38 protein-coding genes (2 of these 38 only partly in view) are annotated in these 57,671 nt (G+C 41.0%); 22 read left to right on the forward strand and 16 right to left on the reverse strand.

The window, feature by feature from the left end; translation table 11 throughout:
- The 3 genes from AC04Q1_RS07390 to AC04Q1_RS07400 form a co-directional block, all read right to left on the reverse strand.
- Positions 1–832, reverse strand: partial view of a SusC/RagA family TonB-linked outer membrane protein gene (locus AC04Q1_RS07390; protein WP_478363269.1) — the 5' end (the start) only. It extends 2,576 nt beyond the left edge of the window; only the first 832 of its 3,408 coding nucleotides appear in the window; the start codon lies at positions 830–832; its stop codon lies off the left edge, out of view.
- A 292-nt stretch (positions 833–1,124) separates the two neighbouring features.
- Positions 1,125–2,264, reverse strand: coding sequence for a FecR family protein (locus AC04Q1_RS07395; RefSeq protein WP_478363270.1), 1,140 nt, complete (start codon positions 2,262–2,264; stop codon positions 1,125–1,127).
- Between the two features lie 361 nt (positions 2,265–2,625).
- On the reverse strand, positions 2,626–3,201 hold the full coding sequence (locus AC04Q1_RS07400; RefSeq protein ID WP_478363272.1) for an RNA polymerase sigma factor: 576 nt from the start codon (positions 3,199–3,201) through the stop codon (positions 2,626–2,628).
- Positions 3,202–3,697: 496 nt separating this feature from the next.
- Here AC04Q1_RS07400 and AC04Q1_RS07405 point away from each other — a divergent pair, with 496 nt between their 5' ends.
- The 5 genes from AC04Q1_RS07405 to AC04Q1_RS07425 all read left to right on the forward strand — a co-directional run bounded on the left by AC04Q1_RS07405 (position 3,698) and on the right by AC04Q1_RS07425 (position 12,956).
- A complete protein-coding gene (locus tag AC04Q1_RS07405) occupies positions 3,698–4,273 on the forward strand; it encodes an RNA polymerase sigma factor (protein ID WP_478363274.1) in 576 nt (191 codons plus the stop codon).
- Positions 4,274–4,354: 81 nt separating this feature from the next.
- Positions 4,355–5,500, forward strand: coding sequence for a FecR family protein (locus AC04Q1_RS07410; RefSeq protein WP_478363276.1), 1,146 nt, complete (start codon positions 4,355–4,357; stop codon positions 5,498–5,500).
- Positions 5,501–5,623: 123 nt separating this feature from the next.
- Positions 5,624–8,959 carry a TonB-dependent receptor gene (locus AC04Q1_RS07415; RefSeq protein ID WP_478363278.1) on the forward strand — a complete coding sequence of 1,112 codons (3,336 nt, stop codon included), beginning with the start codon at positions 5,624–5,626 and terminating at the stop codon, positions 8,957–8,959.
- 11 nt (positions 8,960–8,970) lie between these two features.
- Positions 8,971–10,416 (forward strand): RagB/SusD family nutrient uptake outer membrane protein, encoded by a 1,446-nt coding sequence (locus tag AC04Q1_RS07420; protein WP_478363279.1) that lies wholly within the window; start codon positions 8,971–8,973, stop codon positions 10,414–10,416.
- 467 nt (positions 10,417–10,883) lie between these two features.
- On the forward strand, positions 10,884–12,956 hold the full coding sequence (locus tag AC04Q1_RS07425) for a tetratricopeptide repeat-containing sensor histidine kinase (protein ID WP_478363280.1): 2,073 nt from the start codon (positions 10,884–10,886) through the stop codon (positions 12,954–12,956).
- Between the two features lie 62 nt (positions 12,957–13,018).
- On the opposite strand, the gene AC04Q1_RS07430 is transcribed toward AC04Q1_RS07425, so the two are convergent.
- Both AC04Q1_RS07430 and AC04Q1_RS07435 read right to left on the reverse strand, forming a co-directional pair.
- A complete protein-coding gene (locus tag AC04Q1_RS07430) occupies positions 13,019–16,087 on the reverse strand; it encodes a ligand-binding sensor domain-containing protein (protein WP_478363282.1) in 3,069 nt (1,022 codons plus the stop codon).
- A gap of 10 nt (positions 16,088–16,097) precedes the next feature.
- Positions 16,098–18,317, reverse strand: coding sequence for a tetratricopeptide repeat-containing sensor histidine kinase (locus tag AC04Q1_RS07435; protein ID WP_478363283.1), 2,220 nt, complete (start codon positions 18,315–18,317; stop codon positions 16,098–16,100).
- Between the two features lie 325 nt (positions 18,318–18,642).
- On the opposite strand from AC04Q1_RS07435, the gene AC04Q1_RS07440 reads away from it, so the two are divergent.
- The 9 genes from AC04Q1_RS07440 to AC04Q1_RS07480 all read left to right on the forward strand — a co-directional run bounded on the left by AC04Q1_RS07440 (position 18,643) and on the right by AC04Q1_RS07480 (position 25,526).
- On the forward strand, positions 18,643–19,392 hold the full coding sequence (locus tag AC04Q1_RS07440) for a hypothetical protein (RefSeq protein WP_478363285.1): 750 nt from the start codon (positions 18,643–18,645) through the stop codon (positions 19,390–19,392).
- Positions 19,393–19,444: 52 nt separating this feature from the next.
- Complete coding sequence (locus tag AC04Q1_RS07445) at positions 19,445–20,119, forward strand: hypothetical protein (protein ID WP_478363287.1); 675 nt, start codon at positions 19,445–19,447, stop codon at positions 20,117–20,119.
- Positions 20,120–20,167: 48 nt separating this feature from the next.
- A complete protein-coding gene (locus AC04Q1_RS07450) occupies positions 20,168–20,914 on the forward strand; it encodes a hypothetical protein (RefSeq protein ID WP_478363289.1) in 747 nt (248 codons plus the stop codon).
- 27 nt (positions 20,915–20,941) lie between these two features.
- Positions 20,942–21,415, forward strand: coding sequence for a hypothetical protein (locus AC04Q1_RS07455; protein WP_478363291.1), 474 nt, complete (start codon positions 20,942–20,944; stop codon positions 21,413–21,415).
- An 11-nt stretch (positions 21,416–21,426) separates the two neighbouring features.
- Complete coding sequence (locus AC04Q1_RS07460) at positions 21,427–22,365, forward strand: NHL repeat-containing protein (protein ID WP_478363293.1); 939 nt, start codon at positions 21,427–21,429, stop codon at positions 22,363–22,365.
- Positions 22,366–22,377: 12 nt separating this feature from the next.
- Positions 22,378–22,959 (forward strand): hypothetical protein, encoded by a 582-nt coding sequence (locus AC04Q1_RS07465; RefSeq protein ID WP_478363295.1) that lies wholly within the window; start codon positions 22,378–22,380, stop codon positions 22,957–22,959.
- 10 nt (positions 22,960–22,969) lie between these two features.
- Positions 22,970–23,461, forward strand: coding sequence for a hypothetical protein (locus AC04Q1_RS07470; protein WP_478363297.1), 492 nt, complete (start codon positions 22,970–22,972; stop codon positions 23,459–23,461).
- A 104-nt stretch (positions 23,462–23,565) separates the two neighbouring features.
- Entirely contained in the window at positions 23,566–24,285 is a 720-nt protein-coding gene (locus tag AC04Q1_RS07475; RefSeq protein WP_478363299.1) for a LytR/AlgR family response regulator transcription factor, read from the forward strand.
- A gap of 101 nt (positions 24,286–24,386) precedes the next feature.
- Positions 24,387–25,526 carry a hypothetical protein gene (locus AC04Q1_RS07480; protein WP_478363301.1) on the forward strand — a complete coding sequence of 380 codons (1,140 nt, stop codon included), beginning with the start codon at positions 24,387–24,389 and terminating at the stop codon, positions 25,524–25,526.
- Positions 25,527–25,532: 6 nt separating this feature from the next.
- Here AC04Q1_RS07480 and AC04Q1_RS07485 read toward each other — a convergent pair whose 3' ends face one another.
- From AC04Q1_RS07485 to AC04Q1_RS07520, 8 genes are all read right to left on the reverse strand, one after another.
- On the reverse strand, positions 25,533–29,639 hold the full coding sequence (locus tag AC04Q1_RS07485) for a hybrid sensor histidine kinase/response regulator transcription factor (RefSeq protein WP_478363303.1): 4,107 nt from the start codon (positions 29,637–29,639) through the stop codon (positions 25,533–25,535).
- A 188-nt stretch (positions 29,640–29,827) separates the two neighbouring features.
- Positions 29,828–32,506, reverse strand: a complete 2,679-nt coding sequence (locus AC04Q1_RS07490) for a DUF4962 domain-containing protein (RefSeq protein WP_478363305.1) — start codon at positions 32,504–32,506, stop codon at positions 29,828–29,830.
- A gap of 839 nt (positions 32,507–33,345) precedes the next feature.
- A complete protein-coding gene (locus AC04Q1_RS07495) occupies positions 33,346–34,719 on the reverse strand; it encodes a sulfatase family protein (protein ID WP_478363306.1) in 1,374 nt (457 codons plus the stop codon).
- A gap of 21 nt (positions 34,720–34,740) precedes the next feature.
- Positions 34,741–36,627 carry a RagB/SusD family nutrient uptake outer membrane protein gene (locus AC04Q1_RS07500; RefSeq protein ID WP_478363308.1) on the reverse strand — a complete coding sequence of 629 codons (1,887 nt, stop codon included), beginning with the start codon at positions 36,625–36,627 and terminating at the stop codon, positions 34,741–34,743.
- 14 nt (positions 36,628–36,641) lie between these two features.
- Entirely contained in the window at positions 36,642–39,788 is a 3,147-nt protein-coding gene (locus AC04Q1_RS07505) for a SusC/RagA family TonB-linked outer membrane protein (protein ID WP_478363310.1), read from the reverse strand.
- Between the two features lie 30 nt (positions 39,789–39,818).
- A complete protein-coding gene (locus AC04Q1_RS07510) occupies positions 39,819–40,739 on the reverse strand; it encodes a ferritin-like domain-containing protein (RefSeq protein WP_478363312.1) in 921 nt (306 codons plus the stop codon).
- 11 nt (positions 40,740–40,750) lie between these two features.
- Entirely contained in the window at positions 40,751–41,473 is a 723-nt protein-coding gene (locus tag AC04Q1_RS07515; RefSeq protein WP_478363314.1) for a ferritin-like domain-containing protein, read from the reverse strand.
- A gap of 379 nt (positions 41,474–41,852) precedes the next feature.
- Entirely contained in the window at positions 41,853–42,794 is a 942-nt protein-coding gene (locus tag AC04Q1_RS07520) for an ROK family protein (protein ID WP_478363315.1), read from the reverse strand.
- 209 nt (positions 42,795–43,003) lie between these two features.
- Between AC04Q1_RS07520 and AC04Q1_RS07525 the strand changes: the two genes are divergently transcribed.
- From AC04Q1_RS07525 to AC04Q1_RS07540, 4 genes are all read left to right on the forward strand, one after another.
- A complete protein-coding gene (locus AC04Q1_RS07525; protein WP_478363317.1) occupies positions 43,004–43,462 on the forward strand; it encodes a hypothetical protein in 459 nt (152 codons plus the stop codon).
- The gene (locus AC04Q1_RS07530) at positions 43,422–44,543 is read left to right on the forward strand and encodes a glycoside hydrolase family 88 protein (RefSeq protein WP_478363319.1); all 1,122 of its coding nucleotides are present in this window, start codon (positions 43,422–43,424) and stop codon (positions 44,541–44,543) included. The genes AC04Q1_RS07525 and AC04Q1_RS07530 overlap by 41 nt, the downstream gene beginning before the upstream one ends.
- A 42-nt stretch (positions 44,544–44,585) precedes the next feature.
- A complete protein-coding gene (hepC, locus tag AC04Q1_RS07535; RefSeq protein WP_478363320.1) occupies positions 44,586–46,601 on the forward strand; it encodes a heparin-sulfate lyase HepC in 2,016 nt (671 codons plus the stop codon).
- 306 nt (positions 46,602–46,907) lie between these two features.
- Complete coding sequence (locus tag AC04Q1_RS07540) at positions 46,908–48,470, forward strand: heparin lyase I family protein (protein ID WP_478363322.1); 1,563 nt, start codon at positions 46,908–46,910, stop codon at positions 48,468–48,470.
- Between the two features lie 105 nt (positions 48,471–48,575).
- Here AC04Q1_RS07540 and AC04Q1_RS07545 read toward each other — a convergent pair whose 3' ends face one another.
- Positions 48,576–49,475: an alkaline phosphatase family protein gene (locus AC04Q1_RS07545; RefSeq protein ID WP_478363324.1), complete on the reverse strand. Its 900-nt coding sequence runs from the start codon at positions 49,473–49,475 to the stop codon at positions 48,576–48,578.
- Positions 49,476–50,018: 543 nt separating this feature from the next.
- Here AC04Q1_RS07545 and AC04Q1_RS07550 point away from each other — a divergent pair.
- Positions 50,019–52,205, forward strand: coding sequence for an alpha-galactosidase (locus AC04Q1_RS07550; RefSeq protein WP_478363326.1), 2,187 nt, complete (start codon positions 50,019–50,021; stop codon positions 52,203–52,205).
- Between the two features lie 72 nt (positions 52,206–52,277).
- The gene (locus tag AC04Q1_RS07555; protein ID WP_478363328.1) at positions 52,278–53,900 is read left to right on the forward strand and encodes a sulfatase family protein; all 1,623 of its coding nucleotides are present in this window, start codon (positions 52,278–52,280) and stop codon (positions 53,898–53,900) included.
- Here AC04Q1_RS07555 and AC04Q1_RS07560 read toward each other — a convergent pair whose 3' ends face one another.
- Positions 53,901–55,211 carry a hypothetical protein gene (locus tag AC04Q1_RS07560; protein WP_478363329.1) on the reverse strand — a complete coding sequence of 437 codons (1,311 nt, stop codon included), beginning with the start codon at positions 55,209–55,211 and terminating at the stop codon, positions 53,901–53,903.
- Between the two features lie 274 nt (positions 55,212–55,485).
- Here AC04Q1_RS07560 and AC04Q1_RS07565 point away from each other — a divergent pair, with 274 nt between their 5' ends.
- Positions 55,486–55,881 (forward strand): GNAT family N-acetyltransferase, encoded by a 396-nt coding sequence (locus AC04Q1_RS07565; protein ID WP_478363331.1) that lies wholly within the window; start codon positions 55,486–55,488, stop codon positions 55,879–55,881.
- A gap of 10 nt (positions 55,882–55,891) precedes the next feature.
- Positions 55,892–56,440 (forward strand): dihydrofolate reductase family protein, encoded by a 549-nt coding sequence (locus tag AC04Q1_RS07570; protein WP_478363332.1) that lies wholly within the window; start codon positions 55,892–55,894, stop codon positions 56,438–56,440.
- 85 nt (positions 56,441–56,525) lie between these two features.
- Here AC04Q1_RS07570 and AC04Q1_RS07575 read toward each other — a convergent pair whose 3' ends face one another.
- Positions 56,526–57,671: the 3' portion of an acyltransferase family protein gene (locus AC04Q1_RS07575; RefSeq protein WP_478363333.1), read on the reverse strand. The gene runs 27 nt beyond the window's last position; 1,146 of the gene's 1,173 nt are visible here — the last part of the coding sequence; its start codon lies beyond the right edge, outside the window; it ends in the stop codon at positions 56,526–56,528.

Below are 57,671 nucleotides of genomic sequence, written 5' to 3' on the forward strand. Positions count from 1 at the left end.
TAATTACACCATCAATTACGATGAGTGGTCCGTAATTGGTATTAGAGGCATCGTTAAAACTGCTTTGTCCGCGCAAAACCACCTGACCGCGATTGGCTACGCTACCACCTTGTTCTACAATGTACAAACCTGCGGCTACGCCTTTCAACATAGCCAACCCATTTACGGTAGATACCCCGTTGCGCAGTGTTTCTCCGCTGATGCTTTGTACACTTCCGGTAAGTTCTGATGCTTTCTTTTGTGTGTATCCGGTTACCACTACCTGCTCAAGATTAGAAACATCTGGCTGCATCGTAACAGCCATATTATTTCGGGCAGGTAATTCCCGGGTTACATAACCTACATAAGAAAAAATGAGTATGGCATCGGCATTTTCCACGTTAATGGCAAAAGCGCCTTCACTATCCGTATAAACAGCACGGCCACCGTTTTTAGGCTTAATGCTTACGTTACTCATCGGCGAGTCCTTTTCGTCAACCACTTTCCCCCTGATTTCAACAGCACTGATCTGGTTGATCAGCCGGTCTAAAAAACCGGGGTCTTTCTTTTTAATTACAATGGTTTTATCGCTAATGGAATATGTAAGGGCTTGCCCTTTAAAAATCTCTTCCAGTGCCACATCCAAAGTAACATTTGATAATTTTAGGCTAACATTTTTGGCTTTTGGCAATATATCATCACCATAAAGTACATCGTAACCAGAGAGTTGTTTTATTTTGTTAAGCGTTTCAATTAAGGAAACGTTTTTTTGAGAGAGAGTTATATTTTGGCCAAATGTGCTAGCACTTACCTGCATACAGATGGCTAAAACCAGAAAAGCAGTTATTTTCATAGCCATTAAAATTTTAGGGCGTAGCCAATTAAACGGCACACCTAGGTTAAAAGTAGATTTATTCATACTTTTGTAGGGTTTGGGTTTAGGTTCAAGATTGATATTCAGTCGGTCTTTTCGGGGGTTTTCCCCGTTCAGAATGGTACCCAGACATTTGCGTAGGGGTGCTAGAACACCTCTACGCTTTTATGGTACCTCCTTACATGCTGCCTCAGCGTCTTTGTCGTAGATTTTTCTTCATTCGTTTGGTTTAGTTTAGTTATTTATGGTTCTATTAATTGATCATTATAGGTTAGGCTTTTGATACGGTAATATTTTTACCACTTATCGTAAATTTCAACAGTCCGGTTTTTTCCAGTTTATCAAGCAACATGGTGATATCTGCAAAGCGCGAAACCGAGCCGCTAACTTTTACATGTTTTACATTATCCTGGTAAATTACATTTACGTTATACCATCTCGATACCTCACGCATAACCGTTTCTATATCTTCGCTATCAAAGCTGAATTTATTGTCTTTCCAGTAAATCGCTTCTTGCGGATTTACAGTTTTCACCGTAATGATGCTTTTGCTTAAAACAGCCTGTTCACCCGGAACAAGTATCTTGTTTGCATCAGCAGCAGAATGTTCGAGCAAAGACACTTTTACACGGCCTTCGAGCAGGGTTGTTTTTGTATTGGGTTCGTCGCTGTAACTGTTGATGTTGAAATGCGTACCCAGTACTTCCACCTTTTGATTAACCGTAAGTACTTCAAAAGGATGTTTCTTGTTTTTTGCCACTTCAAAATAAGCCTCGCCTTCCAGTTTAATTTTCCTCCTGGCAGTGTGGTTCAAGCCTGTTGAATAAGTAATGGACGAACTTGCATTCAAATGGACCAATGATCCATCGGGCAGTACTACACCAAATTGCTGGCCCCTGGCGGTAGTTAAGGTATTGTAAACGCCTGTATCGGCAGCATTTTCTACAATATTATAAATCAATTTCCCATCAGTAGTTTTGGTGATATTTACCCCGTGTTCGGTTATAGCGCCATTGTTTAAGCTATTGGACAAGGTAATTTTCTTACCATTAGCCAAAGTTAATGTTGCCATTTTTTCGCCTGGTTTTATGGTATGATTGCTTAAAGAAGCAATCCTGGATTGCTGGAAGTGCACCCTGTAAAATAACAGCCCCCCAAGTACCAATACGAATACCGCTGCCGCAGCCCAATACTTCAAACTCCGAGGGGATAATTTAACTTCCCTTATAACCTGTGTCTGGTCTGCGATCACATTCCACATCTCTGTTTTTGCCTGTTCGAGCTCCTCCTCTCTTAACTTTACATCTTCATCGCCGTTTAACTGATGAAACCAGTTTTCTAATATCAATATCTCTTCGCCTGAGCATTGCCCGGCTTTATATTTCGCTAATAGTTTTTCGGCATTATTCATAGGTAGTATTTAGGCGCTAATTATAACCAAGACAGTTAACTGCGGCCATACAGTGACAAGGATTTTAAATTTATTTAAGAATAAAACAAAAAAATACAAATAACTGAAAATAAAAAAACAGTCACCCTGTTTGATTCGGCATAAAAGTAAAAAATTAAGGGTTTAGACGGAGTTGGTTCGGACATCAGACGGAGCGGTGACACACAGGTTAATGATTTAATTTTGAATTGACTATACACACAAATTTGGTATTTCTGATTTGGTTGTCTTATCCTGCTATAGCTATTCACTACATCCCAATTGTGATCACAATAAGACGTTCATCATGATGGCCATATTTAAACAAAAAAGTAAGATGAGATTAATAAAAGAAGCCAACTAAAATAAAAAGCGGCCCTAATTTATCTCTCATGATTTTTAGTGCCCGTTTCATCTGGGTATTCACCGTATCCTCAGAGATATTCATCGCGGATGCGATTTCTTTATAGGTTTTATGTTCTTTACGACTTAACAGAAACACCTGCCGCATTTTAGGTGGAAGTGCGTTGATCTCTTTTTCAATCAATGCTGCAATTTCTTTCTCCCGAATGAGATAATCTGTACCAGCGTTTTGAGTGCCTAAGAAATCGTTTAAAGAATCAATATATTTTTGTTCGATCTGCTGGTGCGCAAATATATTCAAGGCCCTGTTGCGAACAGATTGATAAAGGTATCCGGCTAAAGAAGTATCTACCGATAGTTGCTCATGGCGGTTCCATAGTTGTATAAAAACTTCTTGAACCACATCTTTCGCTTCTTCCTTATTTCGAAGCTTTTTAAATGCATATATATACAACAAGCTATTATAACGTGTATAAATTTCGATATAGGCCTGGCGATCTCCTTCTTTTAGAAGCGAACAAAGCGCCTGATCACTATAATCGCTATATACATCCATATTTCTCTTTCAAATTTATGTCTTAGAAACCACGAATACAATAAAAAATAGGAAAACCTTAAAAAAACAGGGCACAAATTACAAAATGGAAATTTTACGGATGCTGAGATATCCCAGTTGCAAAGGAATAACGGTTAGCAAGAGATATTTCTTCAATTATTCAGTTGATTAGTGTGAATCAAAATAATAATATACATAGACATAATTTATTCATTTAACCATTCGGTGCATTTAAACCATAATAAATTTTGATTTCAACAATTATATTTTAAGCTTTACATATTGATTCAATCGTTCAAACGATTACCATGTTTCATTAATCTATTATGGTGTGCCTGTTTAAGAAATAGTATTCCCTAAAATCTATTTCCATTTAATAGAAAACACAAGTATAAATCATCCCATTTTTTTGCGATCAGGTAAAATTCGCCGGTTTAATACCGCTGCAAATATTCCTGATATATCTTTTTTGTATGAAAAATTAGGGAGTAAAAATATGAATAAAGATCATCAGCTTTTAGATTCAGAGTTGGTTATGCGTTTGAAAAAGGGAAGTCATGATGCTTTTAATCAACTTTACAAAAGGTTTTTTAAATCGCTCTATGTCCATGCTTTTAAAAGACTTGGGAATGGTGAAGATGCTATTGATATCGTTCAGGACTTATTTGAATTTCTTTGGTCGAATAGATACGAGCTCGAAATCGCAAATCTTTCCGCTTACCTATACGCTGCCGTTCGCAATCGGATATTCACTTTTCAGCTGCGTTCAGACCGTAAAAATAATTACCTCAATTCTTTAAAAGCGTTTATCGATAAAGGTGAATTTGTGACTGATGCCCATGTTCGTGAGCGGGAATTAACATGCTTGATTGAAAGAGAAATTTCTGCACTTCCGCCCCAAATGAAAAAGGTTTTTACGATGAGCCGGACAGAAGGCCTAAGTCATAAAGATATCGCCGAAAGCCTGGGTACATCCGAACACACCGTACGTACCCATATCAAAAGAACCTTGAAAATTCTACGTGCCCGCATCGGGATCATGGCATATCTGATTTTGATCATGCGTTACTAAAACAAATTATTTTTTACCTGTAGTACCCTATCGAATGGATTGGATAGTCTTATCTGATATAGGGGCCAATGATTTTTATTTATGGAAAAGCCGGAAACTGAAAAATTAATTAAAAAATACCTGGATGGGCATGCCAGCCAGGAAGAATGTGCAATGGTGGAGAGCTGGTATTTAAATACCACCGGGGAAGGACAAGGGCCTGACACGTCGATGGTGCTTGCCGCCGAAAATAAAGTACGGAAACGGCTTTCCTTTAATCAGAAATACAGAAGGACCAGAAGGCTTTTGCTGACTAATGTCGCGGCAATATTGCTGATTATGCTATTTGGCATTTACGACTATCCCAATGATCCGAAAGAAAAAGAGACTCCTGCACCTAAAAAAACGGCGATTCTATCTCGCCAGATAAAACCAGGCACCAATAAAGCGACACTCATTCTCTCCGATGGGAAAAGCATAGTTTTAACCGATGCGATTAAGGGTAAAATCGCGAGCCAAACAGGAGTAAGCATCTCTAAAAGCGTCACTGGTCAATTGATTTATGACGTTATTCCTTCATCGGAACACCGTAAAGCAGAAAAAGCTACTGAACTAAAGTATAATACCATCCTAACCCCTCCTGGCGGGCAATATCAGGTGAATTTATCTGACGGAACCAGGGTTTGGCTTAATGCTTCCTCATCCTTAAAATTTCCGGTTCAGTTTACCAGTGAAGAACGTTGCGTCGAATTAACCGGTGAAGCTTATTTTGAGGTAACAAAAGATCAGTCTAAACCTTTTAAAGTAATTACAGCCGCACAGGACATCACGGTTTTTGGGACTCATTTTAATGTAAACGCTTATGTTGAAGAGGACAAAACGAAGACAACCCTGTTGTCAGGAAGTGTAAAAGTTACGGCTAAAAATAAGAGCGTTTTGTTTCTGAAACCAGGCGAACAATCCATTCTTGCAGGAAATAATTTAAAAGCCAAACCAGTAGACGTTTCAACGGCGATTGGCTGGAAAAATGGGCTTTTCGTTTTCGATAATGAAAAAATCGCCCCCATCATGCGAAGGATCAGTCGCTGGTATAACGTAGACATTGTGTATCAGGGAAAGATCTCTGATGAAAAGTTCATGGGAAGCATTTCCAGGTATCAGGATATACATGATGTTTTAGAAATGCTGGAATTAACTGATCTGGTACATTTCAAAATTGAAGAAAGGAGGATTATCGTTATGCCTTAAATCTACACGTCTGATCAAATCAATACCAATCGGGAATGTTGATGTCGCACCCGATCGGTATCGAGGTTGATCATTGGATTAATTAAAATAAACAACCCATTACAAAAACCAAAACAACCAAATATGAAATTCAATAGGACTTTTTGGAGACCTGGTGTCTCCAGAAATAGAATAATGCTGGTGATGAAACTTACCCTTATTTTTCTAATTACAGCATTTCTACAGGTTAAAGCGGCAGTAAATGCCCAAATGTTAACCATACAGGAAAATAATATCTCTTTGGGCAGGATATTTACAGAAATACATAAACAAACAGGTTATACCTTCCTGTATACTGAAGAGATGTTAGCCGAATCAAAAAACATCAACGTTAAATTTAAAAATACGCCGTTAAAAAAAGTATTGGAATTCGTGTTTTCCGATCAGCCTTTAACCTATATTATAAAAGATGAAGTCATCATTATCAAAAGGAAAAGCGAGCCAATAAAAACGATTTTATCTATTCCCCCTGCCGACGTAAAGGGCAAAATCCTCGATGAAATGGGAATGGGCATGCTGGGTGTAACCATAAAAATCAAGAATACCAATGTTGTAGCCACTTCAGGAAACAATGGAGAATTTACCCTTAAAGATGTACCTGAAAACGCTGTTTTAATTGTTTCTTATGTAGGTTATGCTACCCAGGAAATCAAAGCTGACACACAAGCAGAGATGACGATTAAACTCAGCTTAAAACTGGATGAATTGAGTGAGGTCCTCGTTGTAGGTTATGGCACCACCAGACGCGAGGATTTAACAGGTTCGGTGGCCACCATTGGAAAAAAAGAATTAAAAAACGTACCCATTACACGTGTAGATCAGATGTTGCAGGGCAAGGCAGCAGGTGTTCAGGTAACTTCTATAAGCGGAGCTCCGGGTGCTGGTTCTTCTATCAGAATCAGAGGGGGCAACTCCATCACGGCAGGCAACGAGCCTTTATATGTAATTGATGGGCTGATTGGCGGAGGCGATATCAATCTGATCAATCCTGAAGACATCGAATCGATGGTGGTACTAAAAGATGCTTCGTCAACAGCCATATATGGTGCCAGAGGGGCCAATGGTGTAATTTTGATTACCACTAAAAAGGGTACTGTAGGCCAGGACAATATCAATTTCGATGCCTACACGGGTTGGCAAAAAATACCTAAACTGATCCCAATGCTTAATGCCAGCCAATTTGCGCAAATGGCCAATGAAAGTGCAATTGATGAAGGGCAGCCAGCTCCCTATGCAGATCCGCAATCGCTCGGCGAGGGTACCAACTGGCAAAAAGAAATCAGCCGGGTAGCACCGATGCAAAATATAACGCTAAGTGCGTCGGGAGGTAAAAATGATTACAACTATTTTTTATCAGGGAATTATAACAAACAGGATGGAGTAATTATCAATTCGGGTTTTAAACGCTATCAGTTCAGGTCTAACCTGAATAAAACCATCAAAGAAAATATAAAGATCGGTGCCATTTTGAATGTAGGAAGGGCAGAAACCAATAACAATACCGTGTCTTTAGGGGGATTGGATTATTACCAATCGGCTTTGGCCTATGTACCTACCGCCACGGTTTATAACGCTGATGGTTCCTTTAACAGTAAAAGGCCATTTGACCCACAGGTTTACGATAACCCTGTGGCACAGGGCACTTTGCCAACCAATAAAACCATTAGCACCAATATGATCGGCAATTTATTTGCAGAGTGGGAAATTATTAAAGGTCTGAAATTCAAATCAACCTTTGGCTCTGAATTCAACTTTAACAAAAGAAATATTTATAATCCGGGCGCATTACCTTCCAGAATGAACGCGAAGAGCGGTGGTGCCGCAGATGTAGCTACCGAAAATTCAGTGATGTGGCTGAGCGAAAATACCTTAAGTTATAATAAGGATATTACCAACGATCACCATATAGATGCTGTTATCGGGACTTCCTATCAAACCGGAAATACAGAAAGACTACGTGCCAGTGCAGACCTATATGCTACTGATGCTTTTTTATACAACAACTTGGGTGCAACAGACCAAAAGAAATTTAACATCACATCTGGATACGATAAGTATACCATTATTTCTTATCTAGCCCGTTTAAACTACAGCTATAAAAGCAAATATTTATTAACCTTAACCGGAAGATTAGATGGTTCTTCCCGATTCGCCGAAAACCATAAAAATGCCTTCTTCCCTGCGGTGGCGGTGGCCTGGAAGGCTTCTGACGAAGAGTTTGTGAAAAATATGAATGTATTTGACAACCTGAAATTCAGGGCAAGTTTTGGCTATAATGGCAATCAGGCCATCGGGATTTATTCATCGCTTCCCTCATTAAGAACTCAGTCGGGCTTTTTAATCGGTGAGGCTAAAATTTTGGGTTACACCTCCGACAATTTACCTAACCCTGATCTAAAATGGGAAACTACACGCCAGTTTGATTTAGGTATGGAATTTGGAATCTTGAAAAACAGGATTAACGTAGAAGTGGATTATTATTCCAAAAGAACCAAAGACCTGTTGTTGAGCGAACAATTGCCTACTCAAACAGGCTTTTCTTCAAAAATCAGTAACATTGGCTCGGTTTCAAATAAAGGCTTAGAAGTGCTGATTAATACCCGGAATATCATCACCAAAGATTTTACCTGGGAAACCACCCTTAATATATCAGGCAACAGAAACAAAGTTATTGATTTAGGAGGTGTAACTGGTTTTGATCTTGCTGCTACTGGTTTTGGAGGCTACTCTACCATTAGCAGGCTTGTTGTAGGTCAACCTGTTGGTACTTTCTGGGGCGCAACTTACACCGGAACCCAAAAAACAACAACGATACCCGCAGGCTCGGTAAACCCACGGGCAACACCCCGTTTGGGTGATCCCTTATACAAGGACTTTGACGGCGATAATAAATTTACTCCAGCGGATTTTGGAATAATCGGCGATGCGAACCCTAAATTTTATGGCGGCCTGGGTAATACTTTTACCTATAAAAAACTCTCTTTGAATGTGTTTTTACAGGGTTCTTTTGGTAATGATGTGATGAATATATCAGACGCTTTTTACAATACGGGATCACCATTAACCAATCAATTTGCTTCTATTGCCGACAGATGGACACCTGGCAATCCTAATTCTGATATTCCACGGGTAAACTCCAGGGATTATATAACCTCTACCCGATGGGTATATGATGGTTCATTTTTGCGGTTAAAAACATTATCCTTAAGTTATGCGCTCAGTGGAAAAGATATGGGTATTAGCTGGATAAAAAGACTGAATGTTTTCGCTACAGGAACCAACCTGTTTCTGATTACAAAATATCCCTATTACGAACCGGAGACCAATGCATACGGAAGCGACTCTGTTTTAAGGGGTTTCGACTCTACCAATTATCCACAGAACAGAACACTCGCGTTAGGTTTCAATTTAACCCTTTAACTGTAATTACGATGAAAAAGCATTTATATATAATTGTATTACTTGGCACAATGATTTTACTTGGCGCATGCCAAAAAGCATTGATAGAAGAGCCCAAAAGTTTTTTAAGTCCCGAACAGTTTTTTAAAAGCGATGAGGATGCCAAACAGGCCGTAAACGGGGCTTATTTTTGGCTGGTGGGTTCTCACCCCCAAAGGTTATTTCAGCAGGAACTTTGGTCGTACCTGGATGAAGAGTGTGACAATATTCTCGGCAAAACGGTTAGGGGCGCACTAAATATCAGCCCGATAAATCCTGGCGACTATACCCAAACCATGTGGAACGGCTGTTACAGAGGCGTTTATACGACTTCGCAAGTGATTGATAGGGTTACCAAATCTGGCAGTAGCACTATTAAAGACAGATCGGTTGCGGAAGCCCGGTTTTTAAGGGCCTTATATTATTATTATTTAACCGGTATTTTTAGGGATGTACCCTTGATCACCGAAAAGAATTATTTGGCTATTGAAGAAAACAGAAAGTTGCCGAGAACACCCGCCGCTGATGTACGCAAACTGATGATTGAAGATTTAAATGCCGCTATTGCTGTATTGCCTTTGAAATATTCAGATGCAGGGGATAAAGGCAGAGCCACAAAAGGCGCAGCACAAGCATTGCTTACCAAGGTATATTTATGGAACAAAGACTGGAAAAACGCGGTAGCCACAGCTAAGGCCGTACAAGGTTACCGTTTGCTTGATAATTATGCAGATGTATTTAAAAGCGATAACGAATTCAATGATGAATCTATTTTTGAAATAGATTTTAAAACAGATTTATTGAATAGCTATCAGCATGCATTCTACTCGCCCAATAGCACTGTAAATGTTGAGCCTTTTAAATCTAAACCATGGTATGGCGGTTATGTTCCTTTTAAAGCCTATGCCAATAGCTTTGAAGCTAACGATGCCAGAAAAGAATCTATTATAGCCACGGGTTATAATGGCCAGGCTTTTGCGCCCGAAACCATTTATAATACCGACGTTTGGTTTGGCCCAAAATGGTGGCGGCTGGATGCAGGAGAACGCAATAGTGGTTTAGACATTTATGTTTTCAGATATGCTGATGTTTTATTAATGCTTGCAGAAGCGGCGAATGAAGACAATGATATCACCACAGCCCTTAACGCCATCAATCAGGTAAGGGTGCGTGCAAAACTTGCACCTCTGGCTGGACTTACTCAGGATGCATTGAGAACGGCCATACGTAAAGAGCGTTCCATCGAACTGGTTGGAGAAGGACACCGCAAATTTGATTTGGTGAGATGGGGCATTTGGTTTGAAACCGCCAAAGCAGCAATGGCTACAGAAGCACCCCTAAGGGCAAATTCATTGCAAAAAAAATATGAATATGCACCAATCCCTGCAGCAGAGGTTCAAAAGGACCCTGCCCTTAGCCCTCAAAATGAAGGCTACTAATTATTTTAAGGTATCTTGTTTTTACAGGATACCTTAAATCATTTTTATTAAAAATTGCCTCTCATAGTTGTTATTAAAAACCAATCTACAGGTTATCTGATATGCAAAACTTAAATGATTAGGGATGTTATTGCTGTGTCCTATTTCGAAAGGATATGATGGCTGGCAGCACCAATTGAATAGCAAATAAATATGATAAAACATTATTGGGCTATATCGATAGATTGTGGCAAGCATTTTGCTATTCAACAAACAGGGTTACAATAAGATAAGAGATTTGCTCATCTGATTCACCCCTTAAATACCAAACAAAATTAACAAAACAGGTGGAAAAACTAAGGTTTATTGGCTATTACAAAATGCAGCAGGTTTTATAAAAACTACTGCCATATGCGCTTAAATAACATCAGGTTATTTTTTCTCGACCAAAATGATATAATAATGTACCTAACCAATTTCTAGGAAAGATGCTCACTAGCTGTTCTCTATATAGCATATATATTTGGATAAGAAAATATCCTGTTTGGCTATTTGTGCTGCTATTGGTAATATCCTGTAGTAATCCGCCACCTAAAAAAGTTGACCCGGGGCTTTCCGCGGAAGTAAAACAGATTTTAAAAAAAGCAGATACATTGGCTTACTATGGCCGGGGAAAAGAATCTATGGCTTATCTTGATTCTACATACCGCAACTTGAAAAACCCTAGTGTAAAGGAGCTTTACGAAAAATATAATAACTACACCACTTTTTATCTTTTAGCGGATAAAGATGTAATTAAAACAAATCTGTTTGCCGATAGTATGCTGATCGTACTAAAAGGCTGGGAAAAACAATACGGATTGGAATATGCAAATGCGCTCTTCGCCAAAGGAGATGCCATATTATTTGGAAATGGGTACAATAAAGCTTTCAAATATTATTATGACGCAGAGCATTTTGCCTTTGAAAATTTACCAAAATGCGAATCTTATGGTTTTACCTATAGGCTCGGACTGGTCAGATATAAACAGGAACGGTATCAGGAAGCGATCTCTTATATCAAAAAGGCATATGCTGAAGGAAATAACTGCGATGACGAGAAAACTTTAGACGACATGTACCGTTCACGGCGCGACTTCCTCAATACCTTGGGGATCTGTTTTGAACGCCTGGGCAAACTCGACAGTGCACTATATTATTACGATAAGGAACTCAGATTTATGGACCGGTACCACCCAACCAGTCATACCAGAAAAGACTTTATAGAAGCAGCAGGTGGAGTAGTATACGGCAATATGGGCGGGGTATATATGAAGTTAGGGCAATACGGCAAGGCGGAAGCGTACCTAAAAAAAAGTATCGCGATAAACGATCGCCCTCATTTTGCCCGGGAAGACGCACAGACCGCAAAGCTAAAACTGGCCGATCTTTATTTTCAGACAGCGAGATTTGAGGAAGTTGGTAAACTATTAGAAGAACTACAACTGGTACTTGATAAGAGAAAAAAAAGCAAAGAAATGTTGCCCGAAACAGAGCTAAAGTTATACAAACTGCAATTGAAATATTTTGAGCACATGGGTAACGATGCAGAGGCTTATCACCATATACAGCTTTATTATAATTTGCGTGATTCATTGCATAAAGTGACCCACAACCTAAAGATCGCAGATATTGATCTGGTTTTTAAAACCAATGAACAGCAATTCAGACTTGATCTGCTGCGCAAAGAAAATGAAGTAAAAAAAATCTATCTGATTGCCTTCATTATTTTCTCATTAATGACAACCGTTACGCTTTTCGTACTCTGGCAGAGCAGAAAGAAATTAAAGGCACTAAATGCAAAAATCATAGGTCAGAATGCTGATATGCAGCGGGTATTGACCGCACTCGAGCAAAGTCAGGATGAAAATACCCGCATGATGAAAATTGTAGCCCATGATCTTCGGAGTCCGATAGCGGCAGGCATCAGTATTGCAAGGGTGCTAAAAACTACCGATCTGCCAACTGAAGACCGCGAGATGCTCGATCTTTTGGAAACATCAAGCCTTCATTCACTGGAAATGATAAAAGACCTGCTGAATGTGAATATAAGTTCGGAAGGGTTGAACAAAGAACCTATCGAACTGCATACCCTTGTACGCTATTGTGTTAACCTGTTGAACTTTAAAGCAAATGAGAAGTTGCAGCAACTGAAATTTTCCCCCCTCCAAGCGATCGTTCAGGCAAACAGGGAAAAAATCTGGCGTGTAGTGAGTAACCTTATTGTGAATGCAATCAAATTCAGCCCCAAAGGTGCCGTGATCAAAATTTCGATGTTTAAAGCCGATGGAGATATCGTGATTAAGATACAGGATCAGGGTATCGGAATCCCGGTAGACCTTCAGGAAAAGATATTCAATATTTTCACCGATGCCAAACGGAAAGGAACCTCAGGCGAACATTCTTATGGTTTGGGCCTGGCGATATCCAAACAAATTATAGAAGCACATGGTGGAAAGATATGGCTTGAAAGTACAGTTGACCAGGGAAGTATTTTCTTTGTCTCATTGCCTTTAAGCTAAGATTTTACGGATATAAAACAGCCATGTTATGCCTGAATTCAGAAACAACCAGTCATAATTTTTTATTCGGTCTTAATAATCGGCAAACAGACGGTGGTTATTGTACCCCGATCATTTTTACCCAAACGGATATCGAAACTGGCCTTAAAACCATCGTTTTGCCTGTTGATCATGTCTACCCTTTCCAATATAGATTTAAGCCCCATTGATTTCTCCTTTATACCTTTTGGCAGCTGCGGTTTGGTATTTTTCCGATAGCCCACTCCATTATCGGTAACCGTGATATACATATGGTCTGATTTAAGATTTAGGGCCACATCCAAATGGGCATCGCTTTGTGGCGACTCGATCAATCCATGTAATATGGCATTTTCGATTAATGGCTGTATCAGCATTGGTGGCAGTAATAATTCTTTAAGGTCCAGGTTTCCATCAACTTTAAAAGTATAGCTGAAAGCATGGTCGTAACGCATGGCCTCTAACTCGGTATAAAGTTTAATGGCTTTCCATTCCCGATCAGCGGTAACCAGGCTTTTAGTCGAATTCTCCAGGATCAAGCGGCTTAAGGCCGCAAATTTCTGGATCAACCGGGAGGCCACCTTTTTATCATTATCCATGATATACGATTCGATAGAATTTAATACATTAAAGATAAAATGTGGATTCATTTGAGAGCGTATGGCTTTCAGCTCACTTTCAGAAAGCCTTTGCTTAAACAGAAACTGCCCACGTATAAAAGCGATCCTTCTCCTCCAAATGAAAAAAACCAACAATCCTATCAACAAGATACAAACAGCCACAAAGTAATGGGTTTCGTACCAATACGGCAAAACGGTAATGAGCAAACGTTCTTCCGGGCTAAACACTTCATCGTTGTTGCTGCCTTTAATATAAAGTTCGTATCGGCCGTTGCGCGGGCTGCCCAGCGCGATATCGCCGTTTTTAACTTCCTGCCAGTGGGCCTTTTTGCCTACTTTATAAAAATACCTGTTTTCTTGTGGCGCCGTGTAATTGGTAAGTGCAAAATGGATATTTATAATTTTTGTTCCTGCTTTAAGCACAATGCCTTGCCTTTCGGGAATGATCGCAGTACCGTCGGCACTTACATCCATAAAAATTACCTTTGGTACCGAGAGATTTGTTTTGATGTGATAGGGATTAAATCTGGTAACATAGCCACTGTAACTGAGCAGAAAATTATTGGATCGATCGATCTCAAAAAAACCATGTCCCTCATACTGAAAGGGAAGACCGTTATTAATATTAAAAAAAGTAAATCTCTTTTTTCTGTCGTACCTGATAATTCCCTGCTGGGAGGGAATCCATAAATTCCCAAGGGTATCTATCAATATTCTTTTCAGGTAGTTTTCTGGTAATCCAGATTTATGGTCTATTAATAACCCCGTTCCCTTGGTCTTATCTATTTTAACCAGCCCCACGTCAGAAGCAGCCCATATGGTTTGTTCCCTATCTTCTGTGAGATCGGTTACCCAACTGATATTACATACTTTTCCATCAATCCCCTTCACTACAATTTTGCGAAAAGCATCTTTTGAAGGGATATAACGGCTAATGCCCCTGGTGGCCCCAATCCAGAAATCACCTTCTTTATCCATCAAGCCCGAATAAACCACACCATCTATATTTTTATCGTCTGGCTTATATTGTTTAACGAACATTCCTTTAACCGGGTTAAAGAGATAAAGTCCATTTTGCCTGGCCCGGATCCAAAACAGGCCATCTTTTCTTTTGTACACTTTTGATACGGCCAGGTTCTCTTTGATGCTCAAATCTACTGGTGGAAAATAAAGCTTGTAACGGTTCCCTGCCTGCTTTACCAAACCCGAATCCGTACTGAACCAAAGATTGTTTTGTTCGTCTTTATAAATACTGTTAATGGATTTGCTAAGCTTGCTCTGTGAAATTGCCGGCATTTGTAAAATATGCGACTGGAACTGCCAGTTTTTATCAAATACATACACCCCTTTGGCATAATAGCCGGTTACATAAAATTTATCGCTGGTTTCGAGCATATTATTGGGTAAACCGAAAAGCTTGGGATTATTGAGCTTCAGTTGCTGGTACAGGGGAATATTTTCAAAATTCTGCAGGTTTGGATCCAGTATACTGATACCGTTGTCTGTTGATAGCCAAAGGCGGTTCTGCCGGTCTTTGTTGATGTGATAAATGTTAAATGCGTTTAAAGAAGAAGGATTTAGAACATCCGAAACATATTCCTTAATGCGATTGCTTTTGCTGTCTTTGAGCACCAGACCTCCCTCAGCGGCCATGCAAAGCCAATTGCGTTGTTCATTGTCTGTCCATTCGATAATATCGTAAATATTTACATCTACAAGTTTCGAAAAATCAGTTTGTATAGGCTGGTAATCCCTACGTTGCAGATCAAAGCTTTTTATTCCGTTTTTGATCTGGCCAATGTAAACCTTGCCGTTGCGAGCCTGAAAAAAACAGAGGTTATCATTACCTTTTTGCGTACCGCTAGGTACTAATTTTTGCTGTTTTTCGTCTATCAGGTACAATCCGGTACTGCCAACTGCCCAAAGCCGGTGCAGGTTGTCTTCACGAATTTGCCTGAACGAATTTTGTATCCCTTCAACCTTTTGCAACGAGTAAGTGGTGAATTTATTTTTCTGATAATTGAACAATTGTATAGCACCTTCCATAGCCAGCCACAACCTGCCCCTGCTATCAACAAAAGGCATACAGTTCCAGTTGCTGGCCAAACTATTTCTATTTTTCGCATTGTGAAAAAAATTCACTGCTTTTCCGGTGCCTGGATTAAACCTCGACAGGCCATTTAATGTACCCAGCCATAGCTGCTGCTCATGGTCGGCCACAATAGACACCACAACATCACTGCTAATGGAAGTGCTATCGGTATCGCTGTGCTTAAATTCTCTAATGCCGGTGCCATCATAACGGTTCAGCCCTTTGCTGGTGGCAATCCAGATAATCCCGTTCTGGTCTTCGTAGGTACACTTTACCGCATTGGTACTTAGGCCGTCTTTCACGGTAAGCTGATTGAACCTGAGGTTGGGAAACGATTGCGCGATGGCCGAAAAACGACAAAAGATAAAACACAGCAGACATAAGCTAATTCGCGATTTCATTATACATTTTTTAGGGCACCTTAAAGTGTTTGGGTAGGCACAGCATCGCAATGGTTCCTTTTCCACCCCACCCCATGTTAATGTCGAAGCGGGCCTTCCCATCTTCATACTGCAAGTTAATCATTTCTATCCTTTCCCGGATAGACTGGATACCAATGGATTTCTCTTTAACGCCTATTTTAGGCTGTGTTTTGTTTTGTGGATGGTAGCCCTTGCCATTGTCACTTACCGTTATACATAGGCCAGTTTTGTTTTGTACCATGGTCACCGCTAAATGTGCATCGGGTTGAGGATCGATAATGAGCCCATGTAAAATTGCATTTTCGATGAGCGGTTGGATGAGCATTGGGGGCAATAGCAATTCTTCGAGCCTGATGTGTTCATCAACCACAAAATTATAGCTAAAAGAATGGCTGTAACGCATGGCTTCCAATTCGGTATACAGTTTAAGGGCCTTCCACTCACGATCAGCAGTTACCAAACTTTTCGTAGAATTTTCCAGGATGAGCCTGCTTAATGTGGCAAATTTCTGGATCAGCCGCGAAGCCATTTTCTTATCGTTATCCATAATATACGATTCGATGGAGTTGAGCACATTGAAGATAAAATGGGGGTTCATTTGCGAACGGATGGCTTTGAGTTCGCTTTCAGAAAGCTGACTCCGGTAGCTCAGCTCTTTGTTACGCTGTTCGGCCTGTTGTTGTTGCAAGGTATTTTTGAACCTCAGTTGACGTATACGGTATTTATTGTACAAAAATAATAAAACGGAACTCAAGCCTAACACAATCAATACTGCATAAAGCCACAGTTGTTTTAACTCTAGCTTATCGAGTTTTTGTTCCTGAGAGAGCTGTTTTACCTTAACCGATTGTAATTTTCCGTTGTTGATAGAAATCAGCAATAGTTTTTCCTTTTCTTCCTTTTGCAGTTTTTCGTTTTGCAGCTGCACTTGCTGCAGGCTCCTTAAACGCAAACTTGCATTAAGTTGCTCTGCATTTAGGGCCAGCTGTAACCGCTGCTGTTTCATCTGCTCATCGGCCAATTCCTGCTGCTGCTGGTAAGTGGCCTCTTTTTTATCAAACTCATATTGTATTCCAAGCCTTGCGATCTCGTCTCGTTTTTTACTGTTATCGATGCTATCTTTAAAAATTGCGTATTTTTTGAAATAAAAAAGCGCGCTATCGGTCAACATCAGTTTCTCGTACAATTGACTCAATCCTTCACTTGCATTTCTTTGTATTTCGGGAATTTTTAAATCCTGTCCTATCTTCAACGAGCCCAATCCGTAAAATTTCGCATGCTCCAGGTCGCCTTTTTTGGCGTAGGCTTCGGCCACATTCTGCATATTAAAACCGATACTTTTGGTATTGCCCAATACCTTATTTAAGGCAATCGCTTTGAGGCCGTAGTTTAGGGCCAGGTCATACTGCCCCATCTGGCTGTAATAAGAGGCCATATTACCTGTTTCACGGGCGTAACTGACTTTATCACCCAACGAATCGGCTAATTTTGCAGATTTTGAAGCATAAAAAATGGCCTTCTGAAAGTTTTTCTGCCGGCTATATACATTTCCGATATTGCCCAGCGAGGGTACAGTTGCGATTTTATTTTTCAATTTCTCCTGTAAGGAAATCGCTTTCTCAAAATGCTCAATAGCCTTCGCATAATCTGCAGTTTCAATATAAACCAATCCGATATTGCTGTATATAGCCGCCTCGTCACGTTTTCTATTCTGATAACTCTGTGGGTCGCTTTCAGGAATCCCCTCCAGGATTTTAGTAGCCTGCTGATAATAGTTCAATGCTTGCGGAAAATTGGATTGATAAATGTAAATGGTAGCTATATTGGAAAGATCACCAGCTATTCCATAAGCATTTCCCGTTGCCCTGTCATTGATCAAAGCTGTATTTAAAGCACTTATCGCCTCAGGAAAACGCGCAAGGATATTCAAAATAGCGCCTTTTACCCTGTAGCAACTTGCTACAATACCTTTGTCTTTAATGTTATTCTCAAAGGAAAGCACCTGATCAATATAAACTAAGCTCTTGCTGGGATTTGAGTTGATAAAATTAGCGGCAAGAAAAAATAGGTCGCGGGCCTTCCTATCGTCGCTTACCAAATTACCAGCTACCGCCCTTTCCAAAGAGTCTATTTTAGCCGGTTGCGCCGCCACCTTTTCCTGCAATAACAAGAGTAATAGGATAAAAACAAAGCAGATGGGATTTTTCATTTTGTATTTGTTGCACTAGCTTTTCAAAAATAAAATATAGGCAGGCTGCTATTTCTATCCTTCGCTAATTCAAACTGGTATTTCGCTCATTGAAACCGGGTGTTATTGTCCAACCCGCTAAAAACCTCGCTTATTACGGGGTTTTCAAGGCATACAAAACATGCATATTCCCTTAAATGAAGGTTCTGCGGCTTCACTCATTGTAAAAACAGGTTCACTCATTGAGGCATGGCTTTCAATCATTGTCAAAAAATCTTGTTCTGGTGGCAACTAAACTTGTATCAGCAAAAGGAAATAAACATTGTATCAACCTAAAAATATAACCATGAAAAATTTAACCATCGCGATAGCTTGTTGCATTATACTCGCCATCGCCTGCAAAAAAAATAATGATGAAGCTCAGGAAGTAATCAAAGGCGACCTGAAAGAAAGCATTGAAACCGTAAACGGCATTACCTATAAAATTTTCACGGGCAATGATGCTACAACCTTTAAGGGCATTTTGGTAATGGGTAGTGGCAACGATGAAAACAATCCAACTGAAGGTAGCTTAGATGGAGCGGCAGAAACGGCCATCTGCGAAAAAGCAGCTGCTAACGGTTACGTCGCAGCCATCGTGAAATACCGCAAAACGCCCGGCAATGCCAATTCTGATACCTGGAATACCAGCGCAAAAATGATTGGCGAAGATTACGACAAATGTATTGTGGCCATATCCGGCAAATACAATATCAGCAAAACAAAGGCTGTGGTTGGTGGCTATTCCTTCGCCTCTTATATGCTCTTCAGCGATATTTCAGCAAATAGTACACTCAGTTATTGTAAAGGCGTATTGGCCGCGTGTGGTGGAAGTGGTGCATGGAATGCACAGAATTTTAAGATCCCGGTTTTCGCCATCAATTGCAGCGGCAATAATGAAGGAGAATATTACGGAAAAAGCCTTTACGATCAGATACCGGCAAACTCGCCAATCAAAGCCAAAAGCGAAGGCATCACGGATAATGGCTGCAGCACGCATTGTGGTGGCGACTGGACGGATAAAATGTACACCAAGATGGTTGCCTGGCTCAATTAAAATATAACTGCATCCGAATCAATATCAAGTAATCCATCTTCAATCTGATCTTATGAAAAACTTAAGTTATCTCATCGCCGCAGTGCTTATGCTCACCTTTAGTGCTTGCAAAAAGGAAAAAACCCAAAAGGAGGAAACCCAAACAGCTATAGATATTAAACAGTATTTTATTTCGGGCACCTACCTCAGAACTATAGGAAACAAAAGCTTCGAACATCCTTATGTGGTTACTTTCGAGGAAAACGGTCAGGCCATAATTTACGATTGGGGTGCCGTGAACTACATCACCGTGGGGTATACTTTCGAAAATAACAAAATCACTGTTAATTATGGGGGTGCCAGCAATTGGGTTTTTACCATTGCGGACGAAAATATTAGCAAAGCTGAAGGCCTGCAAAGTTATTATCTGAGCAGCAACCTCTATAAAATACCTGGCAGCAATCAGTTTACCGGCAATTGGTACAGCGGCATGATGCTGAGCCGGGAAAACAGTTCGTCGATGTTTTTTGCCTATAAGTTTACCGATACGCAATATCAGGAAACGGTACACCTTACTCCAGCTACATATACCTACACCACTATTAAAAATGTAATGGCCATTGCGAAAGAAAATGGTATCGCCAGGTACTTTTTAGCCCTCAACGGCAAACTGATGGTAAGCAGGTACAATTTCGGTGTAGACCCGCCCGCAAACTTTTTCTTTGCGGCATTGACTAAAGATCAATAGTTAAACCGCTCACAATAAACACGATTTAATCAAATTAATTTAAAAACCATGAAAACATTAAAACTTATGCTAAGCGTCTTAATGCTGATGGCCACATTAGCCGCATGCAAAAAAGACAGCAATGATCCTAACGATCCAGACAACCCTGAAAACGTGCAAAAGATAAGCAAAGCAGATTTACTGCCCTATTACATTGTTGCAGAACGTAAAACGGGAGACCAAAAACTCGCTATTATGACTTTTACCCAAGATGGCGATGGACTGAAAGTAAACCTGCATCGCCAGGGTTATCTCAGAACGCTAACCGCGGATGTGACCGACAATGCCCTCACTTTCGATTTAGATGGAACTGGCACCTATACTTACCGTTTTGTTTTGGAAAAAAGTACATCCGGACAGCTTACGGTAAAATCTTACCAGTATTCCGATAAAACGAATGCGGCTCAGGGGTTTGAATTCGCGGTATTAGCCAATACCACTACTGCTCAAAATTTTGAAAATGCTGATTTCAAAACGGGAAATCTTCTTTTCAGATTTACAGGAGCTAAAAACATCGATTGGGACATCAAGGAAAGACAGATCGGTACAAAATATTATCCACCTCCAATTAACCAAACCTTACCGATCATGGCAGTTGCTCCGGAGGTTTCTGTTCCCTATTACGCTTTGGCCACTGGCAGTTTTAAAGCCAATAGCGATTTCATCGGTGCCATGGTGCCCAGCTGGAAAAATGTAAATACACCCATTCTGGTTGTAGAGCGTAATAACGTTACCTACCAAGCCAATAAACAATAATTCATCCACCTTAAAAACTAAAGAAAAATGAAAAACTTAAAAAAAATTGTGAAAATGCTTATCGTATTGAGTGTTTTCTTCAGCCTTTCATCATGCAAAAAAGACAAAGATGATGACGGAGGATCAGGAGCCGTAGCTGGTAAATTCGATTACCAAAACAGTAGCAACAACATCAACTCCGGCGATTATAGAGGCGGAAACGGCGATGGCGCATGGCTTTATTTCCTTACCCCTGAATTTAACTCGGTACAGATCCGTTTCAAAAACCTGGGAAATTATGTCATTCCGATCGGCTCATTCACCTATAAAAACGGGGCGCCTTACAATACGGCAACCAATTTTGCCGGAGGTGCGGTAACCATAAATAATGTAACCGATGAGATTAATGGTGGCACGGTTGCCATTGCCAAGGATGGAGACAGCTATTCCATCACAATCAATGCGACAACAGCAAAAGGCCCCTTAAAAGGTAATTATACAGGTGTTTTGAAAAAAATCTAATCAAATCGATCATGAAAAACCCAAAAGCGTTCGCTCTCTTTTTGTTCCTGTTGTTAGCAACAGGAGCAATTATCTCTTGCAAAAAGAAGGATAAAAACGAACCCACCGATAGCTGTGGCATACCCGAACTAAAATTGATCTCTTCTGTGGATGTGGCCAATCCATGTGGCCTGGCGGTATCCTCCAGTGGAAAAGTAGCCACTACAGAATATAAACAACCCTATGGTTCTACCGGAATCACAAAAATCTGGAATAGTTATAGTGATCTGCTGACCAAAAAAGCACCTGCCCAGACTTTTCAAAGTGTAGGTGCCGAAGTCATCGCTTTCGACAATAATGAAAACCTCTACATCACCGAAACCGAACAAAATGCAAGGATTGTCATTTATAAAAAGAATACGGTTAACGGCGTAAGTACCTATCAGTATTTACGGGCCATCCAGGAGGGGTTTATCAATCCTCGGGGCATTGCTTTCGATAGCAAAAACCGCTTATATCTCGCCGATGATGGCAAAGATAGGTTACTCCGTTTTAATGATCCTTTAAACAGCAGTACATTCAGTGTTGTAGCAGCTGTATTCGGAAATCCAAAGGGATTGGCCATTGCCAACGACACCCTGTATCTTACAGGTTACAGTACCGACCGCCTTTATAAATGTGGATTAACGGCAGCAGGTGGCCTGGGTAAAACTGTGATTGTAAGTTTACCAAAACTGGTTGATGTGGCGGCTTACGGAAATATTGTCGCAGCGGCTTCACCAGGCAATAAACAGATCACCTTATTAAACAGCAACCAGATTCAGGCCTCTGAAGTCAATTATACCGGCTGTACCAAAACACTCACAGGCACGGGTGATATCTATGGCCTGGCCTTTGTAAAAACGGATACGGGTTACGGTCTCTTAGCCGCACATTATAACCAGAACAAAATATTTTTCTATCAACCCTAACCCTACATAACCATGAAAAAGATCTTCACCATTATTTTATGTGCTGTTGCCCTAAATATCAGCGCACAGACCAAAAAAACACCGGCAAAAAAACCAGCCACAAAAACGGTTACCAAAACAACCGTAAAACCCACGCCGGTAACCAAGGCCGGCACCAAAGCTGCTGGTTCTAACTCCTCCGAAAACTACAGCACCGCTATTGGGGTAAAATTCCTATATGGCATATCGCTTACCGCAAAACATTTCTTAAAGGAAAAACATGCACTAGAAGGCATATTTACCTACAGGGGTTTTAATGGTTTGGGTACCCAGATTGGTGTGAGCGTGGCCTACGAATACCATTTACCCATTAATGGGGTTCAAAACCTTAAATGGTATGTTGGCGGCGGCGGACATTTCGAATATTTTTCTTTCGATGACGATCTGGTTGATCCTACCACTACGGTTGGCGCCTTAGGTGTTTTAGGACTCGAATATAAATTTAAAGGCATTCCCATCGCCATTAGTGCCGATTGGCAACCGGTGTTCACTTTTAACAGTGGTGGAGGCTTCAGTGCCGAAAATGGTGGAATTGGTGTAAAATATACATTCTAAAATACAGGTTATGAAAAAGATGTTCATCATTGCTTTTTTAAGCTTGGCATACCTCGGTAGCAAGGCACAGATCCGCTCGCAGGTACCTTTAAAAATACAGATCGCGACCAGTGAGAGCGATACAGAAAAAATTAAGATCTCCTTTCCCCAGCCACCTACCCTACACGATGACGGTGGTTGGGAAAAAGGACCCAGTAACTGGCTGGCTGCTACAAAACATCCGGTTACTTATCGGAGCGGGTTATTATTCTTAGACCGTAAAACGAATGGCCTCATCAAATATTTTATGGTTGAGCTTCGGTTTGCAAAAGCGGGAACAATAGATTTAACCGCAAATAGTATGGCTACAAGTCGTCCGGGAAAAAACATCTGGAAAACCATATTTGGTAAAGAAAATGAAGTCATAAAGCAAACCATCATGTGTACCGAAAGCGATTTTGGTAACGAAATGTATCTTTTCCTGAAAAATTTCAGGCCCTACAAGCGAAGTCAGGTAAACTGAGCGATGGATAACGCCATCTCCTCCGTTCAGTTTAACGAAAATCTCCATATAAGTTTTGGCTAAGCGGATTTAAAACCCGATTTTTATCATTAACACATTCCCCTATGTTAAAGGCAGTTATTTTAGACGATGAAACCCGAGGAAGTAAATTACTTTCGCAAAAACTTCTTTCTTTCGAAGACGAACTTCAGGTGGTGGGCATTTTTAATGAGCCTGCCAAGGCTCTAAGTGCCATTATCGCACTCGATCCCGATGTGCTGTTTCTCGACGTAGAAATGCCGGGCATAAACGGCTTCCAGTTTCTGGAGCGTTTGGGAAGTTTTAGCTTCGAAGTAATCTTTACCACCGCCTACGACAGTTATACACTGGAAGCCTTGCGTTTAAGCGCCGTAGATTACCTGATGAAACCGGTGGATGAAGACGATCTGAAAACCGCAATCACCCGCTTACGTAAACGGGTAGCCGGGAAAGTAAAGCAACGGAGCCAGAAATCAGAGGTCTTAAATGCGCGCCTCGCACTTCCTACCGCCGAAGGTGTTTACATTATCGATAAAACAACTATTATCAGGGTAGAAGCCATGAGTAATTATAGCGTTTTCTTGCTTACGGATAATAAAAAAATCATCGTTTCCAAAACCCTAAAAGAATATGAAGCGCAATTGAACGATGATTTTTTTATGCGCATTAACCGTTCGGTAATTGTAAACCTGAGTTATGTGGTAAAATACCGCAAGGGTGATGGCGGCACTTTAGAGCTTAGTGATGGAGCCGAAGTGGAGGTTTCGCCGCAGCGTAAGGAAACATTAATGCAGAAGTTGTTCTAGAATCTGACCAAAACAATCACACTTAACATAAATTTAATGTCCTTTATTATCCAGGTCAGTAAACCGCGACTTAAATTTGAAAGCTGATACCAAGCCGCCAGATGAAAAAAATAATTTTATCCCTCCTCATCCTAACTGCATTCATCCAGAGATCAAAATCTCAAAACATTAGCTTACCCGATTCGGTATATTCAGGGAAACAAGGTGGCTTGCATGTGCAGGGCGTGGTGGTGGATCATGCAAAAGGCTATGTATATTTTTCTTTTACCGATAGGCTGATCAAAACCGATCTTTCCGGCAAACTGATCGGTAGTGTAACCGGTTTTGTCGGACATCTGGGTGATCTCGATTTTGCCGATGACGGAAAAATATACGGTTCGTTAGAATATAAAAATGACGCGATTGGCAAGGGTATACAAAAAGAGTTAGGAACCCAAACCGTTAATGAGGATGGATTTTATGTTGCCATATTCGATGCGTTGCGTGTAGTACGACCAAATATGGATGCAGAAAAAGAAAATCTGCTACACACTGTGTATATCAAAGAAGCTGTGAATGATTATACGGCAAAAGTCAAAACAGTCGATAAAGAAACACCACATCGATTTGCCTGCTCGGGTATTGACGGCCTTGCTTTTGCACCTGCGATAGGAAGCACAGACACAGCTAAAAAATTCCTGTATGTAGCCTATGGCATTTATGGCGATACGGCAAGAACCGATAACGACCATCAGGTAATTTTGCAGTATGATGTAACCGATTGGGGGAAATATGCACAACCGCTCTCACAGGAAAACCTGCATCACTCCGGCCCTGAAAAACCACTCGCAAAATATTTTGTAAAAACAGGCAATACCCGTTATGGCATCCAAAATCTGGCTTATGATTCCTATACGGGGAATTTGTTCGCAGCGGTATACCGCGGAACCAAAACGCAGTTCCCGAATTACGATTTATTTGTGATTGATGGCAAAAAGAATCCTGTGGAAGACCACATATCGTCGGATGGGAAGAAGATAAAGGTTAAAACACTTTCTTTATTGGAAGCAGGGCTTAAAGATACCAGATCGGGCATTAACGGATGGTTTTTCCAATGGGGCGCCACTGGCCTTTGCCCTTTGGGTGATGGATTGTTTTATATCTCGCACCAGGAAAAAGCAAAGGATGGGCAGCAAGAAAGTACTATATATAAATATAAATGGACAGGAGACAATCGAAATCCGTTTGAGCTTGTGAAATAGAACAATCTACTTTTTCATCTCATCTTCCCTGTTCAGGTATTCACTCGGCATACAGCCATAATACTGTTTAAATGCGGTAGAAAAATAAGATGGCGAATTAAACCCACACATGTAGGTAATCTGTGCGATGGTATAGCGTTTACTCTGCATCAGTTCCACTGCTTTACTAAACCGGATTCTCTTGATAAAATCGGTGGCCGATTCGCCGGTTATGGCCTTAAATTTTAGATAAAGGTTCGATCGGCTCATCCCTATCTCCCTGCTAAATTTGTCTATAGAGAATTCGGAATCTGCCAGATGTTCCTCAACAATAGCGATCGCCTGTTTTAAAAATTCTTCGTCGAGTGTATTAAAAGCAATATTTTCCGGTACCATTTCTTTTCTGGTTGAATAATATTCTTTTAAACGTTTGCGCGAGCGCAGCAAGTTGGCTACTTTAGCCGCCAGTAAACTGGTAGAAAATGGTTTGGTTACATAATCGTCGGCACCCATTTCCAGTCCTCTTATCTGCTGGCTGGTTTCGTTCCGGGCGGTTAACAAGAGTACAGGAATATGTGAGGTATTGATATTCTGCTTCACGCGTTTGCAAAAATGAAGCCCATCAAGTTCGGGCATCATCACATCACTGATAATGATGTCGTATTGTTGCACTTCGAGCATATCTAAAGCCATTTGCCCGTTCATCGCTACCGCTACCTGATATAATTTACCAAAATATTCTTGCAGATAGGATAAAATTTCTTCATTATCATCTACAATCAAAAGTTTGGTAGCCAGCATATTTCCTTCCAAATCATCTGTTAGAGGTACCTCATCCTGCCAGGTAGAAACCTCTTCTACAGTTGCGGCATGATCCGGTACAATAGACAACTCATACATCTTATTTTCAATACCGAAATCGTTGCGGTAAACCTCGTCCGAAACAGGTATGGTAACCGTAAACACACTACCCTGCCCTTTTGCACTTTGTGCGGTAATATGACCATGATGTAGTTCTACCAATCTTTTAGTAAAGGCTAAACCAACACCAGAACCCAGGTTCATTTCGCGGTTATTTACCTGATAAAACCGATCGAATACCTTAGATAAATCCTGTTCTCCTATACCTACGCCCGTATCGCCTACCTTGATCAGGATGTTATCATTTTCCTTAATCAGTTCGATACTTATTTTGTGGGTCGATTCGGTATACTTAAACGCATTAGACAGTAAGTTGAACAAAATCTTCTCCATTGCATCTTTATCAAAATAAAAAGAGAGTTTTGCTTCTGTTGAATGGAAGGTATAACTTATGTTATTCTTCTCGGAAAGTGGCCTGAACGACTCGTAAACCTCGTGTACAAAACTTACGATATCGCTTTTATCTACCTTAAGCTGTCGGGTTCCCATTTCGGTTTTCCTGAACTCAAAAAGCTGATCTACCAGATTGTACAGTCTTTTGGCATTGATCAGCATCAGCTCGTATTTCTTTTTCACGATCTTGTCAATCTGGGGCAATCTCAAAAGTTCTTCCAGGGGTGCCAGAATTAAGGTTAACGGCGTTCTTAATTCGTGCGATACATTAGTAAAAAAATCCATTTTCACCTGATTGATATCCCGTACCCGTTCTTTTTCAATCCTTTCGAGTTTGAGCTGCTGCAGGGCCTTAATCCGTTCAGCTATAATCTTATAGGCTAAATACGAAGCCGAAATCAATATTACAGATAGCAACAAATAAAACCATAAAGCCCTATACCAGGGCGGCAGCATAGAAATTTTCAACTCCCGAACCGGGCTCACTTCTCCATTAGGGCCAACCGCTTTAATCATAAAGGTGTATTTCCCCGGAGGCAGATTATTATAACTCACTTTGATATCGCTGGTTTTCAGCCAATCATTATCAATGCCCGCCAACTTGTAATAATACTGGGTACGGTTTGCAGAAATGTAGTTAAAAGTATTAAAAAGGATGCTGAACTGTTTAAACTCGGGGCCAAGCTCCAGTTTCGCGGCCTGATCGATATGCCCTTGCAAAATAGCTGTTCCATCGCCCACAGCAACCGTTTTATTAAAAACTTCCAAACCGGTAAAAGTTAGATTTAAGCGCAGCGGTTGCTGGTTAACCATTGATGGATAGAAGTATGATATCCCCTTTATCCCGCCAAAAAGAAGCATCCCATCTTTGGCCTTGTAAAACGAATATTCGTTAAACTGATTGTTCTGCAAGCCATCGCTTTCGTCAAAGGTTTGTACCAACCCTTTATCGGAATTGAATTTAACCAGTCCGCTGTTCGTCGAAATCCATAAATTGCCATCGTCATCGGGCTGGATCCCATAAATGGTTCCCCTTACAAAGTCTTTCCGGGTTTTAAAGCTGACAAAAGACTGTTGTGTTTCGTCGTACAAACTCAGTCCTTCGCGGGTACCCATCCATATCCGGTGTTGTTTATCTTCGGTGATACAGTTTACGATATCTTCGCTCATTTTCCCGTTTACCGTGGTTCCAAAAAGCATGTTATCCGGATAAAATAGCGTTACCCCGTTAGTGGTACCAATCCATATGCGGTGCTGACTATCCTCAAAAAGGAAAGTAATATCATCAGAAGTAAGGCGTTTACCTGCTTTATCGAGGTGGATATGGGAAAAAGACTGTGTTTCGGGATGGAATTGATCTAGCCCTGAACGTGTACCGATCCATATCCGCCCCTTATGATCTTTTAGGATGCTGTACACCAGGTCTCCTGCAATGCTATTCGGGTTATTCTCATCATGCCGATATCGTTTAACCGAACCTGTACCGGGATTGAGTGCGTTAAGTCCACCGTTGTGCGTGCCGATCAACACGTTTCCACGCCCGTCAAACGCGATAGCCTTTACGTTGTTTGAGCTTAAACTGTTTGCATTATTTTCCTGATTAGAAAAGTAGCTAACCGTATTGGTATTCCTGTTCCAGTAGTTGAGTCCCTTATCATTTGTACCGATCCAGAAATTTCCTTTCTCATCCTGTTTAATTACCCCGATTACCTCATCATTCAAGGAAGTTTTACCTGTATTCTGACTGAGCAGATTAAATTTAATATCGTTCTTATGGTAATAATTTACGCCACCATAGTAAGTGCCCAGCCACATTGCTTTTTGCTTATCCTGGTAAATGCACCGGACCGAATTCTGACTGATGGTATAGGGTTGAGAAACCTGGTGGAAATAATTATCGAATGTGAGGGTACTTAAATTGAATACCGAAAGCCCCCTGAACGTACCCAGCCACATGTTCCCCTCTATATCTTTCCCTATACACCTTACATTATTGTCTGCTATGCTGTTTTTACCTGCCTGATGGGTAAAAAAAGTAGTTTTGCCGCTTAGCGTTTCGTATTTGATCAATCCGTTGCCTTCAGTTGCTACCCAAAGATTTTCCGCATCAATATACACCTCATTTACCGCTGGCTTATCTACCCCCAGGTTTATTTTGTTTAAAGTATGGCTTTGCCCGGCGAACTTAAAAAGACCAACTTCGGTACCAATAAGTATATCCTGATTTGAAGCGCTGATATACGAAATCTTTTTTATACCATGTTCGAGGGCATTAAAATTAACCTCTTTAAACTGGCTTGTACCCACAGCCAACTTAAATACACCGCCCGAAATGGTAGTTGCCCAAATGTTGTGCCTTACATCTTCAGTGATGGAGGATACATACCATTCGCCTAAACTGCGCGGCAGTTTATAGTTCACAAAATTGTCGGAAGCATAATTATAGCGGCTAATGCCCTGGTTTCCACCTACCCACATGGTTCCTTTATGATCGACAAACAGGCTGCGGATATAATGCGATTGCAGGCCGTTTTTATCCCCCTCAACCAGGCGGTATACCCTAAAGCCCTTACTGTCGTAACGGTTTAAGCCATCTTGTGTGGCCATCCAGATAAAACCGAGGCTATCTTGTTTGATGGCAAAAACCGTACTTTGCGATAATCCCTTATCAACCGAAATATTGCGAAAATAACGCTCCTGTAACTGTGCGTTTGCGTTTAATCCGGTAAGAACCAGGCATATACACAGCAAAAAAACAGTTAACCAGTGGTGAGCAGCATTGGTTAAATCCGATATTTTAAAGGTTGTTCTTCGACACATGTTTTTCAAATTTACTAATTCCAATCCAATGATCGTCTCCGTTTGTAACATGGTCATTCCTATTAAACAACGAGCACGCACGGGAGTGGCGATTTAACCGCCACTAAAAAACAATGTTTAGGCAAGGAAACCACATTGAAAATGTGGATCTCAATAATCCTCGTTACAAACGAGGACGATGTAACCTGTTATTCTTTATCGTACAGCGCTACATCAGGCAGTTTATCTACAACTTCCTGTTTGCTCAATTTTGCCCCATTCATTTCTAATAATATTGAGCTGCCCATTACAGCCGGTTTATATACTTTGCCATTAAAGCTGACCGGTAAATCACCATAATTAAATAAAGATCCCGCCTGTTTACCCGATACCTGTAATGAAGCCTTTTTATGGCCATCCAACTGTGCCTGTATATCCCAATCGCCTACCTTTAAATGGTAAAGCCCCTTTGTGGCCGATACCGTTTTAATCACCGCTGTTTTTCCGTCCTTAATCTGTATAAGGGTTAGAAACCTGAATTTTTGTGCGGGTAACGAGGTAATGCCAGCATGCCATTGGTCTACAAAATCTTTTATCTTTCCCTCGTCGTTGGTTACCTTATTCCAGTTTTCCGCAGCTTCGTAAAATTTGTTGTGCACGTTCAGGTTTATGGCACTGTTGGCAAATACACTGCCATTCACACTGCCCAAATCGGTTTTTAATGCAAAATCCTGTCGATTCGGGTTATTGCTTTGTTGTGCTTCGAGCGTATAATACGGCGCATGGAATTGGGTAGTCCATTTTACAGGCTTGCTCGCCTCCAATTCATCATACAGCACCACATATCCACCAGCTAACTGCAGCATGTGCCTGCGGTAAAGGGTTACGCCACTTTCGCCATAACCATTCTCTTTACCCGGTTTTACATTGATCTGTTTAAATCTGTCCAACCAAAAATCACTTTTAATTTCGCCATAAGCATTGCTGGCATCACCCAGCGCATATTGAATATGCTTACCGGAAATTGCTCTTGCAATCCAGCCATAACCTTCTTCGCCAATTTTCTGGTTTAAACTGTCAGCCAATATGGTGTTATAGGCCTTAGAGCTACGGTAATATAACAGGTTGTGCTTATCGCTAAAGTTGCTGTAATAACCTGATCCGCCAAACAGTACCTTACCTTTATAATTGATGGTAAATGCATTCTGCGAAGCATGCCCGTGACCTGAAGAACCAAAGGGACTGCTAAACAGATAACTGCTCAGGCTTTTATCGGCATTGGCCAGGTCTTCGTGCATGGCTACCACGCCCACATCGGCAAAATTACGGCTTTTGGGAAGCTGATCAGGTGATGCGGCAGGAAGTTTTCGATCTGGTTTATAATTTAACAAGCGAAACAACAGATAATCGTCGGTGCCATGAAAATAATCAGGATGATCCTTTTTTATTCCGTTTACATACCAATTCAGGTAGGGATCGTTCATCCTATAGGTAAGTGCGTCGGCAAACCAGGCCTCCCCTTTTACGATATAAGGGATGTTTTCCCACATATCCCCAATCGCTGTAGATGCCGAACCGTTTGGATGCGTATAAAGCATGTAGTATGGGAGGTTCTGCATCCATGGCAGCTTAAAATAATCGACCCCGCTAAAATCGCCAAACATCTGTGAAAGGTAAATGATCGATTTAAAATTTACCCTGAAGTAGCCATTGCCTTCGTGCCAGCCACCATCTGTTGTACCCAAAACCGGAAAACGTGCCGACCATACCTCGTACATATAGGTTAACCACTCTTTTGCTTCGGGCACTTCGTTAATGACCGAAACGGTTGCAATGGCCAGGTTGCGCAAGGTAATCTGCCAAACGTGGTTGTCGCTTACATGCAGTTCGAAACGGTTGGGCAAATGATCATAAACTCTTTTGGCCCTGATGGTAATGATGTTTTTAAACAGTTGCTTTTCTTCGGTATTTAATACGTCATAACCCGCATCGTAAAACCATCCCAGGGCTTCCAGTACCGCTCCACTGGTAAAATCATCGCCGGTGGCCAAACCGTTAGGATCCATTCTGGCTAAGTTTAATGCCCTGCGTTTGGCATCCAGAATAAAACGTTTATCTTTTGTAAGCTGATAAGCAATGCAAAGGTTCCGTACAGGAGTACCCACTGCATCGCCAAAACCATGGTACATACGTTCGATGATAATCTTCTTCTCCCTGTCGTTTTTGCCAGTGGTATCAATTATCCTTTGCGGTTTTTCGGTCGGCAAAGGTTCCTTCATCAGTTTTTCTGCAAAAACAATAAACTTTTTAGCTTCAGGATTCTGTAGGTTGTTGCGGTAAAAATCTTCCCCGTTCCGGTTCATGCCCCATAATAGTGGGTGTGCACCTTCGTTTCGCTTTAAAACTTCCGTTATTGCGGGTGATACCTTTTCGTTTGCATATTTTGCATCGATTACAAAATTGTAAACCGGCGACCAGGCCCATTTACCTGTACCCTTTAGTGCGTACGCATATTTCCAATACCACTTACCGGGCTTTAAAGCTTTATGAAGTGGATAAACCGCCCAACGCTGCTCGGCACTTTCCGTTAAATTGTTTTTAAAATTCTGATCGCTGGCCAATACGACCTTATAGCGCACGTTGCCAATATTCGGATCCTCGGGCACTTCACTTCCGCTCTCCATAGGCTTAACCATATTTTTACCATTGGTGCCAGGCCAGAGCAAAGCCGGGGCATTGGTGGGTACAGTTATGCCATTGGCCGGATATGGCCATTCGCGTACCCTCGAATGCAGTTTTTCTGCAGTTAATTTAATCACGCCCGGCTGTTCCTGGGCGAAGATATGTAGTGAGAGTAGTGATAGGCTTAGGATGATTATGTTTTTCATCAGTTATGGTGCTGAATTTAATATTTTGTTTCTTTATTGGTTAGTCCTCATGAGTAATTGTGGCATCAGTTTAATATATTATTCTTCTTTATTTGGGCGTGCCCCTGTGGGTCGGGCTATTCGCTACAAGTCCTCGCTGCGCTGTGGGCTTTTCGCTGCTATCCCTGCCCGACTACGGCCTTCCCATCCAATCCGCTACGGGCGGGCAGGCGGGCCTCACGCAAACCCATCTCTTACTTCAAACGGCTCAACTTCAAATAGCAGCGCTTTGTAAAATCTGCAGGTTAGCCTAAAGCTTAACTGATTTACCAGCATAAGCTAAAAAATACAAATGTTTAAAACAATTCAATTTCGATGAACTTGTAATTAATTGCTAAAAGCATACATATTTTTGTTGTAAGTTTCCAGTACAATAATCTACTAATGCTTTATCAAGCTTTACTGGCCAATTGCCCTACATACAGCATCAATTGTTGAACTTATACGACGATATGTTTTGTTTGTAGCTTCGTATGTTTCATATTCTATAACCATTGTTACCGCTACACCTCCTTATGTTTACCTTCCAGCTGCTTATGTTTTGCTTCCATTGCCCTTTGCTAAGTGTATAGAAGGCTATGTTTGCCTTACAGTGACAATTGGTCAGTATACAGATGGCTATGTTTCTATGCAACTGTCGATTGGTCAGCATACAGTCCCGTATGCTTCAGTGTCACGAGCCTTTGCTTTGCTTACACCTATCTATGATTGCGTGCCTTCAATCTATAGCCTGATGAATAAGCGAAAGGTTTCTTACCTCATCCATCTTTTCAAAAAAAACCAAAGAATGTGTTCGAAATCTACAAACCTGCCGTAAATTGATCACCATTTGTCTTGCACCACTGTTTTAAATAAGCACGCATGACAATCAGTTTCTTTTTGTAAGCCACATTTACCGCAAGATTGTTCATCTCGCCAGGGTCTTTACTTAAATCGAACAATTGTTCTTTGATTTCACCCTTGTTGTACACGATGTACTTAAAATCTTTGGTTATGACCGCACGTCCACTAATGCCTAAAAGTTCTTCATTGTCTGCAAAATCGGTTTCGATTACCAAAGTATCGCGTAAGTTTTTACCCGGATCGGTTAATCTTTTACTGATATCAATCCCTTTTAAGTAACGCGGTTTTTGTACGCCGGTCAATCCACAAATGGTGGGGATCATATCGGTGCCGTTACACACCAACATATCGTCGGTAAGGCCCTTCCACTCCCCGACTTTTGAAATGATAAAGGGCACTTTAGCGGCTTCTTCATATAAAATCTGTTTCTGGTTCCAGCTGTGGCCGGCATAACCATCACCATGGTCGGCGGTAAAAATGATGATCGTGTTTTTTTCTACGCCATATTTTTTTAACGATCCCATTACCATTTCGATGTATTGATCTACTTTTTCTACCAGGCGGTTATAGGCCCAGCGGTACTGGCGCCATTGACCGGCATTCCAGTTTAGGCTTGGATAAGTACGGGCACTTACCTTTTGTTGCTCGCGCACAATTTTCGGCTCGTTGGCCGGAATCTTCCAGTTTGCGGGCAAAGGTGGGCATTGATCTGCCGCTGGTGCATCTTCCAGTACATCCATTTTCAACGCTTCGCCCCTGGCCCATTCGCATATATCGTGCGGGTTTAAAAATGATGCCACCAATAAAAAGGGTTTGTCTTTGTTTTCTTTAATAAACCTGGCACAGTATGATGGTGTAGCACCATCATTATAATCTAAAAAATTAGTGTTTTGAATATATTCAAAACCATGTTGTTCTACTTTAGCGGTAGGAACAGGTAAATGCCATTTACCCACATAACCCGTTTGATAACCTCCGTTCTGAAAAATTTTACCCATCATGAGTAAACTATCAGGCCATTGCCCGTCTTTTTCTGCGGCATTGCCCACAAAACCCGTTTCGAAGGGCATTTTCCCACTAAAAATAGCGGTGCGCGAGGGGGTGCATAAGGGCTGGGCGCAATAGGCTTTGGTAAAACGGACTCCATTTTTGGCCAGTTTATCCATTGCAGGGGTATGCAGGTATTTGTTGCCTGCACTACTCATCGCCTCTGCCGTCTGCTGATCGGTCATGATGATCAATATATTGGGTTGATCAGGCTTTTGCGCAAAACTGACCAAACACTTGGCATTGAACACCACGAGGCATAAATAGAGATATATTTTTCTCATCAATTGAATTAATTATAGAAGCTAATATCCGGGATTTTGAATCAATTTATTATTGTAATCTCTTTCCCTTTGAGGAATTGGGTATAACTCACTTTTACCATCTTTAAAATTAGTTCCTGCAATATATGGGTAATTGGCACGGTACGCCTTTAATGCAGCTTCAGTTGCGCGAAGGCTCGAACCTAATATATTCCAACGCATTAAATCGTATTTTCTTAAGCCTTCAAAGCACAACTCTAATGCACGCTCATTTTTAAGCACAGTAAAAAAATCAGCCTTATTCAATCCCGTAGGAATCTGTGTATCCACAATTTCGGCAGTTGCCGTAGCGCCTGTACCCCCACCACCGGTAATGGTTATGGTAGGTGCCGAGGTATAATTGGCACCAAAGTTAGTTACTTTAATGCCCACTACCGCACCAGCAGTAACGGCCCCAGTGGTGGGATTTGTTACGGCACTAATGGTAGCTGTAGCCGTAGCACCCGTTCCGCCACCGCCGGTAATACTTACCGTTGGAACAGTAGTAAAGCCACTGCCTTGCGCACCCAGTTTAACATTTATGATCTGTTTTCCAAAAATATCAGCAGAAAACGCTCTTTTTCTTATCTGGTTAATCGCATCATAGGCTGCCGCATTTGGCCCTTCATTTAATTCGTTTTCAGCTTCCGCGCGCATCAGCAACACATCGGCATAACGCAATACTACATAATTAATGTCGGTATTGTTCAAATCTTTTGGCGGCAATGCCTGATATTCCCTACGCCATTTACCCGGCGAAAAGTTATTATCTGCCGCTGCAGCATACTCCAGGAACTGGCCAGTTGCATTGATCTGGTAAGTAGCTACCGAAACATCTTTACGTAAATCGCCTGAACTATACATATTCCTGAATAAAGGTGTTGTTTTTACGTAGGAATTGGTTCGGCCATAAGTACTGATAGCAGCTGATAATGGTGCATTCCACTGGCCAATAACACCCGAATTTGCCGTTCCTCCCGTGATATTATAAAAAGCTACCTCAAACATGCTTTCGAAAGGATCGATTTTCAACTGGCATTGGTTTCTGAAAAACTGTTCGAAACTCGGATTTAGTGAATATACGTTGGCATCCATAATATCTTTGGTCTGTTTTTGGGCAATGGCATAAAAATCCTTATAATTTGCAGGCCTTTCCATCTGTCCATTTTGTTGCAGGGCATAACCACCTGCAAACAAGGCTACACGTGCAAGCATTCCCTTTACCCCCATCTTGCTGATGCGTTCATCAGCGGTTTTACCATCGGGCAATAAATCAATGGCCTCAGTCATGTCTTTGATGATTTGATTGTATACCTCGGCTGTGGTATTTTTAGGAATGCGCAATTCATCATTAGAATGTGTTGGTGTTAATTTAAGCGGGACCCCACCAAATAACCTCACCAATTCTGCGTAGTAAAAACCACGCAAAAACTTAGCTTCGCCTAAATACCGGTTTAATATTTTACGTTGCGATCCATCCGTATAGATCCCCATTTGTGGAATTTTCTCAATCACCAGGTTTGCCCTGTTAATCCCATCATAATAGGTTTGCCAGGTTGATTGCATATATACGGCCTCGGCGGTGATCACATAATGTGCGATACCCCGGAAATCGGTTGTCAATATATCTCTTACCTGCGCAATGTCATTATCGTTTTCGTACAGAATTGATGAATAAAAACCCAATGTATTGCCATTACTCATACTTTCATAAACGCCTAATGTTGCCAAATTGGCTTCATCAGCAGTGGTAAAGAACTGATCTGCATCAAAAACAGATTTTGGTTCTTCAGTAAGTGTTTTTTTGCAAGCGGTTAAATTACTGAGTAGTACAACTACAGCTAAACATTTAAATAAGCTTGCGATATGATATTTTAATTTCGTTTTCATAATCGGATATTCTGTTACAATGAAACATTTAAACCAGCTACAAAGTACCTGCTACGGGGATAACCGCCAAAATCTACCCCTGGTGTTAAGCCACCTGTTTTGTTTGTGCTTACTTCGGGGTCGTAACCAGAATAGTTATCGAATACCTGAAGGTTATAACCGGTAAGGTATACACGAACATTACTTAATTTTACTTTAGAAATCCATGTTTTTGGCAGGGTATAACCCAAACTAATGTTGTTGATCCGCAAAAAGGAACCATTCTCCACCATTTGATCAAAAAGGCGGGGTGTGGTACCATAACCATCAAATTTAGGGATCGTTTTGCCTTTGTTGGCTTCGGCCAATACCATTGGAGTTGTTAAGGCATTTCCGTTTCCATCGATAGTCGTCCACCTATCTTTAAAATAAGCCAATGTATTTACGTTAGCACTTACATTGGTACTCATCTGCAACCTGTTGGCATTGTATACATCGCCTCCGGTGGCCCAGTTGATGAAGACGCTCAGATCAAAACCCTTGTAAGAGAAAGTATTGTTAAAACCACCAATAAAATTAGGGATCCCATTTCCGATTACTGTTCTGTCTGACGGGTTGATTACTCCATCGCCATTTAAATCAACAAGTTTTAAAAAGCCCGGCTGGGCAGCATAGTTTACATCAACAGGGATACCTGGTTTTAGGGTATAGGTATTATTGGTAGGGTTATAATTAAAATCGTTTACCTGGTAAACGCCATTCGACCGGTAGCCGTACATCTGACCAAGTGCACTGCCTACCTGCACCAGATAATCGGTTTGGGTAGCCCAGCTGTTGCTTAATCTAAAATCCTCCCCATTGCTTAGCGCCAATACCTTATTCTTATTTACCGACATCGTAAGGGTACTGTTCCATAAAAAATTGCTGGTTTTTACGTTTACGGTATTCAATGTAAGCTCCAAACCCTTATTGGATGTAGCCCCTATATTTAAAAACTGACTGGCAAAACCGCTGGTGTAAGGAATCTGGGTATTTAATAGCAAATCTTTGGTGCGGTTATCATAGGCTTCGATGGTCAGGGCAATCCTTTGTTTAAAGAAACCCAGATCCAAACCCACATTAAAAGATTTTGTAGTTTCCCATTTTAAATCTTTGTTTTCGATGTTGTTGGGATACACCGTAATGTTGTTGGTATTGTTTAATGGATAATTTCCTGTGGCCAACTGGCTCAGCATTAAATAATTTGGAATACGGTTGTTACCTGATGTACCATAACTTAAGCGGACCTTCGCATCGGAAAGGAATTTTATATCCTTTAAAAAGGACTCATTAATGGCTCTCCAGGCAAAAGCAGCTGAAGGAAAGTAGCCCCATTTGTTATTATCGCCAAATTTAGATGAACCATCTGCCCTAACTGTCGCATTGAACAGGTACTTATCCTTATACGAATAACTTACGCGAGAAAAAAATGAAAGCATACTTTCGGCTTCAGATAATGAGGTAGGTATACCTGGTGTGGTACCGAGAGAAATATTATCCAAACCCAAGTTCACACCTGGAAACCGGCTATTGCTGGCACTAAAAGCTTCTCTGGAGGTATACAATTGCTCCTGCCCCACCAGCACAGAAACCTTGTGGTTTTTATTGAATGTATTATCATATGAAACTGTGTTGCTATAGTTCCATCCATTAATATCCGTTTGTGTTAATGAGCCAAATGCACCGCCACTTCTTTTGGCAAGAATATTACGTGTATCATAAAACAATTTATCCTTGGTACCCGATATCCGACCTGATACCAAACCCCGATAAGTGAAGTGATCAGCAAAAGTATAATCGATAGATGTATTGATATTTAAAGTTCTGTTTAAAGATTCCTGCAAAATTGATTCTGCATTTGTTTTTGGATTTTGTAAGGGGATTTGATTCACATCTACGGTAGGATCGCTATCCAGATTGGCAAAATCCTCATCGCTTAAACCGATACCACTGGTAGGCCTGTACTGAAAAAAACTGATTAAAGTATTTAAACGGTCAGTACCACTGCGGGTGCTCGAACCTGTTGTTTTTTGATCACTGTAATTAACAATAGCGGCTAACTTAATTTTTTTATTGATGTTATGCAGGATATTTAACTTGGCCACATTTTTTATCGAACCACCAGGTTGTATAATGCCCTGATCGTTGTTATTGGAGTAGAACAAGTTAAAACGGGTTTCACCCTGGCCACCAGCGATACTAAACTTATGGTATTGTGTATTTACCCAATCGCCAAACATTTCATCCTGCCAGTTGATACCTGCTCTGTTATCATATAAAGAATGATAATCTGAAAATTTGCCAAACGTATTTTCAACACCTGCTAAAAGGGCAGGGCTGTTTAAAAAACGTTCGTATACCAGAACATTAAAATCGTAGGGATTAAGTACAGGAATAAATTTATTGGCTTTTTTGGCACCGTAGTACATATCATAGCCGATGGTTAATTTACCTGGTTTTAATTGTTTAGTGGTAACCAAAATTACGCCATTCGCACCCCTGGCGCCATAAATTGCGGTAGCCGAAGCATCTTTTAACACATCGATGCTTTCCACATCACCTGGATCCAAAAAATTAATTCCATCAGTTTGCGGCACACCGTCTATTACATAAAGGGGCTCGTTGCTTTGCGTAATCGATCCGCCCCCACGCAAGGTAATTGAAGGGCTCCCACCTGGTGAACCATCATCAGCAGCAACCTGCAAACCCGCCACCCGGCCAACCAAGGCAGAAGCAACATTTTGCACCGGACTTTTGGCCAGTTCAGTCCCCTTTACAGAAGAAATAGCACCCGTTAGATCCGACCGTTTCTGGGTACCATAACCCACCACCACCACTTCATTGAGGTTGTTCTCATCATCAACCAATTTAACATCGATGGTAGTTTTGTTTTTCACCAACTGCTCTACGGGTTTCGACCCCAGGTACGAAAACACCAAAGTGGCATTCGATTTCACCTTGATCTGGTAGCTACCATTGTTTGCTGATACCACTTTATTACTGGTTCCTTTTTCTGATATGGTGGTACCCGGCATCGGCTGATTTCCGCCATCGCGCACTACACCACTTACTGTGATCACTTCCTGCGCATAAAGCGTTTTAAAAGAGATGAACAATAAAAATATGAGTATGGTTCGTTTCATGTTTGTTTATTTAAAAGGTATATGTTACCTCTATTTTAGTTGAAATGCGGTTTTGATAAATAAATTGGCCGCTGTTTTTACGGTGGCAGTAAGCAGGTATTCATCAAAAGATTCAGATGCCGGTCCTGCGGTGATGTTGGTATTTCCACCAATACCAATAAGTTCTATACCCGCTTGTATGGTTTTGGTTTCCCTGTTCAATAAACCGGTATCGATATCGTATACCGGATTTAAAGGACCGATCATCGAATCGTTTCCGGTTAGCGGAAGCAAATCTGTTCCATCGGCATCATTTCTTCTAATGCTTACCCAGGGGCGCAGGTATTTAAGGGTAGTGATCTGCAATTTATTGACCATCAGTCGTAACTGTGCCGAATGACGGGCCTCTACCGTTTGTATGCGCGCAACAGTTGCGAGTGCAGGTGTACCTATTAAGGAAACCAGTTGTCCTTTATAAGCACGCTCACCCAAATCTTCCATGACTACAGCGGTTCTTAAAAATGTACCGTAATTGGTGGTTACATTGGCATTAACCCGGGTATAGTCGAAATTGGCATAAGGCATTAGCGCCCGGGCTGTTCCGCCCAAATCGGTAACCGCTTTGGTTAATACATTAATATGAGCCTGTTCCTGATCCCGCAGGGTAGTAATAATGGGTTTGTCGGCATCGGGTATTAAATTTGGTGTTGTAGTAAGTGCATTATCATAAAACTGAAACTGCATATAAGCCAAAGCTAAAACCAGATTTAACGAATCTACCGTAGCATTATTGGCTGTTGTTTGTCCATATGCTTTTTGGAACATAGTGCCTAATGTTAAAGGCAAGGCAGCTAAGGAGATTTTTTTTCCAAGCCTGAAAAAATGCTGCAATGCGTTACGCCTTGGACCCAATCCTTCATAAACCACTCCATCTGCTTTTTCTATCTCTTTTAGGATATTTAAAATATTCATATTCATTCAGTTTATAGATTGATTACGTTCAGTTTCGTTTTGATATATTCTGAGGCCTGATCTAAAACTTTACCTGGTGAAAGGGTAACATCAAGCCCGTTGGCAGCGTCTGCCCCCAAAACACTCAATCCGTTTAGGTCGGCAAAGCTCAGTGCATCTACCTGACTGCGGATAAAAGCCGCGTGGCGTGCTTCGACGGTAGCTACCTGACTTAAAATGATCAGGTTATAATCATTTTTACATCTGGTAATGGCATCGTTATAAGCTGCAACACCTAAATCTTCAAAGGTTTTGGCTAGGCTTAATACAGCAACTGAATCGCCAAAATTAATGCCCGAAAAATCTACCGCTAAGCTTCCTATAGCGGCAGTTCCCAATATTCTTTTAAAAAACTCACGGTGTGCAATTTCGTGCAGTTTGATATCATTAAAAAATAAAACCTGTGTGGGGGTAAAAACGGCTGGCAAACTTTCTGCGGCTTTAATATAGAAGGCGGCTTCTAGTTGTTCTAAAGCATAAATGTAATTTAGCAGGCCGGTATCATCCTTAAAATCAATTGTATTGTCTGTATTGATGTAGGCTGCTTCAAATTCGGCAGGTTTGTCTTTTTTACAGCCGACCAGTCCAACTGCCAAAGCAGAAGCACCTGCAAATTGCAGGAACTGTCTTCGTTGTATGGTTTTAACCAAAAGAGAATCTTTTTCGGCTAAGCTTTTAGGGTTATTCTTAGTCATTTTGTTAGTTGGTTATAATCTTGGTTAGTTTGTGTGCTCATTCGGGAATTAACTGGGGAGATTAATTTATTCCACCTATCTTTCCTGATCAATAACAGAAACGAATTTAGTGTTCGGGAAAGAAAAAGAGTTTCAAATTTGTTTAAAATACTATCAAATTTGAGTAAACATGGCTATAAGGGCTAATTTAAAGTCAATTAGGGCACATTTCACCCTTTATTCAAACCGAAAGACCACCAAGTCTTCCAAAGAATAATGATGCATTTTCCATTTTTACGTAAAGAAGATCCTACAACATTTTAAATAAAAAGGGTGCTCTGGTTTTAGAACACCCTTATCAATTTATAAAAAGACCGTTAAATAACGTCTCAACTAAATGCTATTTCGCAACATAGTCAAATGCTTTAAATTTTTGAAAAACATTTGCAGCGCAACCTAATAAACCAGCTTTGTTGCCCAGGTTGGCAGCAACCACTAAACCACTGGCCAATGAAATCGGTACTGCAAGGGTTTTGATCCTTCTTTCAATTTCTCTAACATAAAAAGCGCCCGACTCACTGATACCGCCACCAATTACAATTTTTTGCGGACTAAAAATATTTATAAAACTGATAATCCCCGTCGCCAGATAATCGAAATGTGATTCCATCGCCTCTACGGCAAATTCTTCCCTGGCCAGGTATTTTTCTACCATATATTTCCCGTCAATTTCTTCGGGTGGGTTGGGATGGATAGATTTATAATGATTAAGCAGGGCTGTTACCGAAGCATAGGCTTCTAAACATCCACGGCCGCCACAGGCACAGGCTACACCTTTGTGTTCTACCACAATATGCCCCAGCTCTGTACCCCTGTTTCTAAATCCACCATACAGTTTGTTATCAATCATTACGGCTCCGCCAATACCAGTACCTACGGTAAGAAAAACTACATCACTGCTGTCTTTAGCCGCACCATAAGTCATTTCGCCAAGGCCCATTAAATTGGCATCGTTATCCATTACGATATTATAACGCGTTACTTCCTGCAGGATTTCGCCCAAAGCCAATTGTTTAAAGCCTGGCAGATTATCTGCACCGGCTATAATTTTGTTATTGTAAATAATCCCCGGGAACCCGATACCTACCCCAAGAATAGGATTTTTAAACTTTTTAGCACAGGTATTAATGGCTTCTACAATGAGTGCTATGATTGCCCCTTGCGTTTTCGCATTTTTTAGCGATACGATAATGGAATATAAAATTTCGCCATTTTGGTTTACCACCCCACACTTAAGTGAAGAGCCACCAACATCAATTCCGATAGCATACGATTGTTCCATGTTGAAATTATTTAAATTAACCATATACCGAACCTAGTTTAAATGTTTTTTGCATTGCTTTAATGAATATGTTTTTTATCGCCATAATTAGAACCTAAATATAAGTTAAAAATAGAATTTGAAGTATCCTTAAGCCTTAGATTTCAGCTTAAAACCTTTAAATATTGATTAAAAATGGGAATAAATTTTTAAGGATATACATTTTTTAGTTGAAAATGCTTGAACGCGTGAGGGATAGTAGCGAAAAGCCCACAGCGCAGCGAGGACTTGCAGCGAATAGCCCGACCCTTGCGCAGCTTGGGGCACGCCCAAATACCAATAAGCATCATAATCAAACAATAATAACCAATAATCAACAACCACAACTAACTACCTGTTTAAACTCAAATCCGGACAGTACTCAAGACTATTATCCATTAAAATGTGCTTTTAACCAAATTCAAAATATTTCTGGTAATAATCAAAAGTGTTTCTGTTTCCAGCCCCATAACTTCACTTTACAAAACAATTATCAAAGATTCAAACCACAACATGATGAAAAAAGCTTTTTGCTTAGTATTGCTTACAGTTACATTGATATTAAATGGTTATACCAGGGCAGTGCAACAAACCCCACCCCAAAACTGGTTGAAAAAAGCAACCGATGTAATTGCATTTCAGTTGAATAAAGCTGCCGTTACCTACAAACCAGGAAAAAACCCACGCTCTGTTAACCCGAATGGCACGGTAAGAACAGCAGGTGTAACCGATTGGACAACCGGATTTTTTCCGGGCAGTTTATGGTATGGATATGAGCTTACGGGAGATCAAAACCTGGCCAGAGAAGCTAAAAAATTTACGCTCGCACTCGACACTGTACGCAACATTACCAATTCGCACGATTTAGGATTTATGCTTTACTGTTCCTATGGCAATGCCTTTAGGATCACCGGCGATAAAACTTATTTACCTGTATTGGCTGATGGTGCGCAACATCTCTATAACCGTTTTAACCCTAAAGTAGGCGTAATCAAATCATGGGATTTTGCGTGGTGGCATTACCCGGTAATTATAGATAATATGATGAACCTGGAGTATTTGTATTGGGCAGGTAAGGAATTTAGAAAACCAGATTATATCAACGCAGCCAGTACCCATGCGGCCACGACCATGAAAAATCATTTCCGTAAAGATTTCAGCTCGTACCATGTGGTGGATTACGATCCTGCAACGGGCAAAGTATTGGCCAAAAGAACCCACCAGGGTGTTACCGACGAATCGGCCTGGGCACGCGGCCAGGGCTGGGGATTATATGGCTATACCATGTGTTATGCAAATACCAAAAACCCAGCTTTTTTAACACAGGCAGAAAACATTGCCAAATTTATCATGAACCATCCACGCATGCCAAAGGATAAAGTTCCGGTTTGGGATTTCGACGTCCATAATGCCATGGATACCGAAGAAAAGGCACCAAGAGATGCTTCGGCAGCCGCCGTAATCGCATCGGCTTTGCTGGATTTAAGTACCCAGGTGAAGGACGGCAAAAAATATGTTGATTATGCGGAAGACATTTTAAAATCGCTTTCTTCTGATGCCTACCTGGCCAATCCGGGAGAAAACCAATACTTTATACTGAAACATAGCGTTGGTGCTTTTTTATACAATTCGGAGATTGATACACCCCTGGATTATGCCGACTACTATTACCTGGAGGCTTTAAAACGTTATATAGCCATTAAAAAAATAGATCTAAAAATTGCCAGATAACCGGTTTAAAATAAAACAGATACAAACAATTGTTTAACGAAAATGAAACCGAAATTAATCTATAGCCTGCTGTTATCCGTATTTACGATGTTAAATGTAATGGCGCAGGAACAGCCCATCACCAAAGAAAGTTTTGCCGCGATCAACCTGAATTATCCCGGATTGGAAAAAGTAAAAAAGGCTTATATAGCATCCAAATACCAGGAGGCGGCACAAGCTTTACTGAATTATTACCGTGAAAAATCAGGCAAAAAAGAACCTGATTTTAGTAATGCAGAAAAATCGGTAGATATAAAAAGTCCTGTGGATAGATTCACTAAAATGGCAGCTGATAGTGCGCTCCTGCACCGTTTTCAGCCACAAAAGGGGTATGGCTTTTTTAATTATGGAAAAGACATCAACTGGCAGTATTGGCCCGTAAAAGACAACGAGGTGCGCTGGCAGCTACACCGTGTAAAATGGTGGCAATCGATGGCATTAACCTACAACAGCACCAGAAAAGATGAATATGCAAAAGAATGGATGCTTCAATTTGCAGATTGGGCAAAGAAAAATCCTTTCGGACTTTCGGAAGATAACGACAAATATGCATGGAGGCCTTTGGAGGTGTCGGACAGGCTGCAGAGCCTGGTGCCAACCTTTGCCATATTTGTAAATTCGGCACAGTTTACACCAGGCTTCCTCTTATATTTCCTGAAAAACTACCACGAACAGGCGAAGTATTTACCTGCACATTATGCCGCAGAAGGCAATCACCGCCTCTTTGAAGCCCAAAGGGAGCTGTTTGCCGGGGCTTCATTTCCTGAATTCACAGATGCCGCAGCATGGCGTAAAAGCGGCATCGAAGTGCTGAATGCAGAAATCAAAAAACAGGTATATCCAGATGGTGTACAATATGAACTATCACCCGTATACCATGCAGGTGCAATCGATATCTTTTTAAAGGCTTACCGCACGGCACAAAAAGCAGGGGTAGCAAACGAATTTCCGGTAAGTTACAAACAAACCGTAGAGAATATGGTTATGGCCTTTATCAGTATCACCTTTCCGAACTACAACCAACCCATGTTTGGCGATTCGTGGTTGGCCGATAAAAGTTTCAGGATGCAACAGTTCCAATCCTGGCTGGATGCATTTCCTAAAAACGAAGCCATCCGGTATTTTGCCACCGATGGAAAAGAAGGAAAAGTACCAGATTTTCTTTCAAAAGGCCTGAGTACTGCAGGCTTTTATACCTTTAGAAACGGATGGAGCAATGCATCTACCATCATGATCCTGAAGGCAAGTCCCCCGGGAGAATTTCATGCCCAGCCAGACAATGGCACCTTTGAACTTTGGGCAAACGGACGCAATTTTACACCCGATGCCGGATGTTTTGTATATAGTGGCGATGCAGGGATTACCAAAATGAGAGACTGGTACAGGCAAACGCGTGTACATAGCACACTTACCCTTGATGATCAGAACATGGTGATTACCAAAGCACGGCAAGATAAATGGTCGACTGCCTCATCCCAACCCGATCCTAAAGAAAAGGGAGTAAGCAAAATGGATATTTTAACCTACACCAACCCGAGTTATGCTGATTTGAACCACCAGCGCAGTGTATTGTTTATCGATCAAAAATACTTCCTCATTATCGATAAAGCCATTGGAAAAGCTACCGGCAATCTCGATATCCATTTTCAATTAAAAGAAGACAGCAAACCAGTATTCGATATGGCCGGCAACAGGGTTTACAGTACCTATGCAGATGGAAACAACCTTTTGATCCAGTCGCTGAATACGGATAAGGTGAGCCTGCACGAAGAAGAAGGAAAAGTATCTTATGCCTATCAGAAAGAACTGAAAAGACCGGCTTTTGCGTTCGAAAAACAAAAAAACAATGACCAGACACAGCAGTTTATCAGTGTGCTATATCCCTATAATGGCCACAAAGCACCAGAGATCAAGATCAAAGAAAATACCGGCAATGATTACGAAAAAGGCAATATTGATCTTTCGGTAAGCATTGATGGTAAAATGAGCGTGGTAAAAGCGGCGTTAATGGAATGGTAGGAAGCATCCGATTCCCCGCTGATTTACGCAGATTTTAAAAGTTCTTTATCAGCGCTCGCCAGCGTGAGGCCCGCCCGCCCGTAACGGATTAGAAGGAGATAGTCGGGCAAGGGATAGTAGCGAAAAGCCCACAGCAAGGAAGAATGACAAAGCGAGGACTTGTAGCAAATAGCCCGGCCCCTTGCGCAGCTTGAGGCCACGCCCAAATAAATAAGTGAAGATTGAATGAGAGAATGATAACCCAACCATAAAAAACAATATGAAATAAGAAAATACAATCAACCATCAACTAACCAAAAAAACCACATGAAAAAAAAGTCAGTTAACCTACAAAAGTATATGGCCCTTGCTGTATTACTTTTGGCTAGCGCCTGCAGTAAAATTCAAAATGGCCTGACCAGCCAGACTGAAACCGCAAAATTTTCCATTCCGAAAATGGCCCTTGGACCACAAGCCAACTTTAACTACAGGGATACGATTTTAAACGTAACCTACGAAAACGGAACACTCAACTCTGGCATTACGGGTATAAACCCCACCAATGCCGCTGCATCAGACGCTGCTTATATAGTATCGCCAGGTGCCACCACGCCAAATCATGCGATAGCACATAAAGTGGTATATGGCGATCCGGTTTATAATTCGGATGGCAATTGGCGAAGCGAGAGTGATGCCCAACAGATTGTTCCGGCGCGTTATTTCCCTGGCGATGAACGCCGTTATGAGTTTAGCGTCATGTTGAAGGACTGGCCGGTTTGGAACCAGGGCGACCCTACCAACGAAAGTAACCTGTTCCAGTTAAAAGTATCGGGTGGGGAAAATGTTCCGTTGATGATCCGTGCACAAAGAAACGTGATCAGACTCAGGTATCAGGATGTATCGGTAAAAGACATCCTGCCCGATGTGCATCCCTACGTTAATCAATGGATTCAGTTTAGAATAGACGTGCTCTGGGCCACCACCGCTACCGGCTATATGAGAATTTATATGAAACTACCAGGGCAGAGCGACTTTGCTTTGGTAGATTCTTCAAAAACAAACTACGCCACCTTCACCGGCAATGTTAGTGATGGAAACCTGGGCTACATTAAATGGGGATTATATGTGGTGCCACCCAACAGCACCCGCACCGTTTATCACGACGATATCCGGATCATCAATCTCAATCAGGCACCTACCACAACAGGCCTCATCTGGGGGAACAGCATAGCTGATGCAAACCCTGCATATCTGGATGGTCCATACACCATTACGTCTAATATCACCAATCCTACCGCTTACAATAATACGAGCCATGTTTATATTCATCCCAACATCAAATACCAGGCACCACAAAATATTGTGTATGTGAACAGCACCAGTCCGGCGCCAAACCCGGCTGATAATGTCGTAGGCACACCACGGTCTGATTTTTCGCGTACAACCTTAGCTGCAGCAGGATTATCCAGCGGTGCACCCGGTCCCGGCGGGCGATACCTGGTAGGTGGCTGGGTAAATGCAACATCAGCAACAACACCAACAGCCTTTGATCCAACAGAATATTACGAGCTTCATTTAGAACCCAAAAGCGGTTACTATTTTAACTTTAACGATATTAAATTTACGGTACTTAGGGGCGCTGCCACACATCCCAATACCTTTGTCCTCCGCTCTAGCCTGGATAATTTCGCTACCAATATTTCTGCTCCCGTAACAATTAGCGGCACGACTGCACCCACGTTGATATCATTCAATGCCTCAGCACTTAGCAATATCACTACCGCGGTTACTTTCAGGCTTTATGCTTACGGCGCTACTGCTACAAGCGGAAATACAAGTGTTGGTGTTAATGATTTTCAGGTGAACGGACAGGTGTTGCCTAATCCTTAAATTACACACCAGCAGATAGTTGAGCCAAGAATAATCATAAAAAGGGGTAATGGAATTTTCCATTACCCCTTTTTATAACCTAATGTAACAATGAGAACATTAAAACTATTTAAATACATTTTTTGGTACCGTTCCTGTCCATGAATCAGGCAGTTTAGTTATTCCAAAAATTTTCGCCAATACCAAACTTGTATTCTTGTTGCTGTTAAAACTGGTAGTTAAACCACCTTTTTTAATCTGCGGCCCGGTAATGGCCCAGGGTATCTGCATTTCGTTCATCGATATGCCACCATGACCCTTATTTATACCACCATGATCGGTAATCAATAAAATGTGCATGTCTTTATAAATTCCATCTGCCTTTAATTTTTCTATCAAAGCCCCTATTGCTACATCTGCCTGCTCAATGGCCGTAATATATTCCGGTGTCATCCAGCCAAAACCATGACCGGCATGATCGGTATGTACGCTATATAAGAAGGTAAGTGTAGGGTTTTGTTTGTTTTTGACCATAAAATCAAATGCTTTCTGGTAATTTTCCTTGTATCCATCCTTTTCTTCGAATGATACTTCATCAAGGTATTTTTGATTAATGGGATTGATCAGTTCTTTCCAATTGTAATAATAGGCCGTTTTAGCTGATGGTATTGTTTCCTTCAATACTTTAAAGATTGATGGATAGTAGCCGTCTTGATCGGTTTCTATCGGCTGTAGGGTATGTTTGGCCAATGTCCAGTCGTTGGCGGTGATGCCATGCTCCTCTGGTCCCGAGCCCGTTAGGTGGCTCGTCCAATTGGGTAATGTAACCGATGGCATTACCGGGCGGGTAGTTAATGAAAGTATGCCATCGGCAAATAGTTTATCCAGGTTAGGGTGTTTCGCTGTTTGATAGCCCTCGGCACTAAAACCGTCAAGCCCTAAAATTAACACGTGTGCTTTACGTTGGGCCATTGCCGATAATGACAGTAGGGATAACACCATCATTTTAAAAAAAACTTTTCTCATAAATAAATCTCTTGTTGTAAAATTGGTATGTAAATTAAATCATAGAAAATCAAAGCGAAGCCTGTAACACCACTCAAAACCTAACCAAAACGCTGTACGGCTAAACCAACTCATATATAACAGCTTAGCTAGCAGGTTTTATCGAAATGGATTTACCCTTCCTGTCCAGATTAAAATTACAATACATAATTACTAAACAAATGTTTAATAAAACTAAACAACAAGTAAAAAAATTGTTATCTATAGGTTATTAGATGGTGCTGTAGCTTAACACTAAACCGGGAACGACATCTATAAATTTTAAAAAGATAGTTCTTTCCTAATTTTCTGTCCGTACATAAAAGGTCAAAAAATACTATAAAAAATTAATAACGAGCACTTTAAACATCCAAAAATTTGCTAATCATTTGTACTTTAAGTTCTCATTTCTTTAGAATCTAATCCTTAATTTTATATTACAAACCGGGATATCGCAGTAAAAACCCTTTCCCTTGCTTTTTTATACACAAACAACCGTCAACCAACCCATTACCGTTATAAATAATGTACAAAAAACACTTCAGCCTCTTTTTTCTAATGATCGCAACAGGATTGACCAGCTTTGCGCAGAAAACCATAGAAATTGCAACTAAAAACAATGTATTGATACTTGGAAGCGACAAGGATAATACCTTACTATCCACCTACATTGGCAAAAAGCTGGAAAACACCGGAGAATACCCCGGCATACAAGACCTTGATAAATACAAACCAGGTTCTGATGATCTTTTAAACAAACGGGAAGCTTATATTGCTTCAGGCTCATTGAATTTAATGGAGCCTGCACTAAGCGTGACCCATGCAGATGGCAATAAATCTACTGTACTTAGCTTTTCGGTCGTAAAAACGGAACAAATTGACCAAAACCGGAAACTCACCAGCATTGTACTGAAAGACCTGAAATATAATTTCCAGGTGACCTTAAAATACCTCGCTTATTTTAATGAAGATGTAATTGAACAATGGGCCGAAATCGAACACCATGAGAAAAGCAGCGTTGTACTCAACAAATATGCTTCCGCAAACCTTACCCTAAGCGGCAGGAAATTCTTCCTGAAAAACCAATATAGCGGTGCCACACGCGAAATGCGTTCGGAAGAACAACAGTTACTGCACGGGATAAAAACCATCGATTCGAAACTGGGAACCCGGACAAACCTGTTGCACTCCTCTTCTTTTATGGTTTCGGTTGATCAGCCTGCTACAGAAGATCTGGGTGAGGTAATTGCAGGTTCATTGGCCTGGTCAGGCAATTTCAAACTGGATTTCGAAACCTTTGATGAATATTATCTGAGGATTACCGCCGGCATCAACAATTTTTCCTCCAACTATACTTTAAAAGCAGGCGAGAATTTTGTAACCCCACGTTTCGTGTACACCTATTCTTCAACGGGTAAAGGTTTAGCCAGTAGAAATCTGCAGAACTGGGCACGTAACTATCAAATATTGGATGGAAAAGGGGAAAGATCGACCATTTTAAACAACTGGGAAACCACCTATTTCGATTTTAACGACGAAAAATTAAATGAACTGACCAAAGACACCAAAAAACTAGGTGTTGATGTGTTTTTATTGGACGATGGCTGGTTCGGTAACAAATATCCGCGTAACGGCTCTACCTCTGGCCTTGGCGACTGGCAGTATAACAGGCAAAAGCTAAAAAACGGTATCGGTACTTTGGGTAAAGAAGCCACCGCAAATGGTGTAAAATTTGGCATCTGGATCGAGCCGGAGATGGTGAACCCTAAAAGTGAACTTTACGAAAATCATCCCGACTGGATTATCCGCCAGCCTGAAAGAAAAGAATACTACATGCGTAACCAGCTGGTGCTCGATTTAACCAACCCAAAAGTCCAGGATTTTATATATAAAACCGTCGATGATATTTTTAAAGAAGTACCGGAGCTTGCTTTTATTAAATGGGACTGCAATTCGCTGATTTACAATGCCAACTCCCCTACTTTAAAAAACCAGGATCATTTTTACATCGAATACATCAGGGGTTTAAACAATGTTCTGGAAAGAATTAGAAAAAAATACCCCAAAACACCGATGATGCTCTGCGCAGGCGGTGGATCGAGGGTAGATTATGCCGCACTCCAATATTTCACAGAGTTTTGGCCCAGCGATAACACCAACCCGTACGACCGTATTTTTATCCAGTGGGAATATTCTTATTATTTCCCTTCGATTGCGGTAGATAACCACATTACCGACATGGGTAAACAGCCTATTAAATTTAAAACCGATGTAGCCATGATGGGTAAACTGGGTTACGATGTACGCGTAAATGAACTGAGCAAAAATGACCTGCTTTTTAGTCAGAATGCTGTTAAAACTTATAACAGTTTTAAAGACATTGTCTGGCATGGGCAACAATACCGTTTGCAGGATCCTTATGAAAATAAAATTGCTTCCATTGCCTATGTAAATGATGCCAAAGACCAGGCGATTGTATTTAACTATTATGTGGCTACCCTTTTTACCAATGGCGTGATATTGCCTGTAAAAATGAAAGGATTAGACCCAGCTAAAAAATATAAAATAGAAGAGATTAACCTATATCCTGGCACCAAATCACCAATGGATAGTACAAAAATTTATTCAGGAGATTTTTTAATGAAGGTGGGTTTTAATCCGGAAGCCAACAGCAACAGAACAAGCGTGGTTTTAAAGATTCAGTCCATATAAAATAAAACGAAACACCACGTTAGTGAGGTAGCTTTTTGCACCGCTTCCTTTCAAAAACCTGAATGTATTCCTATGAAAAAATATATTTTAAGCATTGCAGTCCTCCTTTTTGCTGGTGTGATGGCCTTATCCTTCTCAAATAAAAAAGATCCCGCCACGGAACGTCCGAACATCCTTTTTGCCATTATGGATGATGTTACCTATCAGCATATTGGTGCGTATGGTTGCAAGTGGGTAAAAACGCCAAATTTCGACCGCATTGCAAAAGAGGGCCTGTTATTTAAAAATGCCTATACGCCTAATGCCAAATGTGCCCCATCACGCTCGTGTATCATCACCGGACGAAATTCCTGGCAACTGGAAGAAGCCGGCAACCATTGGTCGTACTTCCCCGCTAAGTTCACTTCCTTTGCCGAGGTTTTGGCACAAAATGGATATGCGGTAGGTTATACCGGAAAAGGTGTGGCGCCCGTTGTGGCAAAAAATGCAGATGGTTCGCCACGCGAAACGCTGGTAAAAATATTTAACCAGCTGAAGACAACAGCCCCTACTGCCCAGATCAGCAATGTAGATTATGCGGCCAATTTTAATGCTTTTTTAGGTACAACCGCCCATAAACCTTTCTTTTTTTGGTATGGTGGCCTCGAGCCACACCGCGAATACGAATTTAATTCGGGTGTTAGTAAAGGTGGAAAAAGCCTAAAAGATATTCCAAATGCAGACATTTATCCTTTCTGGCCAAAAAGCGATTCGGTGCGAAATGATCTGCTGGATTATGCTTTTGAAATTGAATATTTTGATCAACACCTGGGCAAAATGCTAAAAATGCTCGAAGACAAAGGCCAGTTGCACAATACGCTTATTGTAGTGACTTCAGACAACGGAATGCCTTTTCCACGGGTAAAGGGACAGGCTTACGAATATTCCAATCACCTGCCGCTTGCCATGATGTGGGCCGATGGTATCGCCCGTAAGGGCCGCAAAATTGAAGATTTTATCAGTTTTATCGATTTTGCACCTACCTTTTTGGAGCTGGCCAAAATACCTGCCGAGCAGAACAGGATGAAACCCATTACCGGAAAGAGTTTTGCTGCCATTTTTAGCTCGGATAAAGAAAAGGTATCTGAAAAGCGCAATTTCGCATTGCTGGGTAAAGAACGGCATGACGTAGGCCGGCCTAAAGATGTGGGTTACCCCATTCGCGCCATAGTTCAGGAGAATTACCTGTTTATCAAAAATTTTGAACCTGACAGATGGCCTGCCGGAAACCCCGAAACCGGGTACCTGAATGTAGATGGCAGTCCCACAAAAACGGCTTGCCTAAAAACGGTATATGCAATCAACAACGATTTTAACTATTGGTTATGGTCGTTCGGTAAACGGAGTGCTGAAGAATTATACGACATTAAAAAAGATCCTGCCTGTTTGAATAATCTGGCATCAGCTCCATCACTGCAAAAAAAATCGGCACAGATGAGAAATAAATTATTAAGCCTGTTAAAAGAACAGGGTGATCCCCGTGTTTTTGGTAAGGGAAGTCAATTCGACCACTATCCATATGCAGATAAAAGAGGGATAAATTTCTACGACCGTTACATGGCAAAAGATCCAACCCTCAGCTGGGGATGGGTAAATGATACTGACTTTCAGGATATCTCGAAAATAGAACAGGCAAAAAAAGCAAGGAATAAATAATCAGTAAATTTCCCGGGTAGTTAAATCTTGCAGCTTTGGAGAAATAGCCTTCCCTATTCCACTAAATAAAATCTTGATCCCCATCACTTTACCAATAGATTTTTCGTAGCGGGTAGTGAGTACTTTTTTACCGTTGAGTATTACTGAAGCTTTCTTATTTACCACACGGATCTCGATATCCCCCCCATTTATTGGATCGAATGCCAGCGCACCCAAAAACCGGTCTGATCCCAACACTCTTTTTTCAGAAAACTTATACTGTGAAAAAGCCACGCAGTTGGCCCGGTTAAGCGTTAAAAGGTGACGGTGTTTCTCCCCAAGGATAATGATTGTAGTCTCCACACATTGTGTACCAGGCCTGTTCTGCTCTGAAAAAACCCGACAGGTAAAAGAAAAATTATCACCACTGATAGTAGAGGGCTTAATATTGCTAAAACCTACCAAAAACGGCCTGTTGGTAGCCAAACCGGCAGAATCCAGCTGCGCTTTTGAAACATAGATATTTTTTGGATTGAGTGGCTGTAAACCTGCAATAGGATATGCCCTCGAAGTATCGTTACCAGAATTGGCCACCCAGCCTTTTGTTTGCATAAATATCGAAACGGTATCTATAGGTTTATCGTGATAAAATAATGTAGCGTAAACCACACCGGGATTTCGAAAGAATTTAGCGATTTCCTTTTTGCCACTTATTGGCGACTGTAATGCCTCGTCCATAAAATCGACCTTATACTCATCTCCATCTTTAAGCGCTTTCTTCGATTTAAGCTTAAAAACCGCCGTATGCGGTACATTGCCAAAAGGATTTTCGCAGATCAACTCCGTATCGCTGGGATCACTATCCGATTTCCATATCATAAAACCTGCAATCAACGCGATAAACAATAAGGCAATCAGACCGGCATAGATATATGTTTTTTTATTCGATTTATGCTCCGGGTGAATGGGATTTTCTACTCCAATAACCTTTTCAACTGTTTCGGGTCTGGTTACTTCAGGCTGTGCAGACAAACTCACCAACTCAAATTCCTGCCAATCGCGATAGCCAATAAACTGGGCAAGGGCATCACGGGTGGCCTTTTGAGGGAAATAGCGCTGTGGCGTTTTCAACTGGCCCAACAGCCTCTTGAGCGTATTTACACTCAGATATACTTTTGTCTTTTTACCCAGTTGGCTGCTCAGTCTGGTATAATCTGATACACGCCACTCTTCAATGGCCATGTTACCCATTTGCTGTATGATGATCTTGCAACAGATATCTAATGCATCAAAAGCTGATTGATTGCTCGACTGTACAGAATTGGGATCCATTACTGAATTTCGCTTTTATATATTGGTTAAGGTAAATTGGATAAAAACCCAATACTTGTAAACTTTGTTTACAAACATATAAATAACACAGTATATAGCGCTGATCAAAAAACGTTTTTTCAAAATAATATACCTGCTAAACCAGTTAGGAGTTGTGCGCTTGGCGTAAATTAAATGATTACCCCACCTGGGCAATGATCAATGACCAGTGAACGAATGAACCAAAATGTCGTTTTTTACCATTATTGATCTTCAGGTTTTGTAATTTAGGAATATGAACATTACCTATAAGTTAGATGTAATCCCGAATCCGGAAGAAGTGATCAAACTATTCATACAGGCGGGACTAAAGAGACCAACCGAGCCTGAGAGGATAGCCTTAATGTTAAAAAATGCAGATGTATTGGTTACCGCCTGGCAGGAAGACAAACTGGTTGGCATTTGCAGAACCATTACCGATTGGGTGTGGTGCGCTTATTTGGCAGATCTTGCCGTATTTACAGGAGCTAAAAGTGCAGGAATTGGGAAAGAAATGATTGCCATTACACGCGGGAAAATCGGGCCACAATGCATGCTCATCCTGTTATCGGTACCTACCGCTTTCGATTATTATCCGAAGGTAGGTTTTAACAAAGAAGACCGTGCCTTTAGCATTGAACGAACCTTATAATTTTACACCTATGAAAAAGATTATTCTGGACCTGGCCGTTACCTTGGATGGATTTATAGAAGGCCCGAACGGGGAAATTGATTGGTGCATAATGGATGGCGATGCCAATTTCAACGATTTTTTAGAAGGCATTGATTCGATATTTTACGGACGGATCAGTTACGATTTATGGGGCAATTACCTCCCCGGAGAAGAAGAAAACGAATTGATGAAATCAATCTCGCGAAACATCAACAGCAAGAAAAAATATGTGTTCTCCCATTCCAAAACCGATGATGGCACTGGCGCCGTCTTTATCCATTCGGATATTGAAAAAACGGTTAATGAAATCAAAAACCTTCCGGGTAAAGATATCTGGCTCTATGGTGGGGCAAAGCTGATTTCCACGTTTATCAACGCAGGTTTGGTTGATGAATTACAACTCGCTGTACATCCGGTTATTTTAGGCAGCGGGAAATTATTGTTTAACGAGATTACCGATCGCGTGAGGTTGACGCTAAAAGAAACCAAAACCTCTCCATCTGGTGTTATTTTGCTTACTTATGAGGTATGGAAATAGCTGAGCGAAGGGCGTTTGGGATTTAGCGCATGGTGTCAGTTAGCCCGTTTAAACAATTAACCGATTAACCATCCTACCCTAAAATTTATAAATACTTTTTCACTAAAGAAATCTTCCGCAGTAAATAAGCCGTTCCCCAGCTTAATCCTAATGATAGGACAAAAACCATCGGGAACTTAAAACCAGCGGGGATATTAACATTCAACAACCCAAACTGCAGCCAGGTGATGTAAACAAAATGTACCAGATAAATTAAATAGGCATGGCTGCTGAGCGAATCCCACCAGCCAATTTTTTTAACCACCAGTTTGCTAAAAGTGCTGATGAAAGCGATAGACATTAAGGTACAGCACAATACAAATAACGAATTGTTAAGAATGGCCATTTGGTTTATACTAAGCTGTTGCTCCGTAAATACTTTGTTTAAAAACCCAGTTGAAAACACAAAAAAAGTAGTAATCGCCAGTAAACACCATAAAGGGTAATACCGAACAGTTGATGAGTTTCCGGCAAAAATCCCGATACCAATAGCCGTTTTCCCTACCAGTATCCCAATTCCAAAATAGGCAATATAGAGGATTAAACGGCTGAGCTGAAAATCGAAAGGGCCAAAACCCGTCCAGCTGTAAGGCCCAAAATACCCTGCCATGGGCAGGTATGCCAGCAAACCAGTTAAAAGTAAGGTTATAAATACGGTAAAGGCTTTGGTGTTTATATTAAAGAGTATAAAATCCGATATTGCCTTTTTTGAATTAAATAACCGGTAAGCAAATGCTGCAATCAAATTGAAAACAAACAATAGCCATAAAAACCAGGGCGGTCCAACCGGCCAGGCCTCTGTTGTAAAAAAATCTTTAACATAAGCTAAAACATCTTTGCTGTCTTTTGCCAGATAATAGGAAGGAAAATAAGCCAAAAGCATCAATAAGGTACCCAACAACAAAAAAGGAATCAATAACCGGTACATTTTATCTTTAATGAAAGGTATTACACCCTTTTTTTTGATACTCGAAAAGAAGTAAAGCCCGCCAATAAAAAACATCAGCGACATAAAAAAAGTGTCGTTAAAACCCACCAGATCATCAAGCAGAACCCATCTCCTACGGTCTACTATGGCATGTGTAGACAAAATATAAGCATCTTTGTTAAATACGGAAAAAGTGGTATAAGCCAGGGCGGAATGGTGGGCTACAACCAAAACCGTTATGGTAGCGCGTAAATAATCTACCCA

The organism is Pedobacter humicola (assembly GCF_056490705.1).

Excerpts from the sequence above, each read along its gene's own strand:
- AC04Q1_RS07455 (WP_478363291.1), top strand. The coding sequence starts at position 20,942 with ATGAAAAACTTAAAAAAAATTGTGAAAATGCTTATCGTATTGAGTGTT.
- AC04Q1_RS07440 (WP_478363285.1), top strand. The coding sequence starts at position 18,643 with ATGAAAAATTTAACCATCGCGATAGCTTGTTGCATTATACTCGCCATC.
- AC04Q1_RS07415 (WP_478363278.1), top strand. The coding sequence starts at position 5,624 with ATGAAATTCAATAGGACTTTTTGGAGACCTGGTGTCTCCAGAAATAGA.
- AC04Q1_RS07565 (WP_478363331.1), top strand. The coding sequence starts at position 55,486 with ATGAACATTACCTATAAGTTAGATGTAATCCCGAATCCGGAAGAAGTG.
- AC04Q1_RS07470 (WP_478363297.1), top strand. The coding sequence starts at position 22,970 with ATGAAAAAGATGTTCATCATTGCTTTTTTAAGCTTGGCATACCTCGGT.
- AC04Q1_RS07505 (WP_478363310.1), bottom strand. The coding sequence starts at position 39,788 with ATGAAACGAACCATACTCATATTTTTATTGTTCATCTCTTTTAAAACG.
- AC04Q1_RS07560 (WP_478363329.1), bottom strand. The coding sequence starts at position 55,211 with ATGGATCCCAATTCTGTACAGTCGAGCAATCAATCAGCTTTTGATGCA.
- AC04Q1_RS07495 (WP_478363306.1), bottom strand. The coding sequence starts at position 34,719 with ATGAGAAAAATATATCTCTATTTATGCCTCGTGGTGTTCAATGCCAAG.
- AC04Q1_RS07435 (WP_478363283.1), bottom strand. The coding sequence starts at position 18,317 with ATGAAAAATCCCATCTGCTTTGTTTTTATCCTATTACTCTTGTTATTG.
- AC04Q1_RS07485 (WP_478363303.1), bottom strand. The coding sequence starts at position 29,639 with ATGTGTCGAAGAACAACCTTTAAAATATCGGATTTAACCAATGCTGCT.
- AC04Q1_RS07465 (WP_478363295.1), top strand. The coding sequence starts at position 22,378 with ATGAAAAAGATCTTCACCATTATTTTATGTGCTGTTGCCCTAAATATC.
- AC04Q1_RS07460 (WP_478363293.1), top strand. The coding sequence starts at position 21,427 with ATGAAAAACCCAAAAGCGTTCGCTCTCTTTTTGTTCCTGTTGTTAGCA.
- AC04Q1_RS07490 (WP_478363305.1), bottom strand. The coding sequence starts at position 32,506 with ATGAAAAACATAATCATCCTAAGCCTATCACTACTCTCACTACATATC.
- AC04Q1_RS07550 (WP_478363326.1), top strand. The coding sequence starts at position 50,019 with ATGTACAAAAAACACTTCAGCCTCTTTTTTCTAATGATCGCAACAGGA.
- AC04Q1_RS07420 (WP_478363279.1), top strand. The coding sequence starts at position 8,971 with ATGAAAAAGCATTTATATATAATTGTATTACTTGGCACAATGATTTTA.
- AC04Q1_RS07555 (WP_478363328.1), top strand. The coding sequence starts at position 52,278 with ATGAAAAAATATATTTTAAGCATTGCAGTCCTCCTTTTTGCTGGTGTG.
- AC04Q1_RS07395 (WP_478363270.1), bottom strand. The coding sequence starts at position 2,264 with ATGAATAATGCCGAAAAACTATTAGCGAAATATAAAGCCGGGCAATGC.
- AC04Q1_RS07520 (WP_478363315.1), bottom strand. The coding sequence starts at position 42,794 with ATGGAACAATCGTATGCTATCGGAATTGATGTTGGTGGCTCTTCACTT.
- AC04Q1_RS07450 (WP_478363289.1), top strand. The coding sequence starts at position 20,168 with ATGAAAACATTAAAACTTATGCTAAGCGTCTTAATGCTGATGGCCACA.
- AC04Q1_RS07570 (WP_478363332.1), top strand. The coding sequence starts at position 55,892 with ATGAAAAAGATTATTCTGGACCTGGCCGTTACCTTGGATGGATTTATA.
- AC04Q1_RS07430 (WP_478363282.1), bottom strand. The coding sequence starts at position 16,087 with ATGAAATCGCGAATTAGCTTATGTCTGCTGTGTTTTATCTTTTGTCGT.
- AC04Q1_RS07445 (WP_478363287.1), top strand. The coding sequence starts at position 19,445 with ATGAAAAACTTAAGTTATCTCATCGCCGCAGTGCTTATGCTCACCTTT.
- AC04Q1_RS07500 (WP_478363308.1), bottom strand. The coding sequence starts at position 36,627 with ATGAAAACGAAATTAAAATATCATATCGCAAGCTTATTTAAATGTTTA.
- AC04Q1_RS07400 (WP_478363272.1), bottom strand. The coding sequence starts at position 3,201 with ATGGATGTATATAGCGATTATAGTGATCAGGCGCTTTGTTCGCTTCTA.
- AC04Q1_RS07425 (WP_478363280.1), top strand. The coding sequence starts at position 10,884 with ATGCTCACTAGCTGTTCTCTATATAGCATATATATTTGGATAAGAAAA.
- AC04Q1_RS07475 (WP_478363299.1), top strand. The coding sequence starts at position 23,566 with ATGTTAAAGGCAGTTATTTTAGACGATGAAACCCGAGGAAGTAAATTA.
- AC04Q1_RS07540 (WP_478363322.1), top strand. The coding sequence starts at position 46,908 with ATGAAAAAAAAGTCAGTTAACCTACAAAAGTATATGGCCCTTGCTGTA.
- AC04Q1_RS07405 (WP_478363274.1), top strand. The coding sequence starts at position 3,698 with ATGAATAAAGATCATCAGCTTTTAGATTCAGAGTTGGTTATGCGTTTG.
- AC04Q1_RS07480 (WP_478363301.1), top strand. The coding sequence starts at position 24,387 with ATGAAAAAAATAATTTTATCCCTCCTCATCCTAACTGCATTCATCCAG.
- AC04Q1_RS07510 (WP_478363312.1), bottom strand. The coding sequence starts at position 40,739 with ATGAATATTTTAAATATCCTAAAAGAGATAGAAAAAGCAGATGGAGTG.
- AC04Q1_RS07410 (WP_478363276.1), top strand. The coding sequence starts at position 4,355 with ATGGAAAAGCCGGAAACTGAAAAATTAATTAAAAAATACCTGGATGGG.
- hepC (WP_478363320.1), top strand. The coding sequence starts at position 44,586 with ATGAAACCGAAATTAATCTATAGCCTGCTGTTATCCGTATTTACGATG.
- AC04Q1_RS07515 (WP_478363314.1), bottom strand. The coding sequence starts at position 41,473 with ATGACTAAGAATAACCCTAAAAGCTTAGCCGAAAAAGATTCTCTTTTG.
- AC04Q1_RS07545 (WP_478363324.1), bottom strand. The coding sequence starts at position 49,475 with ATGAGAAAAGTTTTTTTTAAAATGATGGTGTTATCCCTACTGTCATTA.